The sequence below is a fragment of the Pseudomonas sp. SIMBA_041 genome (assembly GCF_046535095.1).
Taxonomy (GTDB): Bacteria; Pseudomonadota; Gammaproteobacteria; order Pseudomonadales; family Pseudomonadaceae; genus Aquipseudomonas; species Aquipseudomonas mucoides.
Genome location: NZ_JAWRXJ010000006.1, coordinates 1 through 55,127 on the forward strand (window position 1 = coordinate 1; position 55,127 = coordinate 55,127).

Annotated in this window: 60 protein-coding genes and 4 pseudogenes; 27 read left to right on the plus strand and 37 right to left on the minus strand. The window is 55.2% G+C overall.

Features of this window, described 5'->3' with window-relative positions; all coding sequences use genetic code 11:
* The 5 genes and pseudogenes from SB725_RS15315 to SB725_RS15335 form a co-directional block, all read right to left on the minus strand.
* A pseudogene (locus SB725_RS15315) lies at window positions 1-125 on the minus strand (Clp protease ClpP); the annotation flags it as partial.
* Complete coding sequence (locus tag SB725_RS15320) at window positions 122-1,606, minus strand: phage portal protein (RefSeq protein WP_410922103.1); 1,485 nt, start codon at window positions 1,604-1,606, stop codon at window positions 122-124. The gene SB725_RS15320 and the pseudogene SB725_RS15315, both read right to left, overlap by 4 nt.
* Complete coding sequence (locus SB725_RS15325) at window positions 1,606-1,812, minus strand: phage head-tail joining protein (protein WP_027923826.1); 207 nt, start codon at window positions 1,810-1,812, stop codon at window positions 1,606-1,608. Before SB725_RS15325 ends, SB725_RS15320 begins: the two co-directional genes overlap by 1 nt.
* A 50-nt stretch (window positions 1,813-1,862) precedes the next feature.
* Window positions 1,863-3,893 (minus strand): phage terminase large subunit family protein, encoded by a 2,031-nt coding sequence (locus tag SB725_RS15330; RefSeq protein WP_410922104.1) that lies wholly within the window; start codon window positions 3,891-3,893, stop codon window positions 1,863-1,865.
* 4 nt (window positions 3,894-3,897) lie between these two features.
* On the minus strand, window positions 3,898-4,455 hold the full coding sequence (locus SB725_RS15335; RefSeq protein WP_410922106.1) for a terminase small subunit: 558 nt from the start codon (window positions 4,453-4,455) through the stop codon (window positions 3,898-3,900).
* A gap of 480 nt (window positions 4,456-4,935) precedes the next feature.
* Here SB725_RS15335 and SB725_RS15340 point away from each other — a divergent pair, with 480 nt between their 5' ends.
* A complete protein-coding gene (locus SB725_RS15340; RefSeq protein WP_410922108.1) occupies window positions 4,936-5,220 on the plus strand; it encodes a hypothetical protein in 285 nt (94 codons plus the stop codon).
* Here the strand turns inward: SB725_RS15340 and SB725_RS15345 are convergent.
* The 5 genes from SB725_RS15345 to SB725_RS15365 form a co-directional block, all read right to left on the minus strand.
* Window positions 5,209-5,433, minus strand: coding sequence for a hypothetical protein (locus SB725_RS15345; RefSeq protein ID WP_410922109.1), 225 nt, complete (start codon window positions 5,431-5,433; stop codon window positions 5,209-5,211). The genes SB725_RS15340 and SB725_RS15345 overlap by 12 nt on opposite strands.
* A gap of 49 nt (window positions 5,434-5,482) precedes the next feature.
* Entirely contained in the window at window positions 5,483-5,926 is a 444-nt protein-coding gene (locus tag SB725_RS15350; protein ID WP_410922110.1) for a DUF1737 domain-containing protein, read from the minus strand.
* Between the two features lie 128 nt (window positions 5,927-6,054).
* Window positions 6,055-6,390: a phage holin, lambda family gene (locus SB725_RS15355; RefSeq protein WP_410922111.1), complete on the minus strand. Its 336-nt coding sequence runs from the start codon at window positions 6,388-6,390 to the stop codon at window positions 6,055-6,057.
* Between the two features lie 478 nt (window positions 6,391-6,868).
* A complete protein-coding gene (locus SB725_RS15360) occupies window positions 6,869-8,320 on the minus strand; it encodes a DUF1254 domain-containing protein (RefSeq protein WP_410922427.1) in 1,452 nt (483 codons plus the stop codon).
* 381 nt (window positions 8,321-8,701) lie between these two features.
* Window positions 8,702-9,517, minus strand: coding sequence for a transporter (locus SB725_RS15365; protein ID WP_410922112.1), 816 nt, complete (start codon window positions 9,515-9,517; stop codon window positions 8,702-8,704).
* 332 nt (window positions 9,518-9,849) lie between these two features.
* Here SB725_RS15365 and SB725_RS15370 point away from each other — a divergent pair, with 332 nt between their 5' ends.
* Entirely contained in the window at window positions 9,850-11,508 is a 1,659-nt protein-coding gene (locus SB725_RS15370; protein WP_410922113.1) for an arylsulfatase, read from the plus strand.
* 176 nt (window positions 11,509-11,684) lie between these two features.
* Here the strand turns inward: SB725_RS15370 and SB725_RS15375 are convergent, their stop codons facing one another.
* Genes SB725_RS15375 through SB725_RS15415 form a run of 9 tightly spaced genes read right to left on the minus strand, consistent with a single transcriptional unit; the run spans window position 11,685 to window position 16,808 of the window.
* Window positions 11,685-12,074, minus strand: coding sequence for an antiterminator Q family protein (locus SB725_RS15375; protein ID WP_410922114.1), 390 nt, complete (start codon window positions 12,072-12,074; stop codon window positions 11,685-11,687).
* 4 nt (window positions 12,075-12,078) lie between these two features.
* Window positions 12,079-12,399: a hypothetical protein gene (locus SB725_RS15380; RefSeq protein WP_410922116.1), complete on the minus strand. Its 321-nt coding sequence runs from the start codon at window positions 12,397-12,399 to the stop codon at window positions 12,079-12,081.
* A gap of 4 nt (window positions 12,400-12,403) precedes the next feature.
* The gene (locus SB725_RS15385; protein ID WP_410922117.1) at window positions 12,404-13,699 is read right to left on the minus strand and encodes a tyrosine-type recombinase/integrase; all 1,296 of its coding nucleotides are present in this window, start codon (window positions 13,697-13,699) and stop codon (window positions 12,404-12,406) included.
* Window positions 13,696-13,935: a hypothetical protein gene (locus SB725_RS15390; RefSeq protein WP_410922118.1), complete on the minus strand. Its 240-nt coding sequence runs from the start codon at window positions 13,933-13,935 to the stop codon at window positions 13,696-13,698. The genes SB725_RS15385 and SB725_RS15390 overlap by 4 nt, the downstream gene beginning before the upstream one ends.
* Complete coding sequence (locus tag SB725_RS15395; protein ID WP_410922120.1) at window positions 13,936-14,436, minus strand: hypothetical protein; 501 nt, start codon at window positions 14,434-14,436, stop codon at window positions 13,936-13,938.
* Window positions 14,436-15,218, minus strand: coding sequence for an ATP-binding protein (locus SB725_RS15400; protein WP_410922121.1), 783 nt, complete (start codon window positions 15,216-15,218; stop codon window positions 14,436-14,438). Before SB725_RS15400 ends, SB725_RS15395 begins: the two co-directional genes overlap by 1 nt.
* Complete coding sequence (locus SB725_RS15405) at window positions 15,199-16,053, minus strand: hypothetical protein (RefSeq protein ID WP_410922122.1); 855 nt, start codon at window positions 16,051-16,053, stop codon at window positions 15,199-15,201. Before SB725_RS15405 ends, SB725_RS15400 begins: the two co-directional genes overlap by 20 nt.
* A 1-nt stretch (window position 16,054) precedes the next feature.
* Window positions 16,055-16,549 (minus strand): YmfL family putative regulatory protein, encoded by a 495-nt coding sequence (locus SB725_RS15410; protein WP_410922123.1) that lies wholly within the window; start codon window positions 16,547-16,549, stop codon window positions 16,055-16,057.
* A gap of 40 nt (window positions 16,550-16,589) precedes the next feature.
* Window positions 16,590-16,808 (minus strand): Cro/CI family transcriptional regulator, encoded by a 219-nt coding sequence (locus SB725_RS15415; RefSeq protein ID WP_410922124.1) that lies wholly within the window; start codon window positions 16,806-16,808, stop codon window positions 16,590-16,592.
* A gap of 78 nt (window positions 16,809-16,886) precedes the next feature.
* Here SB725_RS15415 and SB725_RS15420 point away from each other — a divergent pair, with 78 nt between their 5' ends.
* From SB725_RS15420 to SB725_RS15430, 3 genes are all read left to right on the plus strand, one after another.
* Window positions 16,887-17,669, plus strand: coding sequence for a helix-turn-helix transcriptional regulator (locus SB725_RS15420; protein ID WP_410922125.1), 783 nt, complete (start codon window positions 16,887-16,889; stop codon window positions 17,667-17,669).
* 162 nt (window positions 17,670-17,831) lie between these two features.
* Window positions 17,832-18,080: a DUF1654 domain-containing protein gene (locus tag SB725_RS15425; RefSeq protein WP_410922127.1), complete on the plus strand. Its 249-nt coding sequence runs from the start codon at window positions 17,832-17,834 to the stop codon at window positions 18,078-18,080.
* A gap of 718 nt (window positions 18,081-18,798) precedes the next feature.
* Entirely contained in the window at window positions 18,799-19,128 is a 330-nt protein-coding gene (locus SB725_RS15430) for a hypothetical protein (protein WP_410922128.1), read from the plus strand.
* Window positions 19,129-19,615: 487 nt separating this feature from the next.
* On the opposite strand, the gene SB725_RS15435 is transcribed toward SB725_RS15430, so the two are convergent.
* Window positions 19,616-19,993 (minus strand): Rho termination factor N-terminal domain-containing protein, encoded by a 378-nt coding sequence (locus tag SB725_RS15435; RefSeq protein ID WP_410922129.1) that lies wholly within the window; start codon window positions 19,991-19,993, stop codon window positions 19,616-19,618.
* 173 nt (window positions 19,994-20,166) lie between these two features.
* Between SB725_RS15435 and SB725_RS15440 the strand changes: the two genes are divergently transcribed.
* Window positions 20,167-21,090 carry a DNA cytosine methyltransferase gene (locus SB725_RS15440; protein WP_410922130.1) on the plus strand — a complete coding sequence of 308 codons (924 nt, stop codon included), beginning with the start codon at window positions 20,167-20,169 and terminating at the stop codon, window positions 21,088-21,090.
* Window positions 21,091-21,969: 879 nt separating this feature from the next.
* On the opposite strand, the gene SB725_RS15445 is transcribed toward SB725_RS15440, so the two are convergent.
* A complete protein-coding gene (locus SB725_RS15445; RefSeq protein ID WP_410922131.1) occupies window positions 21,970-22,173 on the minus strand; it encodes a hypothetical protein in 204 nt (67 codons plus the stop codon).
* Between the two features lie 28 nt (window positions 22,174-22,201).
* Window positions 22,202-22,499, minus strand: a pseudogene (locus SB725_RS15450) (hypothetical protein).
* An 882-nt stretch (window positions 22,500-23,381) separates the two neighbouring features.
* On the opposite strand from SB725_RS15450, the gene SB725_RS15455 reads away from it, so the two are divergent.
* From SB725_RS15455 to SB725_RS15465, 3 genes are all read left to right on the plus strand, one after another.
* Window positions 23,382-23,594, plus strand: a complete 213-nt coding sequence (locus SB725_RS15455; protein WP_045060620.1) for a hypothetical protein — start codon at window positions 23,382-23,384, stop codon at window positions 23,592-23,594.
* Window positions 23,594-24,706 (plus strand): phage integrase Arm DNA-binding domain-containing protein, encoded by a 1,113-nt coding sequence (locus tag SB725_RS15460; protein ID WP_410922428.1) that lies wholly within the window; start codon window positions 23,594-23,596, stop codon window positions 24,704-24,706. Before SB725_RS15455 ends, SB725_RS15460 begins: the two co-directional genes overlap by 1 nt.
* A gap of 295 nt (window positions 24,707-25,001) precedes the next feature.
* Window positions 25,002-26,456, plus strand: coding sequence for a tyrosine-type recombinase/integrase (locus SB725_RS15465; protein WP_410922132.1), 1,455 nt, complete (start codon window positions 25,002-25,004; stop codon window positions 26,454-26,456).
* Between the two features lie 169 nt (window positions 26,457-26,625).
* On the opposite strand, the gene SB725_RS15470 is transcribed toward SB725_RS15465, so the two are convergent.
* From SB725_RS15470 to SB725_RS15480, 3 genes are all read right to left on the minus strand, one after another.
* Complete coding sequence (locus tag SB725_RS15470; RefSeq protein WP_410922133.1) at window positions 26,626-26,871, minus strand: hypothetical protein; 246 nt, start codon at window positions 26,869-26,871, stop codon at window positions 26,626-26,628.
* Between the two features lie 186 nt (window positions 26,872-27,057).
* The gene (locus tag SB725_RS15475) at window positions 27,058-27,366 is read right to left on the minus strand and encodes a hypothetical protein (protein ID WP_083263046.1); all 309 of its coding nucleotides are present in this window, start codon (window positions 27,364-27,366) and stop codon (window positions 27,058-27,060) included.
* Between the two features lie 234 nt (window positions 27,367-27,600).
* The gene (locus SB725_RS15480; RefSeq protein WP_069557053.1) at window positions 27,601-27,978 is read right to left on the minus strand and encodes a Rho termination factor N-terminal domain-containing protein; all 378 of its coding nucleotides are present in this window, start codon (window positions 27,976-27,978) and stop codon (window positions 27,601-27,603) included.
* A 280-nt stretch (window positions 27,979-28,258) separates the two neighbouring features.
* Between SB725_RS15480 and SB725_RS15485 the strand changes: the two genes are divergently transcribed.
* The 3 genes from SB725_RS15485 to SB725_RS15495 all read left to right on the plus strand — a co-directional run bounded on the left by SB725_RS15485 (window position 28,259) and on the right by SB725_RS15495 (window position 30,177).
* On the plus strand, window positions 28,259-29,398 hold the full coding sequence (locus SB725_RS15485; RefSeq protein ID WP_410922429.1) for a zinc-dependent alcohol dehydrogenase: 1,140 nt from the start codon (window positions 28,259-28,261) through the stop codon (window positions 29,396-29,398).
* Window positions 29,399-29,677: 279 nt separating this feature from the next.
* A complete protein-coding gene (locus SB725_RS15490; RefSeq protein WP_410922134.1) occupies window positions 29,678-29,977 on the plus strand; it encodes a hypothetical protein in 300 nt (99 codons plus the stop codon).
* Complete coding sequence (locus SB725_RS15495; protein WP_410922136.1) at window positions 29,974-30,177, plus strand: hypothetical protein; 204 nt, start codon at window positions 29,974-29,976, stop codon at window positions 30,175-30,177. Before SB725_RS15490 ends, SB725_RS15495 begins: the two co-directional genes overlap by 4 nt.
* A gap of 8 nt (window positions 30,178-30,185) precedes the next feature.
* Here SB725_RS15495 and SB725_RS15500 read toward each other — a convergent pair whose 3' ends face one another.
* Window positions 30,186-30,413, minus strand: a complete 228-nt coding sequence (locus SB725_RS15500) for a hypothetical protein (RefSeq protein ID WP_410922137.1) — start codon at window positions 30,411-30,413, stop codon at window positions 30,186-30,188.
* 437 nt (window positions 30,414-30,850) lie between these two features.
* Between SB725_RS15500 and SB725_RS15505 the strand changes: the two genes are divergently transcribed.
* The 4 genes from SB725_RS15505 to SB725_RS15520 all read left to right on the plus strand — a co-directional run bounded on the left by SB725_RS15505 (window position 30,851) and on the right by SB725_RS15520 (window position 33,754).
* Window positions 30,851-31,105: a flavodoxin family protein gene (locus SB725_RS15505; RefSeq protein WP_410922138.1), complete on the plus strand. Its 255-nt coding sequence runs from the start codon at window positions 30,851-30,853 to the stop codon at window positions 31,103-31,105.
* Between the two features lie 111 nt (window positions 31,106-31,216).
* Window positions 31,217-31,432 carry a hypothetical protein gene (locus SB725_RS15510; RefSeq protein ID WP_410922139.1) on the plus strand — a complete coding sequence of 72 codons (216 nt, stop codon included), beginning with the start codon at window positions 31,217-31,219 and terminating at the stop codon, window positions 31,430-31,432.
* A gap of 154 nt (window positions 31,433-31,586) precedes the next feature.
* Window positions 31,587-32,882, plus strand: a complete 1,296-nt coding sequence (locus SB725_RS15515) for an erythromycin esterase family protein (protein WP_410922140.1) — start codon at window positions 31,587-31,589, stop codon at window positions 32,880-32,882.
* A 509-nt stretch (window positions 32,883-33,391) separates the two neighbouring features.
* Window positions 33,392-33,754 (plus strand): NUDIX hydrolase, encoded by a 363-nt coding sequence (locus tag SB725_RS15520; RefSeq protein ID WP_410922430.1) that lies wholly within the window; start codon window positions 33,392-33,394, stop codon window positions 33,752-33,754.
* A gap of 426 nt (window positions 33,755-34,180) precedes the next feature.
* Here the strand turns inward: SB725_RS15520 and SB725_RS15525 are convergent, their stop codons facing one another.
* Both SB725_RS15525 and SB725_RS15530 read right to left on the minus strand, forming a co-directional pair.
* The gene (locus SB725_RS15525; protein WP_150786889.1) at window positions 34,181-34,345 is read right to left on the minus strand and encodes a general stress protein; all 165 of its coding nucleotides are present in this window, start codon (window positions 34,343-34,345) and stop codon (window positions 34,181-34,183) included.
* Window positions 34,346-34,475: 130 nt separating this feature from the next.
* Window positions 34,476-34,778: a hypothetical protein gene (locus tag SB725_RS15530; protein ID WP_410922142.1), complete on the minus strand. Its 303-nt coding sequence runs from the start codon at window positions 34,776-34,778 to the stop codon at window positions 34,476-34,478.
* 279 nt (window positions 34,779-35,057) lie between these two features.
* Here SB725_RS15530 and SB725_RS15535 point away from each other — a divergent pair, with 279 nt between their 5' ends.
* The 4 genes from SB725_RS15535 (at window position 35,058) to SB725_RS15550 (ending at window position 39,546) form a co-directional block, all read left to right on the plus strand.
* On the plus strand, window positions 35,058-36,032 hold the full coding sequence (locus SB725_RS15535) for an MBL fold metallo-hydrolase (protein ID WP_410922143.1): 975 nt from the start codon (window positions 35,058-35,060) through the stop codon (window positions 36,030-36,032).
* A 96-nt stretch (window positions 36,033-36,128) separates the two neighbouring features.
* Window positions 36,129-36,353: a hypothetical protein gene (locus SB725_RS15540; protein ID WP_410922144.1), complete on the plus strand. Its 225-nt coding sequence runs from the start codon at window positions 36,129-36,131 to the stop codon at window positions 36,351-36,353.
* A gap of 33 nt (window positions 36,354-36,386) precedes the next feature.
* Window positions 36,387-37,934, plus strand: coding sequence for an alpha-amylase family glycosyl hydrolase (locus SB725_RS15545; RefSeq protein ID WP_410922145.1), 1,548 nt, complete (start codon window positions 36,387-36,389; stop codon window positions 37,932-37,934).
* Window positions 37,924-39,546, plus strand: coding sequence for an alpha-amylase family protein (locus tag SB725_RS15550; protein ID WP_410922146.1), 1,623 nt, complete (start codon window positions 37,924-37,926; stop codon window positions 39,544-39,546). Before SB725_RS15545 ends, SB725_RS15550 begins: the two co-directional genes overlap by 11 nt.
* Here SB725_RS15550 and SB725_RS15555 read toward each other — a convergent pair.
* From SB725_RS15555 to SB725_RS15570, 4 genes are all read right to left on the minus strand, one after another.
* Entirely contained in the window at window positions 39,535-40,515 is a 981-nt protein-coding gene (locus SB725_RS15555; RefSeq protein ID WP_410922147.1) for an SDR family oxidoreductase, read from the minus strand. The genes SB725_RS15550 and SB725_RS15555 overlap by 12 nt on opposite strands.
* Window positions 40,508-40,747, minus strand: a complete 240-nt coding sequence (locus SB725_RS15560; protein WP_410922148.1) for a hypothetical protein — start codon at window positions 40,745-40,747, stop codon at window positions 40,508-40,510. Before SB725_RS15560 ends, SB725_RS15555 begins: the two co-directional genes overlap by 8 nt.
* A gap of 251 nt (window positions 40,748-40,998) precedes the next feature.
* Window positions 40,999-41,856, minus strand: a complete 858-nt coding sequence (locus SB725_RS15565; RefSeq protein WP_410922150.1) for an SDR family oxidoreductase — start codon at window positions 41,854-41,856, stop codon at window positions 40,999-41,001.
* 105 nt (window positions 41,857-41,961) lie between these two features.
* Window positions 41,962-42,843, minus strand: a complete 882-nt coding sequence (locus SB725_RS15570) for an MBL fold metallo-hydrolase (protein ID WP_410922152.1) — start codon at window positions 42,841-42,843, stop codon at window positions 41,962-41,964.
* A 365-nt stretch (window positions 42,844-43,208) separates the two neighbouring features.
* Between SB725_RS15570 and SB725_RS15575 the strand changes: the two genes are divergently transcribed.
* The 5 genes and pseudogenes from SB725_RS15575 to SB725_RS15595 all read left to right on the plus strand — a co-directional run bounded on the left by SB725_RS15575 (window position 43,209) and on the right by SB725_RS15595 (window position 49,248).
* Window positions 43,209-43,481: a DUF4142 domain-containing protein gene (locus tag SB725_RS15575; RefSeq protein ID WP_410922153.1), complete on the plus strand. Its 273-nt coding sequence runs from the start codon at window positions 43,209-43,211 to the stop codon at window positions 43,479-43,481.
* Between the two features lie 17 nt (window positions 43,482-43,498).
* A complete protein-coding gene (locus SB725_RS15580) occupies window positions 43,499-43,705 on the plus strand; it encodes a DUF4142 domain-containing protein (protein ID WP_410922154.1) in 207 nt (68 codons plus the stop codon).
* 259 nt (window positions 43,706-43,964) lie between these two features.
* A pseudogene (locus SB725_RS15585) lies at window positions 43,965-44,078 on the plus strand (general stress protein); the annotation flags it as partial.
* 352 nt (window positions 44,079-44,430) lie between these two features.
* The gene (locus SB725_RS15590) at window positions 44,431-44,982 is read left to right on the plus strand and encodes an ATP-dependent Clp protease proteolytic subunit (protein ID WP_410922155.1); all 552 of its coding nucleotides are present in this window, start codon (window positions 44,431-44,433) and stop codon (window positions 44,980-44,982) included.
* Between the two features lie 117 nt (window positions 44,983-45,099).
* Window positions 45,100-49,248, plus strand: a complete 4,149-nt coding sequence (locus SB725_RS15595; RefSeq protein ID WP_410922156.1) for a CheR family methyltransferase — start codon at window positions 45,100-45,102, stop codon at window positions 49,246-49,248.
* Window positions 49,249-49,428: 180 nt separating this feature from the next.
* On the opposite strand, the gene SB725_RS15600 is transcribed toward SB725_RS15595, so the two are convergent.
* Entirely contained in the window at window positions 49,429-49,722 is a 294-nt protein-coding gene (locus SB725_RS15600) for a hypothetical protein (protein ID WP_410922158.1), read from the minus strand.
* A 112-nt stretch (window positions 49,723-49,834) separates the two neighbouring features.
* Between SB725_RS15600 and SB725_RS15605 the strand changes: the two genes are divergently transcribed.
* Entirely contained in the window at window positions 49,835-51,253 is a 1,419-nt protein-coding gene (locus tag SB725_RS15605) for a homospermidine synthase (RefSeq protein WP_410922159.1), read from the plus strand.
* Window positions 51,254-51,970: 717 nt separating this feature from the next.
* Here the strand turns inward: SB725_RS15605 and SB725_RS15610 are convergent.
* A complete protein-coding gene (locus SB725_RS15610) occupies window positions 51,971-52,183 on the minus strand; it encodes a DUF2934 domain-containing protein (RefSeq protein WP_410922160.1) in 213 nt (70 codons plus the stop codon).
* A gap of 196 nt (window positions 52,184-52,379) precedes the next feature.
* Between SB725_RS15610 and SB725_RS15615 the strand changes: the two are divergent.
* Window positions 52,380-52,886: pseudogene (locus SB725_RS15615) on the plus strand (ferritin-like domain-containing protein); the annotation flags it as partial.
* Window positions 52,887-52,947: 61 nt separating this feature from the next.
* Here SB725_RS15615 and SB725_RS15620 read toward each other — a convergent pair.
* The 3 genes from SB725_RS15620 to SB725_RS15630 all read right to left on the minus strand — a co-directional run bounded on the left by SB725_RS15620 (window position 52,948) and on the right by SB725_RS15630 (window position 55,121).
* Entirely contained in the window at window positions 52,948-53,448 is a 501-nt protein-coding gene (locus tag SB725_RS15620) for a ferritin-like domain-containing protein (RefSeq protein ID WP_410922161.1), read from the minus strand.
* 140 nt (window positions 53,449-53,588) lie between these two features.
* Window positions 53,589-54,446: a ZIP family metal transporter gene (locus SB725_RS15625; RefSeq protein ID WP_410922431.1), complete on the minus strand. Its 858-nt coding sequence runs from the start codon at window positions 54,444-54,446 to the stop codon at window positions 53,589-53,591.
* Window positions 54,447-54,893: 447 nt separating this feature from the next.
* On the minus strand, window positions 54,894-55,121 hold the full coding sequence (locus SB725_RS15630) for a PLD nuclease N-terminal domain-containing protein (RefSeq protein WP_410922162.1): 228 nt from the start codon (window positions 55,119-55,121) through the stop codon (window positions 54,894-54,896).
* Window positions 55,122-55,127 lie beyond the last annotated feature (6 nt).

The window sequence follows — 55,127 nt, forward strand, 5'->3', positions numbered from 1 at the left end:
ACAAAGACTTCGATCACGCGCTCGGTGGCTTCGCCGCTGGCGTGCACGGCGTACCAGCTTTTGTCCTGCACTGGCACCTGTTGGCCGGCCCTGTTGTAAATGCGCGGAGTCGCTTTTTTGCTCATGTTTGCTCCTGGTCGTCGAGCGCCTGAAGCAGTTCGACGAGCGTGCTGTAATTAAGACCTTTGCCCCGAGCCCGCTCGGCATCGGCGGCGTTTTCTTCGTCCACCGTTTCGGCGTCATAACCGGTGCGCAAGACCATCTCGCTGCGCGAGGCGAAGCCGGCGTTGACTTCCATCGTGCGGGACTGAACATCCTGAACCGGATGGATATAGGCCCAGCCCTGTGGCACCCAGCGCGTGCGCAGGTACTCACGTCGGCGCTGGGCATAGTCCGGCAACAGCACGGCGCCACTGAGCACCGCCATGTCCATCCAAGCGGCCCGCACCGGGCGACACAACTGGTGCACATACACACCAAATTGCAGTTGCTCCAGGCGACGCCGGAACTCAGTGAGTACCACGCGCAGTGCGCGGTCATTCACCCCGCGCATGTCGCCCGTGAGAATTTCGTAGGGCATCCCGGCACCGGCGGCCGCGGCCATCAGTTGCTGACGCATGAAGTCCGCGTAGTTGTTACCCGCGTCCGGTGGCGTGGAAAACTCAACCTCCTCGCCCGGTAACAGCTCCTGCATCGTCCCGGGCTCCAGGGCGACCATGGGCGTGAATCCATCCGAGGCAAGGTTCAACGGCGCACCGGTCACCGGGTCCACTGGAGTCTGGATGTCATCCGGCGATGGCTTTTTGATGAAGCCGGCGAACAGATTCGCCACCTCCTGACGGAACAGCACCGCATCGTCGTAATTGTCCAGGCTGCGCAAGCGTTTGAGGACCGGCGACAAGCGTGGCAAGCCGCGTAACTGTCCCGGCTCGACCGGTTCAAAAATGTGCAGCACCTGGCTGGCCGGCACCCGCACCAGCTGGTTGTAGCCACTGTTCAAGGACGAGGCATCTCCGGGATGCGAACGGTACATCCAATACGCTACCCGACGGCTGTCCGGAGTGAACTCGATCCCGGCGCGGATAACATTGCCGTTGCGCGCGGCCTTGAACTTGTCGTGCGGTACAAATTCCGGGGCCAGCACCTGAAGCTGCAACGGCACAACCAAGCCTTCGTCGAGGCTGCGCGGACGCAAGCGGATAAAACATTCACCCGCCGTTTCCACGGTCCGCGCGATCAGTGCCTGTTGTCCGTAGAAGTCAGTCAGACCATCGGCATCTGACTCTTCGGCCCAATCGGCCCAGAGTTCCTGCAGCAGGTGCCGAAGTTTATCGTCCTGGGTTTTCGGCCGCGGCGTGATGCCGGTGCCGATCAGATTGCTGACCCGTTTATCGATGACGTTGAAGGCGTACGGGTCGTTGCGCACCGCCGCCCGGGAACGTGAGCGCAGGTTGCGCAATGCAGGAATCGCAATGCTGTTGAAGCCGGCGTCGGGTGCATCCCAACTCGCGGAACGACGCCCTTCCGCCGCCCCTTCGTAACTGGCTTTGATGTTTGAGGGGAGCAGGAAACCGCTGCGACCCAAGGTGGGAAAGTGACGAGCCATTACAGTCCCTTGCCTCCATGATAAAGCCGCACGATGCGCGACCGAGGACCGGCCGCCGCGATCAGCGAGCTGCGAATTTCGTCGCGTGCCCTGAGCAGTTCGTCGATGTCGCGGTACTCGACATTTCGATCCGCATAGCGCACGATTTTTTCGCCGCGCGCGATTGCCTTCTCGACCGCATCGAGTTGCTGTTGGGTAAAGGCCATGGGGATCGCTCTAAAGTAAAAAGGCAACGGGGGGTGCAACGCGATTTCACTCAGCGTCGTTTTTTGAGGTAGCCGCTGCTGGAGCTTCGACGCTGTGGGGGCCGTGCAATCAGCACCGGTGCCGCGGCCGGCTTGGTCGGTAGCGGTACGGGATCAGCCGGTGTCGGTACCTGATCTGCCGGTTGCTGTCGTGAGGTCGCCGGAGCGCGGACACGTTCGACCGCGATGGGTTTCTCGCCCGGTGACGCCGCCTGAAACAGCGCATTTCTCACCCGCTCCCAGTCGTGTTCCTTGTAGCGGTTCAGGCCCAAGTAGTGCGCCATCGCCAGGCTATACACCATCAAATCGAGGGCTTCGTTGCGCTCCGCCTTGCCCTTGACCCATTCAATTTTTTTGTAGCCTTTGACGTAACGAGTGACCTTGCGCTCGGCGACACACTGGGCAAAAAAGTCATCGGGCAGATCGTTGGCAAAGTGCAGCGCGCCCGGACCGTCCTCCACTGGATAGCGGTTGTAGATCCAATCTTTGGCGGTGTCAGTGCCGACGAACCACAGCTCGACACCCTTACGTTCGGTCTGACCTTTCCAAGTGACATCCATCATCGATGGCCGCTGCGCAATGACCGGTCGACCCGGCTTGCTCGCGCCCTTGACGGCGAAGATGTTGCGCCAACGCCGCAGCCGGCAGAACTGGTAAACCTCGTCGGTGTGGTTACCACCGGAGTCGATGCCGGCCGCCCGGATCGTCAGCTCCACACCACACGGGTGGGGGTAACGCGCCTTGAGTTTGTCATCGAGCACCGACCAGGTGCGGTCGTCGGACGGATCGCCCCAGATAACCTGGTAGTCGATGATCCAACGCTCCATGCCGGCGCCCCAACCGACCACCATGAACTCCAGCCGGTTGGCTTGGACATCCACCGAAGCCGTGAGCATCAACACAGCAAACGGCATCGAACCCAGCCCATAGCTTTCCAGGCGTGCCCGCGCCATCAAGACGTCCGCTTTGGTTTGCTCCTGGGCACTGTCCCAAACCTTCGCCAGACGGGTGTTGTAGAACACCTGCATGGGTTCCAAATCGCCGCGAGACATGGCGGTTTTGGCCTTCTCGAACTGCTTGGCCAGTGATGCCCAACCGGTCCAGCCGGGAGGCGAGTACAGCGCATTGAGGTTGAAGCCGACGGTTTCGCCATCACCTGTGGCATGCGCGCGCCACTCGCCCTTGGTCAACATCTCGCCCTTGTGATGTTCTTCTATCAGCACGTCACAGTCGGGCCCGGCGCACTCGTAGTGCGCCAGTTGGTAATTCGCCGAGTAATGCAGGCGCTCCCATTCCAGGACTTGCATGTGCCCGCAAGTCGGGCACGGCACGTAGTAAAAACGCTGGTCGCTGGTCTCGAACAGATCGGCAATACGCGAAGCCCCTCTGATCGTCGGCGAACTGGAAAAGTAAAATTTGGCGTTACGGCCAAACGTACTGCCCCGGGTTTCAGCCAGCTCAATCGGATCGCCTTCCTCGCCCACGTCCACCACCCAGCGATCCACCTCATCGCCGTAGATGTAACGGGCCGACAACTCCGAGAGGTTCGCTGCAGAACCGGCGGTGGTGACATACAACGAACCACCTTCGAACTCTTTGGTGTCCATGGTGTTGCGTGCATCACGCGATCGGTTCGCCGCCACCCGTTCGCGCAACACCGGGGTGGCCTTGATGGTCTTGCCGATGCGCGACGAGACTCGTTTGGCCAATCCCAGGCTGGGCAATAGCGTGAGAATGTTCGACGGTGCCATATGTATCAGACCGCCAATCCAGTTCAAGGCGATCTGGGTTTTCATCAACTGCGAGGCGACCATAGTCACCACGCGCTTGCAGGGGTGCGCCGGTGACAGGCAGCGCATCGGTTCGCGGGCATACGGGGTCCGCGCCGTACGGTACTGGCCGGGTTCGGCGGCGCCGGCATCGCGTGGGATACGCATGTATTCGTCGGCCCACTGATCGATCCAGAGATCTGGGTCCGGTTGTAGCCCACGGAAATGCGCCTCACGGTACACCGCTGCACCATCCGGGATCTCTGAGGGCATAGATTTAACTCGGGGTGACGGCGTGCTCTAGATCAGCCTTTGACACTCGTTCGGCGTCTTCCAGCGCTTGTCGAATGGCCGCAGTCAAAAGCCTCTCGATTTGCCAGGGGTCGGTCATCCCGGCCATTTCCGGGGCCAGGCGCGGAGGCAATCCCAGCAACTGATCACGCACTTGGCGGCCAGCGTTATAGGCTGCATTTTCCACTGCCTTTCGCTCAACGAGTGTGCGCTGCTGGGTATGAAAGTTGGCCTGCTCTTGCAAGGCCAAATAGTGTTCCCGCATAGCGCGGGCCTTCTGAAAATCCGGCGCCAGTCCCAGCTGATCAGCCTCGATTTCTTCGCCCGCGCTGGGAGCGTCGCGCTGAAGTCGCTGCTGCTCGTGTCGAGCAGCGACACCGGCTTTACTCGGATCGCTGGTCATCGCCAGGAGCTGGTCGCTAGCATTCACGTCAATCAACCCGGCGCCGTTCACAACCAGCCTTTCATTTTGCACCAATTTACTGATGTGCTGCCTCGACCAGCCCTTCAGTTCGCCGTATTCCTTGCGTGTTAAAAAAGCCATATACCCTCACCTGCTGATTTCCGGGTAACGCGTAACCTTGTCAACTTACTTGACAGCCTTCCCAAGCGTTTATCCGCGAGTTTCATTGTGAACGCCTGAATAGATCAGATAGGCGTTACGACCAGTCGTAGCGGACCTGGGCGGAGAAATGCTGGGGGGATAAGTACAAACTTTGACGGCTCGAAATCAGGATTTGCTGTCAACCTGTCAACCTGTGTCAACTAACTTTCAGACCCTGCCGCTAACGCGTTTGCGCGAGTCTTATGCCCCGTGTTCCTTGGAAGTTGCCAGGGTCCCCGCCGCCCCAAATCTACGCAGTGACGCGTTGCCTGCACCGTGAAGACAAACATTGCAGGGACGCATCCAGCATCGACGCAAAACGTTATCCATATCAACGGGCGATCGATCTCAAAGCGATAGCGTACCCAAGCCCTCAAATGCGTGAGGGTTAATAACGGTAGCAATCTCAAGGAGACAGGCATGACAAAGTACCTGATCGCTCACGTGCGTCAGAGCGGGCAAGACATGATAATTTTCCCGCTGGACTCTTCATTCGGCAGTAAGTCAGACCATGCGCAAGAAGAGTTTATGAGGACGTTTCAGTTAGCGGCTGCCGGCGCGAATCTCGCGGGGCGTGTCGTCGTAATCTGGCGCTCGGGGAATCGTACTTACTTCAGAGCCCCACCCGCCTGGCACTCTTTTTTCAAATCGCCAAACGCCTATGCGTTTGTGATGGCCAACCTCAACAAAGAGCTAACGATCTAGCATCCTTTCCAGAGACTTTGAGTTCTGCGCTGCTGCATCGGCGCAATCAACCGGGCAGTTGAGCTCTGCACGGGCATGATCAAGCGCACGCTGCAACGCGTCGATGATCTTTTCAATCGTTCCATCCCGGCGGAAGGACAGGTTTGTCACACCGCCGGTCTCTGTCTTAACCCACAGCACCTCCAATTCTTCGTTCAATACCTGTACTTGCATAAATCCCCCTTCTGTAGCTTTTAAAAACAAAAACGACACCTACTGGCTATCAAGGTATTGCTGCAAGCTGGCGCGCAATCTCGTCAAAAATTGTCTTGGCTGACCAGGTATGTGCCGCGAGGTCGGTGCCTGCTTGTAGCATTGCGGCATCACCCTCAGCTGGAATGGCTGGTTGGTCAATCAGGTCGTTGTAGCTACCCGAAAAGTCCGAAGTTCCACTGCCGATAGCGGTACGCGCAGCCGCTGCGTCGACACTCACCAGCACTGCCTTACCGACATCCGAGGCGTCCGTGATGCTGTCCGAAGTGATATCGCCTGGCGCACCACCGAAATTGCTCGATCCCTTCACCACAGCCTGAAGCACTTGAAAACCTTCAGTGATGGAGACAGGGCTACCGTAAGGCTGCCAGCCATCGGCCATGGACTCGGTCAGCTTGGCCACCAGGTCGTCGGCATTGTCGGCCACAACAGCGCCATATTGGGTGTAGGCCATTATCTAAACCTCACGATTGAATGATTGAGCGGTGAGCGGCTGACATGCAGGCGACTCACCACAATGGATGTAGCCCGTGGCGGCATAGGCCAGCAGGAGCACAAGAGGCAGCACCCAAGAACAGCGCTTCATGGCGCCGAATCCGATTTAGGAAACTTGAAGTCGGCGAACCGATCAGCCAGATCGGCAATCTTCTTCACGCCAAGGAAACCGATGAACACACCAGCAGCCGTGGCGAAGTTCTGCGGTAAGCCGAAGTACTCCAGTAGCGGAATCAAGCCAATGGTGATCAGCGTGCAAAGCGACGCTTCAAGCAGCGCCTGTCGTCGGGTGCCGCCGCCGTAAATGATGCGCAAAGCACCGACCACGAATGACAATGCTCCGGCGTAGATCGTCGGTGCATGCTGCCCCAGCCACGCGAAAACGAGCAGCCATGTGTCTGGTTTATCGGGCATGTTTGTCATCCAAATCCCTCCTTTTCGGAGAGCGCAATAGATCCGGTTCCAGCAGCACTTCCCAGCTCGAAGCGAAGGGCGTGGCGGAACCGAAAACGAAAAAGCCCTGCTCGATGGCAGGGCTTGTAAATGGGCACAAAAAACCCGACTCAATGGTCGGGTTCTTGAAAGGCGTCTCGCTGCGTTCACAGCAACACACGCTGCTATAAAAGCAGGTCTATTCCGCGCGGAAAAGGCTTTTCCGCAGTAAATGCGAAATTGCACCCAACTTGACCACACGTTTGCATTCGCGTTGGCCATCTGATGCATGGAATTTGTTCATCACTCCTCAACCACGCTGGGGGAAGATAACTACGCATTTCAGGCCTGCACGACAGGCGATAATCGGCCAACAGCAGCCCTTCATGATCGGCTGCTACTGGCCAAAAGGTAGCACTGGCCTACACCGACCTACGGCGAGTGCCAGCAGTGGATCGCAAGAGTCGCACTACTTCGATACCACCAGCGCCGGTGGCTGCCAACTGCCCTCACCAGCGGGAAGAATCGAAGGTGGCGTGGCCTTCGGCCAATAGAGGCGCATCACCAGATAGGCCGTGTCGTCAGGCGCGGGCAACCAATTGGACTCCTTGGTCTTGCCCGGCGAATCCTTCTGGATGTAAAGCGTCAGTGAACCATCCGCGTTCTTTTTCATGGCCGACAGCATCGGCGAATTGATCAGGTAGCGGTTGATCGGATTCTTGATCAGCAGTTGGCTTTTGCCGTCGTACATGGTCACTGACCAGAAGGCATTGACTGGCGGCAATTTGCCGGCGGGGAAGGTGAGCGTGTAGCTGTGCTTGCCGGTATTCAACGTCTGACCATTGCCATCGGTACGCGTAATGGGGTACATCGCCTCGGCGGCATCATTACCGTACAGACCAGCCTTCGCGGCGCCAGCTCGCATCAGCCAGTCGCCTTTGTAGAACGCCTGGTCGCCGAAGAACGCGCCAACACTCCAGCCATTGATATTCTTCATTCCGCTCGAGAGGAATTTGTCGACCTTCTCGTCGCCGGCCTTCATCCCGAGCAGGACCACGGCCTTGTGCTCGAGCGAGAGGTCCTTGAATTCGAAGTTCCGCCCAGGGCCTACGCCGATGCTGGCCAGCCTGGCCCGAATCTCCTTGTCGTCATCCGATACTGGCACATACTGCAGCGCCGCCGACAGGTACTCGAAGAAGTTGGCCTTGATGCCATCCGTGGTGGCCGGCACGAAATCAATCTTCGACGCAGCGAGCGGCGCAGGTTGATGGAGGAAGGCTGACAGCGACTGGATCTTGTAGCCCGCCTGCAACTTCTCTACATTTGGCATGTCGGCCGGATTGAACAATTGGGTCCGGATCAGGGTCAGTGCGAAGGGAGTCGTGGAGCTGAACACCTTCTCGATGCCTGGAGGTGTCGCTCCCTTCCAGTCGGGGCCTGCAATCATGTAGCTCCCGGGCGCGCTGGCAGTTGCCCGGCTCCCGATGTAGCCGTAGTTGTAGGTGTTGCCGTCGATCAGTTGCACCGAGTAGTAGCGCTTTTTGGAGACGGCCGGCACGGTAATCACGAGCGGATCTGCACGCAGGTCGGCCCAGAGTATCGAGTACGGCGTGTCGCTGTTGGGTGTAATGATGGCGGTGTCAGCCGGTGTCGCGACCCGATGATCGTTGTGCAGTTGGTTGAAGGGGGCCTTAAACTGGCTGGACTTGGAGTCCACCGCGAATTCGTTCATCACGGCGTAGTTCATAACCAACGGCAAGCCGTAGATAAAGCCTTCCTCGGCGATCGCCTTGGTTTGCTCCAGACTCGGCGCGGGCACGCCCTTGGCCTCATCCTCCTTATCTGCCTGCGTGATCGGATCGTTCTTGCTCGCACACCCCGCAAAAAGCGTTGAACCCACTACGACGAGTGCCGCAGCCATTGTCCAACCCCGGTTAAACTTCCTGTTCATTTCTACCTCGTTAGTTTGAGCAAGCTGGCACCGTGGGCGTTCATGGCCACGGTGAAATAATTTGAATACTTCTTGTGGCAAAGTCACGCGCTCAGGGAGTGTAGATCACAATAAGCCAGCATCCCCTTGCGCAGATGAGCAGCTCAGATTCAGTTCCGTACTATTTACGCGTCGCCGTTACGGACCATTTGGCTTCGAGAACAGCCAATCCTGATCTGCAGCCAAAAAGCGGATAGTCAGAGAATCACTCTAGAGGCCCGCCAAAGACCGCACGGGTCGATTACTGCCCTTCGCGACGGGCAGAAATCGGCCAAAAGCAGACGCCTAACATGCGCCCTCGAAACTTGGCACTCACTTGGGAAACAACAATGTAAACGCCACCCTGAATCCCCAGCCCTCGGCACCATCTTTCGGACTATCTGCCCAATAGCGTGGTCCTGCTTGCACGGTCATGGGTTGATGGCCCACTTTGAACAACTGAGTGACGAAAAGGTTGATTGGCACTGACCATTCTCGGGTCTGCCAGTCATAGGTGGATTCGGTGTTGATGCCGAAGGTGGTGTAGGTGTGTGTGGTGTAGCTGAAGAAAGGTTGCAGGAAAGTCGCGTTAACCTTGTCCTTGTCATCGGGCGGGCTGTTTTCCAGCGACCAGATGTGGTTGGCCAGAATGCCGCGGGTCCAGCCGTCATGTTGCTTGAGTGCCACGAACGTCGGCCCCAATCCCCATTGCTCGCTGCTCAGAAGTTCGTCGCTGCCGGTGGGCACCAATATCGCTGGGCCTACGCCCCAAATCCAGCCACTAGCGGTGGGCTGTTTGGGTGAAAAAAAGAAGCTTTGAGTGACGTCTCCCACTCCTGACTTATCGGCAACCCCGCCGGGCACCAGACCATGCTGATCGATGACGGGCAGGATGGTGCGGGAAATCAGATTCCACTCCTCGTTAAGACTGAAAGGCAGCACCGGCTGGATGTTGGTAACACTCTGATACCCCTTACCGCTGGGGCCGAGTTTTTGGTTCCAGTTATATTGAATCGGCAAACTGTATAGCGCGGCAACCGGGTTTAGGGATTGTTTGGCTAGTTCTGCCTGGCTATCGGCAGCGACGCCAGATTCAGACCAGACCATCGCGAAGGCAATAAAGCGAGCGAGCTGAAAGCCTTTGTTCATTGCCAGCTCCTTTCTCAGTGAGGAGAGAATTGGACAACTGCATCGCTAATGTAAGGCTAAGGGTTAGCCCTAGCGCAGGTTGAGCGTAGATCAGGTTTTTGAACCGTGTTCAGAAAGAACAGTAGATGCAGTCGGTTAATTACCTATTCAACTGGAAAACCGCACTAGACTCTACCCTGCGCCTTAACTTGTGCATGGTCATGCAGTCGGTGGGAAATGATTCTGTACGCAGTACCTAGGCTAATTACTCGGTGGTCAATGCACTAAGGGTCAATGTGGTTGTGCGCTCATCACCCGGTTGCCAACACAACGAAACTACGAGGATTGCTGGTATGGACAAGCTTTCGGATCGTTTCAAGCTGTCTGTCATGTTTGCTGCACTGTTGTCATTGAATGGGCTTGCCCACGCCGCCCAAACGGAAAAAACCAATATCCTATTTATCGTCTCCGACGACACCGGCTATGGCGACCTCGGTCCTTATGGCGGTGGTATTGGTCGGGGAATGCCTACGCCGAGCATCGATCAACTGGCGGCAGAAGGGGTCACTTTTTACTCGTTTTATGCCCAGCCAAGCTGCACACCTGGCCGCGCGGCCATGCAAACCGGTCGAATCCCCAACCGTAGCGGCATGACGACCGTGGCCTTCCAGGGCCAGGGCGGTGGTTTGCCAGCCGCCGAGTGGACGTTGGCATCGGTATTGAAAACCGGTGGCTATGACACCTATTTCACCGGCAAATGGCATTTGGGCGAAGCCGACTATGCGCTACCCAACGCGCAAGGTTATGACGTGATGAAGTACGTCGGCCTGTACCACCTCAATGCCTACACCTACGCTGACCCGACGTGGTTCCCCGACATGGACCCGGAAACCCGAGCTATGTTTCAACGGGTGACCAAGGGCGCGTTGTCCGGCAAGGCGGGTGAAAAACCGGTCGAAGAATTCAAGATCAACGGCCAGTACGTCGACACGCCTGTCGTCGATGGCAAGCCCGGTGTGGTCGGCATTCCGTTCTTTGATAACTACGTCGAAAAAGCCGCTCTGGAGTTTCTCGACACAGCGGCCAAATCGGACAAGCCATTTTTCATCAACATCAACTTCATGAAAGTGCACCAGCCCAACATGCCGGCACCGGAGTTCATTCATAAGTCCATGTCCAAGTCCAAGTACGCCGACTCGGTCGTCGAACTCGACACCCACATCGGTCGGATCATGGACAAGCTCAAGGCGCTCGGCCTGGATAAGAACACGTTGGTGGTTTACACCACGGACAACGGCGCCTGGCAGGATGTTTATCCGGATGCCGGCTACACCCCGTTCCGCGGAACCAAGGGCACGGTGCGTGAGGGCGGTAACCGGGTACCCGCCATTGCCGTCTGGCCAGACAAGATCAAGCCGGACACCAAAAACCACGAGATACTCGGAGGCCTGGATTTGATGGCGACTTTCGCCTCGGTTGCCGGCGTGAAGCTGCCCGAAAAAGATCGCGAAGGTCAGCCGATCATATTCGACAGCTACGACATGACACCCGTCCTCACCGCCAGTGGCCCTTCTCCGCGCAAGGAGTGGTTCTACTTCACCGAGAACGAATTGTCGCCGGGCGCGGCCCGTGTCGGGAACTACAAGGCCGTGTTCAACTTGCGCGGCGATGATGGTGCACAAACCGGTGGTCTGGCGGTGGACTCGAACCTTGGGTGGAAAGGCGCTGAAAAGTATGTCGCCACCGTGCCGCAGGTTTTCGACTTGTGGCAAGACCCGCAAGAGCGCTATGACCTGTTCATGAACAACTTTACCGAGCGTACCTGGACGATGGTGCCGATCACGGCGGCGATCATGAAGCTGATGAAAACCTACGTCGATTACCCGCCACGCAAACTGCAAAGCATGGGTTATGACGGGCCGATCGAGCTGTCGAAGTACCAGCAATTCCAATACGTACGGGATGCCCTGAAAAAAGAAGGCATCAACTTGTCGATGCCAAACGGCAACTGATCAAGCAGGCGAAACAGGGCGGCCTCGACAGAGGTCGCCACTTCAATATGATGTTTGCGAGTAGTGGCATTTTTAAGATCCTTAGCAGTCACCAATGGCTGCTTAGGGTCGTTCTGTGCCGGTCAACGCCTCGTAGCTTCTCGGTCAAATTCGATGCAAACACCTGGCCGGATCGATTAAGCAGCTTGCCGTATTACATCAACAGCACAATCGATCCATGCCGCCCCTGCTCTCGCCAGTTCCCGCGCTTTCCCCTCGCTTATACCGTAGTGCTTGCCAACCCGGACCATGGGCCATTTAGCACCGTAGTAAAGCCAAATAATATCGCCCATCTGTTGATCACGATGTGAGAGCCGTGCCACTGCGCTGTCAATAGCTCCGGCCCATTCGTCCGTGATGCAATAGTTCTTGCTCGACGACACTTGCGGCATCGCCTGGCGCATCAGCGTAAATGTCGGTGAGGTGTAATGGGGTATCCCTGCCCCGTCCATTCGCCACCATCCCCACTGCTCCAACAGGTACTCAGTATCTCCCAACGGTCGGCCTGCCGGCTTACGAATCATCATGCTTTCAATCCCCTGTGTAATTTGATCCGCCGGCACCGCGACGGTTGTTCATTTGGTTGTACTCGGCAGGGCCAGATATCGACGAGCCTCGCTGCAACACTTCAATTTCGCGCTGAGCCTGCTGCAATCGGAGGCTGAGCTGTGTCACCAATTCGTCTGTAGAAAGCATCAACCGACTCCCCGCCATTACCCAGCCTGAGCCGTTGCAATCGATGCAAACCAACTCATGAAACACCCCTTGCACCACGGCTGTTCCCTTGCAGGTCAAGCAGTGCTCCAGCTCGATCTGCGCCTTACGAAAGCCATGGGCCAGGGCTTTTTTCATGTTTTCAAACCTCGCCCTTAACAAATTGCGGAATGGACTCGCAGGCCGCGCTATTCAAGGCGTCTACGAGGTTTTGCGATTCTTCATATCTAACGCCTGTCTGCTGGTGGATCGCCTTGAAGCCGCGCTCATCTAACCAGTTGTGCCACTTCACCAGAGCCAGTCGACGCTGCTCCTTAGCCTGGGTGTTGATGTAGGTCGAAGCGATCTTGCCCAGCGAATGGTTCAACAACATCTCGCCGATGTGGCCGTCTACACCGAGGTCTGTCCATGCAGTACGGGCCACCTTGCGCAGGTCATGACTGGTCCACGCGCCCTGCCCCCGTCGGGTAAACACAGAACTGGCCTGGTTATCGCTCAGCGCCTTGCCTCGGCGAGACGGGAACAGGAACGGCCCCTCGTAGCCTTGGACGGTCTGTCGATCACGGTAGCGGCGCAGCAATGCGCAGACTTGATCGGTCAGCGGCACGCGCAGCTCGGTCTTGCTCTTGGTGTGCTCGGCCGGCAGGAACCACTCACGCTCCATCAGCGCAATGTCGGCCCAACGGGACTGGCGGGTTTCGCCGATGCGAGTGCCGTGGCACAGCATCATCAGGGCCAGCATGGAGTCACCTGGCGTACTGTCGAAACGTTCGATCAGCTGCGTCACCAGCTCGGGCAATTGGACGTCGCGCAGGCGCGCGGCTTTGGGCAGGATGCGCGCTGTCGTGAAGTTGCCGAACTTGAGCTCGGCCATCGGGTTGATAGGAATAAGGTCCAGCTTGCGGGCCTGCCGAAAGGCCATGGCCAGCAGGCGGTAGAGCTGCTGGACGTATGACAGCGACAGTTCTGCCTGAGCCGGCCACATCAGCAGTTTGTCCAATGTCTGGGCGTTGACGTCACCAATGAGCAGATTATCCAGGCGTGGCTTGAGCTGGCAGTTGATGGCTGACTTGATGGCTGACCGGCGCTTGGCCGACAGCGAACGGGAGCGCGACATGCGATCAGCAAACCAGTCGAGCAGCTCGCCGACAGTGACCCAACCCGAAACACTGGCCGCGCCATCGGCTGCCACGCGCAAGCGCACCGCCGGCAACGCCGCGACCACCTGCTTGGTGGACAGGTCGGGAAAGGCGCCGATGCGGTGCCACTGGCGTTTGTTCAGCAGGTACCAGGAGCCACGCGCGCGATTCTTCGCGAAGCGAAAGTGCAACGCTGGGTGACTGGCATCGCGCAAATCGCGCACATGCAGCTTCTTCGCATTGCGTTCGATCTCGGCATCCGACAGTTTGACAGTCAGGGTTTTCACCAGAGCGGTCATATACGTTCCCCGAGGGTATCGTCGAGGTCCACGACTTGGAATGTAGTGGGCCACATCCAGACGCCATAGCGCTCGGCCATCGCCTGATTCGCGAACAGGGCCAACGCGTGATCCGGTGTATCACTCAGGTCTATCTTGAAAGAGCAGCAGAACACAGCAAACCGATAGTTCGCCGGATCTGGAACAGCCAAGCGGCGATCAGATAACAAGGGGAGCACTCGAAAACGTTCGACCATTTAGATCCCCTTCAGCAGCGATTTGAGCTGATCGAATTTCGCGAGTGCCTCGGTGTTAGCTTCGCGCTCTGCCTCGACAGAAAGAGCCACCTCCTCAATGCGTGTCGCCAGCTTTTTCATGCGCTGACCGACCTCCTCGGAAAAGCTGATCACCTCACCAGACAGCAACGCCAATGTATCTAGAGCGCTGACCTCGGTTTTCTTGATGGCAATGACGCCCACTTTGGTTTCTTCCAACATGTTCTGCCCTCTCGGGGATTTGATGGTGATGGCGGAACGCTGGAAGTGACCGTTAACGGGCTCGCGAATCAGACCTGATTCCTTCAGCTCGACAAGTCCACGACGTATGGCTGGGAACTGGGCACCCGTGGCTTCGGCAGCTATAAGCGAATTGAAAATATCGTGGGCACTCCAGCTTTCCTGAATTGGCACGACCTGGAAGACTTTGCGGGCGAGCGACGACTGTCCGGCGAGCATGTTTTGTTGCTTGGCGGCGTTCATCAGCAGCCCTCCTTTCCGCGTTGAGATTCCCAATCGAATGCCACGCCTATGCAGCCGTTTTCGCGAATGCGGTCGACACAACGCGCACCAATGGCGTCGTTCAATTCGGCGGGAGACAGGTTGCTGACGATGATCGTCGGACGGCATTGCTCGTACCGACCGTTGATGATGCTGAACAGGGTGGCCAGCTCGAACTCACTCTGCTTGGTGGCGCCAACTTCATCGAGCACCAGCAAGTCCGCGCCGATCACCTCACGCAAGATGTGCGCCTCAGACTCGCCAGAGCGATCATTGAACGTCGCCCGAATCTCGCTGATGAGCGTGCCCACCGTGCGGTAGATCGCCTTAACCATGCAGTCATTGATCAGGTGACTGGCCGAGGCAATGGCCAGGTGGGTTTTGCCAGTGCCAACCTTCCCCAGCAGCAACATGCAGCGACCTTCCCGGCGGTGTTTCGAAAAGTTCTTGACGTAGTCGGAGCAAGCATCCAACGCAATCTGCTGTCCCGGATTCGACACGACGAAGTCGGTGAATGTCTTTTCCGCGAAACGCTTCGGAATGCGGGCGCTTGATTGCTGAACTATCCGAAACTGAGAGCGCTTACGCGCAAGCTCTTGCATGTCGCGTTTGTTGCTCGCGCAGATGGGACAGCCAGACAGGATGCCACCCTTGAGGATGACGGCCTCGTATTTGCCATGATCCAGGCAGCTCGTTGGCTGACGGCCGCTGACGCCGAATTTTCGGTCGATGTAAGCGCCAAAGTTAGAGACGGAAGGTGCCATTGGCGTTCTCCTTGGTACCAGCCTTGTAATCGCGAGTGTCGAAGCCGGAGTGGCGACTGGCTGGAATTGAATGTGCGGGGCTGACCGGCTTGTCGGGAAAGATTCCTGTCCATCCGTTACTGATCGAAAGAGCCAGCACAGAATCGGGGGCTGGGTGTGCCGCCAAGGCCTTCGCCTGTTGTTCGCAGCTTTTGGCGGTGAGGGGTTTGTGGATTTCCTTGCGATGCTGGCACCAGTCGGCCCATACCTCGTCGCTGACGTTTTCCGGCTTAGCGGTCAACGGGTCGAATTTTGACGATTTGCCTGGCGCGTCAGCGCCCTGCTTTCTCTGATTACTGGTTACCTGATTGGTACCCTGATTACTGGTACCCTGATTTGTCGGAGATTTTTCCGACCCTTCTCGGATTTTTTTCCGACCCTGTTCGGAAATTTTTCCGACCTTGCTCGGAGATTTTTCCGAGGTAGATCGGATTTTTTTCCGACCTTGGCTCACATCAGAGGTCGGATATTTTTCCGACCCGTCCAGCTTGCGATTCCACTCTTTGGCCTTCTCGGTCAAGCGAAACAAACTGATATTTGCCGTGTGGGACAGTTCGATCAGACCTGCGGCTTCGAGTCCTTTGAGAAGCCGGTATGCGGTATCTGGTTTGTCAGTGAGCAGAGGCAACTCCTCCACGATCTTTGCCTTGCTCAAGGCAAAGAAAATCCCATGATCGGTCTTGATGGGCCGTGTCCAGCTAGGGCACTCGTAGACAAACGAAAACAGTAATGCCTGCTGGGAGTTCAACCCCCACTCCAGCGCTTTCACCTGGTTGATCGTGATCGTGAACTGCATATCACCCCTTCCCGCTTGACGGTCGGGCTGAGCGTTTCGATTTGTGCAACTCGATCAACGCCGTTACCTCTTCGTGCCGGGCAGCCAAGTGCTTCGCATGTAAGGCCAGAATCTCTGCGGCTTCCGCTGCGGTGATTTCTCCGTCCTCCAGTGCCAAGGCAAGAAATTGGTCAACTCGGCCGCGCTTCACAGAAGTACGCAAAGAGCGCTGGTGCATGTCTACGTTGTCCAGATCGCCAACTTCAGGCAGGCGAACAAATACTCCGCCGTACATCGCACAGATGTAGTCCGGTAGGTGGGTGGTACCCTGCTCGCTTTCGAGGACGTAAACCTCCTCATCGCTAAGAGGAACAACACCACCGCTCTCATAAACCTGGTTCTTAAAACGCTTCAGTTCGAGACTGAGGCGGGCTGAAGCGCATACCTGGCCGCCCGGGTATTTCTTTGCGACCTCGATCACCACTGCGCGACGGGTTTCTAGTACTGGCGATTTCATTGTCTAGTTTTCTCTCGGCGCCGTTGCGCTCAAAGTTGGCTCATTGAATGGGCAGCCGGCGACGCGTCCGTTTCGCGCTTTGAACCGGAAACGGTCTAAGCTCTTCCGCTGTGTAAGAGCCATCTGCGTGCTCCGTAACAAAAACCTCACGCCCTACCTGCAGAGCTTTATTTATTGAACTTTGGGTCATGCCTAACAAATTTCCGGCCTTGGTCTGCCCCTTCTCGGTAGCAAATTGGCTGAGGGTAAGTTGACGCACTGTCCGGTCTCCGGTGGTGTATCTGAACCGACAATATCTCCCATGGAGCTTTTTTAATCAACTCCAATGGAGATGGATATGTATCTCCACCGGGAATACTCTTCGGAAATGAAAAACGACAGACGACCATTACTTGAGTGGGAAAAGACGGAGTGCGCCGCATTAAAAGCGGAGCTGGCTGCCTACAATGCGCGTGCCCCAAAAGGCAAGAAACTGACTCAAGAAGAGATCGCACTTTCCGTAGGCATGAGCCAAGGCACGCTAAGCAGTCACTTAAACGGTAGCCGTGCGCTCAACAAGGAAATGGCAGCTGAGATAGCTAAAATGCTCGGCATACCTGTAGAGAGATTCAGTCCACGGATCGCGAAAGAAATCTCCGAGTTGGCGATGGCCGCCAATGCTGCGCCACCAGTCAAATCATTGCAGTCAAACGTCGAGCCTGGCCCGCCAATTACCAGCACTCCTCGTCGAATCGATGTTGTCGGAACGGCACAACTCGGTCACGAAGGCTACTGGACCAGTCTTGACCAGGCTGCTGGCTGGGTTGAGACCTACTCTAGGGATGAAGATGCCTATGCACTCCGACTCAAGGGTGACTCAATGGCTCCGGCAATTCGTAGTGGTTGGATCGCCGTCTGCGAGCCCAATCACCGCCTAGTGCCAGGCGAGTATGTGATGGTCACCACAACTGATGGGCAGAGCATGGTTAAAGAACTTCTCTTCGAAAACGAAGAAGACGTCAGCCTCATGTCGATCAACTCGGCTTACGGTGAGAGGCTGACAGTAGCTCGGATTGATATCGATAAAATCCATTACGTAGGCGCAATCCTTGCCCCCAGCAAGGTGCTGGGCAGAATCTAAATTTGAGCCCTTCGACTGTAATAAATCCCCCTAGGCACCTCCCTCCGGAAGCCCGTTAGTTGCGGGCTTCCGGAGGCTAAAATGATTGTTTTTAATCGTTAATCTTTAGCGCTTACGCAGCAAGCCGTTCACTGTATATCCATACGCAAAAGGAGCAGTGCGATGGCAACACCAAAAAACAAACCAACACCGCCAAACTCGTTTGACCTTCTCGGACTCCGCATCCAAAAAATCATCAGCTCCCCCGCTGCCCAAAAACGAAAGATGGCAATCATTCGAAGAGGCGCGGATGAGTGCCAAGAGGACTGGAGACGGCTCCTTGACGACATAGCCGATACCGAGCACGTAATACTGCGTCGAGAAGAAGACGGCACCGCCCGCGTCTCCTGGAGCCTCCCGGCTAATATCTAATCGTCAAAAAAACTCGCTCAATGCGGGTTTTTTTTAGTTCTGTCGGAATATTTATCTCCTGCGGAGTTGACTTAATTACCTCCATAGGAGATATTTTAGTCGTCGCCACGAATCAACTCGGCGATACGGGATCTCCCGCCGCTCCTTAACAATCAGCGCAACAAACAATACACCGCATTGCCTCTACCGGCGACCGGCGAGCAGACAGGCCCGAAAGCCTGCCAACGACAGGAACAACCTGGCCGGCTGATCGATGGTAAAACGCCAGAACCGTGTGAATGACCCGGCAAGCAATGCGCCCCGCCCCTCCGGCGGCAATAGGACGAACTGCATCATTACACGTCAGCCTGACGATAACTGCCCGAGCACTTGGTACTCCCCAGCACCAGGCCGCATCGGTGAGCTCTGAAGCACAACGATTGTTGGATGGTCTCTTTGCCATCGCTTCAGAGTTCACCGATGCGGACGAATCCCGGCTTATACCGGCCACCTGCATGCACAAACGCCCGCCAAGACGCCAACGGCGCACATTCGAGGATGACCATTATGAAATAAACCATAACCAAAAGATCACTGCATCTGCGAAAGGCCCGAACGTCCAACGGGCCTTTCTTTTTTTCACGCCTTTATCCGTCAGCACTCTCCCCTGCGCCTAAACGGCAACCAGCAGGTACGCCGAGTGCTGACGAATACATGCAACCCACACTGAGGAATAGCCATGAACCAAACGATCAGACAGAGTCAAGCAATCCTCCAAGGGTTGCGTCTCCAGACGTCCCTGGCCACCACCGAAATGTACCAACGCATAGGTCGTGATGAGCCTGTTCGCATACTGCACTACACCGTTGTGCCACGCGGCGGCATCGCATTTGCCGTAATCGAGCGTTCCACTGGTACGGCAAAGGGAAAGACGTTTGATCATGACAATGCCTGCCAGTTCGCTGCCAGCCGCAGGACAGCGAAAACATTCGCTCGTAAGCTTCTGCGCTGGACGACCGGTTCGGCGCTCCTATTGATCTTGTTCGCCTACTTTGGAGCAGGACATTGAAACGGTCCAACCAACAGGTTCGCCTGCGCATTCGCCAGCCGCAATTCAATCTTCCCCCCAGTGGCCTATTGGCTATCCGGGAAACAGCCATGCCCCCCACCTATCCCACTAATCACGCCATGCTCAGATGCTCAGCCATTACCTAGGTCGTTCCTATTGTTGGCTAAGACCATCCGACTCAATGAGTAGGCCATGGTCTTCAACGCTGAGTATAGGCTCCAAATACTGAAGACTATTTGGATCGTTTGGTTGGCGCTTTTTAGAATTACGCTGCCTATCGAGGCGATCCCTCGCGCGATCAACGTCAAATAACTTTCCCTCTGACAGCGCATCTAAGATGGTCGAAATCCGGAAAAAACCACCGCATGGCACGCAGTGAAAACGCTTACCGCCACCAAATGATAAATCCTCTACCGCATCCTTATTTCTGCAAATTGGACAGGCCATTGCGCGCCTCTTTTTATTAATCGCTGAAATATCGCTGACCTCAACTGCTCCGGCGCAACGCCTCAATCAACTCAGCCTTACGCATGGTCGAGCGCCCAGCGATCTGCTGTTTACGCGCCCGACTAATCAACTCCGTTTTGCTCATGTCTTCGAGTTGCTGTCCAGACCTTGGCACTCCTTGACGAGTAGCAACTGCGCGACGGGCTGACGATTTTCGGGCCTTCGTTTTAGCCACATCGCCGGTTTTCTGCCCCGAGCCGCCCTTACGCTCACCGCCACCTGATTGCTTGTTAACAGTGGCCCACGCGCGGCCCTCGGCTTCATCCTTGGAAACGCCCTTAGCCTCGTAACTTTCCTCGATGTGTTCAGCTTTGCGTTTCTGCTTTTCTGTGTATTTGTCTTTATCACCGCGTGGCATGGTCGAATCCTCTTAATTACCAGTCACCTGTTCCTACTAAGATAGAAACGCCGGCCCGACCATCCGTTCGGGTAGATCGACTAACGGTCTGTTAGTTCGGACCGACCTCGGAAACACACCTTCTCTCCTTTTTTAAACTTTACCGCTGGGCATGTCCCGGCATAGGACGCCCCATGCCCACAGCAATCGATTTGTTCGCCGGACTCGGCGGATGGTCCACAGGTGCCCGCAATGCAGGCATAGACGTTATCTGGGCCGCAAATCACTGGCCCGTTGCGGTTGAGTGGCACAGCGCCAACCACCCGGATGCGATTCACATCTGCCAGGACCTGCACCAGGCGGACTGGTCGAAGGTTCCTGCACACGACATCATGCTGGCCTCGCCCTGCTGCCAAGGACATTCGAAAGCCCGAGGCAAGCAGTCTGGCAACGCGCAGCACGATGCATCGAGGTCGACAGCCTGGGCGGTTGTTTCGGCTGCCGAATACCACCGACCGGAAGTGGTGCTGGTCGAGAATGTTGAAGAGTTCACTGACTGGGCTTTGTATCCCGCCTGGTCGCAGGCAATAGCAGCGCTCGGTTACATGCTCGCACCGCATGTCGTCGATTGCGCCGATCTTGGCGTGCCTCAACATCGGGTTCGCCTCTTTCTGGTGTGCACCCGAAGCAAGGTGCCCCTCAATCTGCAGCTGCACCAGCGCCGCCATGTTCCAGCCTCAACCTTCATCGACTTCGACGCCGGCAGATGGAGCAAGGTCGCAAAGCCTGGGCGTGCCGAGTCGACGCTGCTCCGTGTGAAGAATGGTCGAGAGCGCTTCGGTGACCGATTCATCATGCCCTATTACGGATCCGGCTCGGGCCTGACCGGCCGCAGCTTGGAGCGCCCTATCGGGACCATCACAACGCTTGATCGATGGGCTCTGGTGCGCGGCGATGAGATGCGGATGCTCTCGGCGAACGAGGCTCTTGCAGCTATGTCTTTCCCGGTAGACACAAAGCGTCCGGACAATCACCGGCTCACCATGCACATGGCTGGCAATGCGGTACCACCATTGGCAGGCCAACGAATCATCGAAGCGCTCAAAACCGCCGCCTGACTCAACCTCACTTATTTCACGAAGTGCCATCTTTCGAGGAGCACGCTTAGGGCATTCTTGATGGCTTGGTGAATATCTTCATCGCTAAGCACGACCCCACACGCTGTACACTTACTACCGGCGAGCCGTAAGTCACGCTCCAGCGGTTTAGGGCGCTCCACAATCAAAGGTTTTTCGCACTTCGGGCAATCCAAATTCACCGCTCCTCTCCCTGACCGGCCACACGCCGGACAACGCACGCATGAAATTACAACGCCTAAACATCAATCAGACGACCTGCCTGATGTGAATCGATTATTGGAATCACTCCAAGCCCCTGTTCTGCTATCCATCTCTGAGTCAAGTCTACGTCGAAGCGCCAACCGTGGGCTTTCATCAGAAAAAGCGTCTTGTCTGTAACTCGATAGTGCCCGCACTCCTGGCAAGCCCTTTCCTCGTACTTATTACCAGCGTTGACTCTCACCGCAGGAGCACCACAAATCACGCAATTCATGAACATCACCTTTGGGCCGTTTTCTTCAAAAGTAGTCCATCTCAGAGAGGCATCAATACCAACAGAACGCCATAAGTCTATTTACCTCAGTGGCCCGATGACCGGTTTACCCGGACTCAACTTCGCCCGTTCGCCGCAATGACCGCCAGCTTGTGCGCCAACGGCAACAACATCATCCCCCCCCCCCCCCGAGCTCACCCTAAAGGCGATTTCTGGTTCGACTGCATGCGCCGCGACATCGCCGCGCTGATGGACTGTGACATGGTGGCCACGCTTCCTGGCTGAGAGCATTCGAGAAGTACGCGATTGGAAGTATTGATAGCCGACCGACTAGGCAGAATGGTAATGAATGCCTATGACCTGGTATCAAAGGAGATTGGACGCGGTTAGTCGTCGGCAGTGAGATCGCCATAACCACGAGGCAATTCCATCCAAACATCTAGGGCTGCAATCTGCCGCGCGACTGCGGCATCCCATTCAGACCCTACCGCTATATTTTTACTCATCATGTCGCGAATTACTGCTGTCGCCTTTTCATACTCATGATGGATTTCTAAAGCCTTCGCCAAAAACTCTTCGCGCTGATTCATGAGGGCTCCGTAGAAGGAATAGGCTCGGTCACGCCTGTGAGTGCATCGGCAGTTGACGCAATTCCTGTTCAGCAAGCCGGCGCGCCTTTCCAACGCCCCAGGCCAAGGCTCGCGTCATCGACTCGTTACCTAGGCAGTCGACGGCTTCTTCATAGAGCGCCATGCCTGTCGCGGCATACACCCCAATAAACAACTGAGTACTGCCAGCAGAGGATAGTCTCACCTGAACGTCAAGGTGCGTTCCGTCGTTGAATTCTTCGCTATATGTCCGGGTGTAAAGCGTTGGATCTGCCCATGCCCAAAAAAGAGCTGCCTCTGATACGCATCTTGTTGTCCCTCCTGCCAGCGAACAAATAAGGCACAACCATAGTTCAGAGCGAAAGAATGAAACATGACCATGGCTCAGGCCAATAAATTCTAATTATTAAAACTCCCTTCCCCTCCAAATTCAGTCGCTCTGGTCCCCCGCATGGTGGATATCGGAGTAATGGCGAAGTAGCGCTGACCAAACCTCAAGAGCAGTACGTTGACGGGCATTCGCTGCATCCCACTCGGGACCATACGTTTGGTTCGCGCTCATCATTTGGCGCATGACAATTGTTGCTTGTTCATATTCTCGATGGGCCGCTAGCGCTTTTTCCACAAACTCTTCTCGCCGATCCATTTGTCTTCTCCGGTGACCGGTGAGAAGTATCTCCAACTTCAAAATCAGCCGCTATAGCGGCAAGGAAGAAGTCATGCCTGAAACAAAGGAACGGCCGATCTTGTTCTAGGCCCCTATGGTGCGCGCCATCCTGGAAGGCCGGAAGCAGGTCACGCGAAGGGCAGTGAAAGGAGCAGGCCTGAAGTGGCTGGCCGACTTCATCCGCCTGGTTCGCCTACATGTACTGCTACAAGGGGCCGCGGTGATAGCCAAGAAGTGTCCCCCTCACCAGTCACTTCAGGGACGAGCTGATTGGGCTGCAACTGGTGAGGCGAACGATTAAACGTTAGCTGACCTCCCCCGTTTTGTATGTCGCCCTTCGTCTCATTTTTCCACCACTCACTTATCAGCCTGCCGGCGTACGGCGGGCGAGGATTTCTATGTCATCAGTTCAGCAGTTCCACCAAGCAGCGACCAATGTACTGGTCAGACTCAGCGAGCATTGCCTAACGGGCGCCAAACTGGCCTGGGTGATCTACACCGCGACCGCGGCATGGAGCACCCGATGAAACGAGAGCTGATCAAAATCAGTGAGTTCCAGCGCCGGCGCTGGGGCGAGAACGGCACCCCGCAATGCCCGCAGGCCATCCGCAACCACATTCGTAACGGCGTGGTACCCGGCGAGCAGATAGGGAAACTCTGGTACGTTGACTGGACGGCATTCAATCGCTCCGACGGCAACGACCTAGTGGCGATGGTATTGAAGGGAGCTGCATGATGGTCCCACGGCCGCGTAACAAGGCCAACAAGAGCCTCCCCCAGAACCTGTATTTTGATTCGCGGCGCTCGACTTATCGCTACCGGCGGCCAACCGACGGTAAGTGGTTCCAGTTTGGCAGCGACCGGATCAAGGCGATTGATGCGGCGAAGCAGTTGAACCTGGAGTTCATGCGCGGCGCCGACCTGATCGGCGTTGTGATGGGCAGTTCATCAGAATCATTTTCCGGCTTCCTCGACACCTACGAACGAGATGTCCTTCCACCCCGCGAGCTGGCCAAAGGGACGCTGGGCCTTTACGCCGTGCACTTCCGGCGTTTTCGTAAGCAGTTCGAGGGAAAGGCCGTCGATCAAATCACCATCCGCATGATCGCGGAGATGCTGGACGCGCTCACCCCGCGCACGGCGAACCAGTGCCGGGCGCTACTGATCGACATCTTCAATCACGCAGCATCCAAAGGCCTGTGCCCGGACAACCCGGCGGCCAGCACCATCAACCGGATCGAGAAGAAGCAGCGCAGACGCCACACGATAGAAGGACTGAAAGCCATCCGGGAGAAATCTCCTGCCTGGCTACAGAACGCAATCGACCTGGCGCTTATCACCGCCCAGCGTCGGACAGACATCCTCGATATGCGTTTTGATGGCAGTCGTGAGGGTTACTTATACGTGGTGCAGAAGAAGACGGCTAAGGCCAGTGACGCGGCATGGATACGATTTTTGATAACGCCGGAGTTGCAGGCGGTCGTCAGCCGATGCCGTGACGATGTCGTATCGCCTTACCTGGTGCACCGGAAACCCGAGCGCCGGAAACAGAAACAGGCGCAGACCAAGGATCACTGGACAAAAGTTGAGGAGAGATATTTGACGCGAGCATTCAAGGAGGCCAGGGAGGCGGCGAACTGCTACGCGGGATGGAAGGAAGAAGAGATGCCGGGCTTCCACGAAGTGCGAGCACTGTCGCTGCACCTGTACAAGAAAGCCGGAAAGGACGGTCAGAAAATTGCTGGCCATGCGAGCGAGGGCATGACCAGAAACTACCAGCGGGACCACGAGGAAATCGTCTGGTCCGAAGCAATTCCGGACCTGAATATCAGCGAAATCACCGGGTAGTTTTGCGCCAGTTTTGCGCGGGTTTTGCGCACCCACAAAAAAGCCGATCTATCTGATCGGCTCAAGTGTCTGATTTTACTCAGGAAAATATGGTCGGGACGGAGTGATTCGAACACTCGACCCCTAGCACCCCATCTCCTTTTTCATACTTCTTGAAAGACTCCGAAATTTCACTCTGGATTTTTCTAAGCTATTATTTACTTGAGCTCCAGCGGTGTTCTGCTCTACGAGAGTCCAGTAACGTCCATCAAGAGCCGACGTTTTTGTGGGGGTAAAAGTAGGGGGAGTCCGTTTCATGGCCAAAATCACCATCAAAGAACTCGAGTCACTGACTGCCAACGATGCGGGCCGCATCCTCCGGGAGGATGGCAATCTCGCGGGTCGAATCTCAGTCCGCAAGGACGGTATGTCGGTCAGCTTTTTCTATCGTTATCGCTGGGGCGACCAGAACAAAGAGTACGCCTGCGGAACCTGGCCGCGCAAATCCCTGACAGACATCCGCAAGGCGCGTAATCAGGCCAGGGCGCTCATTGATGAGCAGATCAATCCCAACGAGCAAAAGAAAACCGCCAAGGCACAAGCATACGCCGTTGCTAACGTAGAGGCTGAACTAGTAAAAACGACGAAGGTGAAAACGCTGACCGTCCAGGATCTAGCCAAGGCGTGGCTGTTGGATGGCGTGGCGCGCAAAGATGGCAATGCTGAATTGCAGCGCCGTTTTAACAAGGACCTTTTTCCGGCACTCGGCAAGACCGCGGTGAGCAGCGTCTCCGAACACGATGTTCGGGCGCTGATCCGCGCCGTGATCAACCGCGGCGCTTACCGACAAGCCATCAGTTTTTTCGCCGACCTCACCCAGATGTTTAGTTGGGCCAGAAAGCGTCAGCCCTGGCGGGCCTTGTTGATCGAGGGTGATCCAACGGAACTGGTCGACATCTCCCCCTTGATCCCTGCCGACTACGAGGCAGAAAGAAGCCGCATCCTTTCGCCGGTGGAGCTGTTGGAACTGCACAACCGCTTCCAACAAATGACCGCCGATTACAACGCCCTGCCCGCCGGGCAAAAATACGACGGCATTCGGCCTTTAAAAAAAGAAACTCAACTCGCACTCTGGATCAGCCTCGGCACCTTGTGCCGGATTGGCGAGTTGCTGCAGGCCGAATGGAAAAATGTCGATCTGGACCGACAGACCTGGTTCCTCCCCAGTGAAAACGTCAAAGGCACACGCGGCAAGAAACAGGACCACCATGTCTTCCTCTCCCCCTTCGCCCTGCATTTCTTTCAGGAACTCAAGACCCTCACGGGAGACTCCCAGTGGTGCTTTCCAAACAAGCAGGATGATGGGCATGTGGACTTAAAGGTAGTGAGTAAACAGGTCGGCGATCGCCAGGCCCGGTTCAAAAACCGCAAGGCCCTCTCAAGACGGCGTAACGACGACACGCTGGTGCTGGCCGACGGCCAGAACGGTGACTGGACGCCACATGATCTGCGCCGCACCGGCGCGACCATGATGCAGGCTTTGGGGGTCAGCCTGGACGTCATCGATCGCTGCCAAAACCATGTGCTGGCGGGTTCTCGTGTCAGGCGCCATTACCTGCATCACGACTATGCCGAAGAGAAGAAGCGCGCTTGGGACCTGTTGGGCGATCGGCTCAGTGCCGTGCTCTCCTCGAACTACGAGCACACGCCAAACGAGTCGATGTTGTCTTTTCCAGCGTATGCGGCGACAGAGATGCGGCCACCCTCATAGAATTGCTGCACAAAGAGTTGTCTAAAATTTAACATCCTCGACAACCCGCGTTCGACGTGATTTGCGATGAGCAAAGGTGACCGATTGCATGTACAGATTCGCGGAGGTCAATACCTACGTTTCTTCGTAAAGCATCTTCCTTGATCGCCGAAAGTACCTGCACCGATAGTTAGTCCGCCGAGGGTGTATTTCCATCGACCGGGCGAGCGTCTAAAGCAGGCATCGGATCCGTTTGAACGCCGGTTACGATGGAAGCCCACGCAGCATATGCATTCTTGTGTCGAGCCACCGCTTCATCCCATTGGCTTCCCGAAACCTTGCTTGAAACCACTAGCATCATAAGATGGTTGGTAGTTGCATCGAGATCGAGCAAAAGATGGTGGGCGGTGAAGCGAAAATCATCATTCGAAGGCATGACGTCACACTTATATTTTGGTGAGCGGCGGGATCGTTCCCGCACCACATGACATCAGTGTGACAGTACTGAGCATTTCATTGCGAACGGTCGGACAGCCGGTTACGGGAAATTGAGTACCAAGCCGAATTTTTCGAACCTTCCATTCTGGGCATTTAACGTCCCTTCAACCTTCAAGGTGGACCGCTATTTCGAGGACGCTGATTTACGAATCGCCGGACCACCAGCACCAGCACCAGCAGCCAACTGCCGAGCTCGACCGACACCCCAAGCCAGAACTCTGGTCATCGATTCGCCAGGGTGTGAGTCAACCGCCATTTCATGCAAAGCCATGCCATCGGGCGCATAAATACCGATGAACATCTGCGTTTCGCCGGCGCGCGAAAGCCTAACTTGTACGTCGATGTGAGTCCCATCATTAAGAGTTTCATCATGTGTTCTACAGTGGAGCTCTGGGTCTGCCCACTCCCAGAAGATGTCGCCTCGAAGTCTCATAGAGCCCTCCCGCCCGTTCCCTATGATGGTCAGTAGTGTCCAAAACTAGACCCCTACAAGCGAAGTGCAACCTCGTCGAAACGGTATCGGACAACTGGTAGAAAACAGCTGTACACGCTCCAATTTTTTGTACAACTTCCAACCGCTATAGCCGCAACAACGAACCCCATCACAATCACCATCGGAGTTGTGACTGAGTCCAATCCATAAACTCGCCAGGCTCAGGATCCTGACTCAACTGGCTCGGCGCAAAGCCTCGACTAGCTCAGCCTTACGCATAGTTGAGCGTCCAGCGATTTGCTGTTTTCGCGCTCGGCTCATTAATTCCGTCTTGCTCATGTCCTCGAGTTGCTGACCAGCTCTAGCCACGCCTTGTCGGCTAACTGCCGCTCGACGGCCTGACGATTTACGAGCCTTTGTCTTTGCCGCTTCGCTGGTTTTCTGCCCCGAGCCTCCCTTACGCTCACCGCCACCTGATTGTTTGTTCACGGTAGCCCAGGCACGGCTCTCTGCCTCGTTTTTGGAAACACCCTTGGCCTCATAGCTGTCTTCAATGTGTTCGGCCTTACGTTTCTGTTTGTCTGTGTATTTGTCTTTATCACCGCGCGGCATGATCAAATCCTCTTAGTTAACAGTGACATTCACCTACTAAGGTAGAAGCGCCGGTTTAACCATCAGTTCGTCTAGGTCGACCAGTGGTTTATCTGATTGATCTCGAGACCAATTACTCCCTTCGCTAATTTTCACGTCCAACGCCGGGCACGACCCGGTAACCGGCGTGCCTCAAGAGTTCGTTCCTTTCGTCAGGGTCATCTTAATTAAATAAACCTTTCGTATTTCCAAGACCTCCATTGCTAGACAACTGAACTGAAAACCAATGGCGAGGTGGATGATGAAAGCAGTCGTATTTTATGACGTGGGTGACATCCGGCTGGACGATGTGGCCGATCCCGTAATTCAGGAACCAACAGATGCCGTTGTGAGAATTACGGCAGCAGCCATCTGCGGGACGGATCTGCATTTCATTCGGGGCACCGTCCCCGACATGCAGCCTGGGACGATATTGGGGCATGAAGGTGTCGGGATCATCGAGGCACTGGGCGATGACGTACGGAACCTTAAGGTGGGTGATCGGGTAATCATTCCCTCGACCATTGCATGCGGTAACTGTTCCTATTGCAGGGCCGGTTATTTCTCACAATGCGATGTCGTCAATCCTCACGGCAAACAGGCTGGCACCTCGTTTTTCGGCGGCCCCAAAGGCACAGGACCGTTCCACGGCCTACAAGCCGAGAAAGCTCGTATTCCCTACGCCCATATCGGCTTGATCAAGATTCCGCAGGCCATTAGCGATGACCAGGCCATTGCCATGTCGGATATTTTCCCTACCGCCTGGTTTGGCGCGCAGATGGCCGAAATCCGGGATGGCGATAGTGTCGCAGTGTTCGGCTGCGGCCCCGTTGGCCTATTTACCATTGTCAGCGCGAAATTGATGGGTGCCGGCCGCGTGTTTGCCATTGACGGCTTGGCGGACCGACTTGAGCGCGCCCGCGAACTGGGCGCCGAGTGCATAAATTTCGAAAAGGAAGACCCGGTGCAAACGCTGCACCGCCTCACGGACGGTATAGGTGTGGACCGTGCCGTTGATGCCGTAGGCATCGACGCCAACCATGCACACCAGGCGCATTCACAATCTCAATGGCAACCGGGCGATGCACCGGCTCAGGCGTTGCAATGGGCCATCGAAGGGTTGGCTAAGGCCGGCACCCTATCGATCATCGGCGTGTACCCACCAGGCTTCGACACCTTCCCCATCGGTGCGGCGATGAACAAGAACCTGACCATGAACATGGGCAACTGCCACCATCGCAAGTACATTCCCAAGTTGATCGAAATGACCTTGGCTGGTCGTGTAGACCCGGCAAAAATACTCACCCAGAAAGAGCCGCTGACTGACGCCGTTGAAGCCTTCAAGTCGTTTGATAAACGTGAGAGCGGCTGGATCAAAGTCAAACTGATGCCCCAACGTTAATGAGGTTGTTCCTGGGTCGATAGCTGTCAGGGAACCCTCGACAGCTATCGCCGTGGCCTGGAAAAAAACTACAAAGTTGAAGCGATCAAAAAACAAGTTTTTATCTGTCTGGCATCCGGTAAAACCATCGATTTTTTAAACAGATATTCTTTGATACCGGTTTGCAACGTAGCGGTCACAATTTTTACCGGAGGGTGAAACCCGCCCGAAAATATATGACCAGGTTCAGCTTCCTGCCGCACAGCGTATGAGCAGGAGCTAACAAACAGGACCGCACCCATGCATTCTCAATACACCAATGCCCAACTCCTTGCGTGTCGCTGCCTGGCGATGGAGCAGAATAAAAAGCTGTTTGATGAGGCCAATGCCATCAGCCGCTCCGCATTCGAACTGCTCGAGCAACCGGATCTGGACAGCGAGAAATTCCAACGCTATCTCCAACTCAGAAGGAAAGCTGAAACCCTGTTTTGCGAGGCCTTGGATCATCTGACCTTATTGAATGAAAACTTCCCGCCGCTTCCTGTGCAGAAGCTGATGGAGGCTTGCGACAGCTCACTTCACCAGGAGGAAAACAGATGATGGACGATTCGCAACGAGCATGGGAATTGGCGATGACGCTAATTGCGAGCGGAAAAATCGCCTTCGACCCCGCTAATCCGCAAGGATCTGTAAAGTGCCTTTTCACCCATTTAAACGTCTTGAAAAAGGCACTGGTAGCCCAGACAGCGTCAACGACAGTCCCCTCTTCGTTTGACAGTGAAAAAAATCAGGTGCTGTAGTGTTGGCGTTAATAGCCGGATGCAGCGATGGCCCCTTCCACTGCCTCGGCATAACGTCTGGTGGCTTTGATTACCAGCTGCTTTCGTTCGGTCCTGTCAATGAAACCCTCTCGAAAGTAAATCTCTGCCAAACGAAGCAATTCTTCGTACTGCTCTTGTGCGTTCATATGCCTCCCGGGCTTTTCCATCAGCTTGTGCCAGCTTGCAAGCGCTTGAGCTTTTCTGTCCTTGTACATGGCGATACCTCCACCGTCGTGTAACGGTTGAGGCCTGTGAGCGAGCGGTGGTTCATCTGACACGATGTATGGTCCATGCCAAATGCGGGAGGCCCGACACAAATCTGGAACTCGCATCTTCTCTTGCCTCCAATGCATACGCTCACGGCGAAAAGGTTACCGGTCAGTCAGATGTGGAGATCTGGCCGACAGCACGCCATTTCGAGCAGGGTCGCTGCCCGTTGCGTAGCTCACCGCCTCGTGTGTTGTTGGTCCCTGGCTCGTCACGCAACGACGGGACCTGCCCAAAGGAGCTTTCCAAGAGCTGGCGTCTGGCGGGCCTTGCGTAAGGTGAACTGCAAGCAGCGGGTATTCATAACGACCTGCTCGATCTCAGCCTGCTGACGTCCGAGTACGGTCAACGCATTTTCCCTTGCAAAGGGTGCGTTTTTACTGCCATGCCCTTATGCCATTGGCCATGCTGCTGTTATCCCAATCATTCGCTCGACCAGGTGGGTGATGTCATGAACATCATTTATCCGCAATGGGTCGGCGCCGACGGGATCATGCTGATCACGCCGGTCTACTGGTATCAGGCGCCCAGTCCGTTGAAGTTGATGATCGATCGACTGGTCCGCGCCGACGGCGGCAATCCCGCTCCCCACAACCACTCAAGGCAAGGATGCTGCCATGGCGAAACAATTGGAGCTTGATGGCTGGTCCTATCCAAAGCACTCGAAGGACGAGTTTACGGTGTGGTGGTTCATGGTGACGTGGCAGGTACCGAAGGTGTGCGCCGAGCCTTATGCGACTGGATGGACTGTATGGGATTTGTGGACGCCGGGAAAATGGCTTGCCTGGATCGCTATATCGGCTACTACCATCCCTACGCTACCAGCCATGACGAACTGGATACCGACCTGGAATTGCATGAGGAAGTACGAAACGTGGCGCGGGCAGTGGTCAATGCGGGGAAAGAAAGGCGTACGGGCAATCTGTCCCGACGTGATGCCACATTACGCGCGCCGCGACAGAAATAACGAAAACGTGTGAAGGCCGTTCTTCGATTCATTGGAACCCTCTGGTCTCGGTGTTTTCCATCATACAAACAGCAAAAGGGAGAGTTCACCAGGATTGCCCTGGCGAATGGTTTGTAATCGAAGGGCGTTCTTACGGTTGAACACAGCGAACCTTATGGAAAACCTTATCGAAGTCCTACAGGAAACAGCGGAGCCGCTACCTGATGTTGCCAGCGAAAGCTTTGCAACAATGTTCGACCGTTATGGCGATGCACAGGTGGTACTGATTGGCGAAGCCAGCCATGGCACGCACGAGTTTTACCAAGCGCGCGCAGCGATAACACGACACCTGGTCAAGCACCATGGCTTTTCCATTGTCGCGGTAGAGGCTGACTGGCCGGACGCCGATCAAATCGATCGTTGCGTCAGGGGGCGGGAAAACGGTGGATGGCATGAGTCTGCCTTTTCGCGCTTTCCAACCTGGATGTGGCGTAACACCGATGTCCAGGCGTTTACACGGTGGCTATGCGAATTCAACCGGACCAGGGCGCCGGAACAACGCGTGGAGTTTCGTGGACTGGACGTGTACAGCCTGCGCAGTTCGATCCGCGAAGTGCTTGGTTATCTGGAAAGCGCAGATCGGGGCATGGCCAGGGAGGCACGGCAGCGCTATGCCTGCCTGACGCCGTGGCATGACGACCCGGCGCTCTACGGACATTTCACCGAGGTAGGTGGCATGGCCACCTGTGAACATGCCGTGCTTGAGCAGCTCCAGGCATTACTGAATCAGCGCTTGTCGCTGATCGAAAAAGACGGTGAAGCGTTGTTCAACGCGACGCAAAATGCTCGGGTCGTCCATGCCGCCGAGCAGTATTACCGTGCGATGTATCGAGGTTCCAGAGAATCCTGGAATCTGCGCGACGGGCACATGTTCGAGACACTGCAAGCTTTGCGCAGCCGCCATCACGCCAAGGTTGTGGTCTGGGCGCACAATTCGCACATAGGCGATGCCAGAGCGACGCGAATGGGGGACGAAGGCCAGTTGACGCTTGGTCAACTGTGTCGTGAAGCCTTTGGTAAAGAATCGGTTCTTATAGGCATGGGCACCGATCAAGGCACCGTGGCGGCCGCTGATGACTGGGACGAACCTGTAAAAATAAAAAACATCGTGCCGTCATTGCCCCGTAGCTGGGAGCGCGCCTTTGTCGAGGCGGGTCATCCGCAGGCTTTGTATGACTGGCGCGACGATAAACGACAGACGCTACGCTCAGCCTTATCAATACGCCTGTTGGAGCGCGCCATTGGGGTGATTTATCGCCCGCAAACCGAGCGCCAAAGCCATTACTTCGATGCGAACCTGAGCGAGCAATTTGATGCCTACCTGTGGTTCGCTCATACCCTCGCCATCACACCGCTAAAGACCGTGCACTCGTCCAGTCATGAGGAGGACACCTTTCCCTTCGGCATATGATTGATCCAGCGCCTGCCGGCGGTTGACTCATGGTCAGGCGGTCATCCATAAAGCGGATATTGCCTACCAAATTAATATGGGTAGGACGATTAGATTGGCTGCAGCTATTAAGGCTTTGATTATGAAGTCAAAGCGAAGCGCTTCCGATGTTCCCCGGCATAATCAGTGTTTCGAGCACACGTCCAATGACAACGGCATGGCCTTGTCACTCTTTTTCACTTGTCACCCGATTATCCAGGGTCAAGTCGATTGGATCATTCAGGAAGTCACCAAAATGCAGGTGCGGCAAGTTACCGAGACCGTCGCCATCGAAAAGAACACCGCGAATGTCATCGCGCCTTTATGGGATCGGCCACCGGCGAAAACTCGTCCATTGCGGTGTACGTATGGCATTGCTGATGCCCCGCTCGCAGGTCGTCATTTTCTTGGAATTTTTTGTAACGTCGCCCACTCATTAGCTCATGAGGAAATAACAAGCGTATGGCGAGACAATGATCTGGGACCTCATGATGAAAATCCGAGCCACTGTTATTTGCGAAAGAGATAAGCAGGTCTTGTTGGTTCGCAAGCCGGCGTCAAAATGGGCTCTGCCTGGTGGAAAGGTCGAGCTTGGCGAAGCTATTGCTGGAGCTGCGGCTCGAGAACTTCAAGAAGAGACGGGACTAAACGCCGAGCAGCTTCTATACATATTTGAGTTTGAAGCTGCTCATACCCACCATCATGTTTTTGAGGCTTCTGTCATAAATATTGAAGGTTTGACCCCTCAAAATGAGATCAGTGAGTGTATGTGGTGCGCGCTGACCTCGCTCGATCAACTCCACATGAGCAATGCTACGGAATCGATTATTAGGTCATTTTTACGTCGACTTTAAAGCTGTAAAGCTGCTGCGTATTCTCGGCGAGAAAATGAATTTGGATCCTGATCCACCGACTCAATGCGTTGAATGGAGTGTGATCATGACATGCTGCATACGCCTGGATTATCTACTGGACACGTTTCTTGGGCCCATCGCAAAAAGCGTGGAATGCGAGGCACTGATCATTCCGATTACGCCTGGCGCCCTTCAGGTGCAGGTGCAAGCACCCTTCCCGCAGGATCTTCACCAGGCACATACCGTAACTGTATTTCAGCCGTCCAAACAGCCCTTGACCGGCACCCTGGTTCACGCTCGCAGATTGGCGAATGGGGATCTGGAACTGCAGATTGATGTATGACCTCCATAGGTGTCCACACATGCAGGAAATTCAATAACTGTCGACCTGCTAACCCAAGCAAATTAGCAGATCGAACAGAGACATTATCGTTCGTCACGCCCTCCTCCGTGGCTATGCTGTCCACCGATACGAGCTTTCTCAGCTTTATCAGTGGCCACGTTGGTATTGGACTCGCCTTTACGTCCAGCTTCTTTAACCTTTTGAGGATCGTCGGAAAATCCGTGATGGGTTTCCTGTCGTTTGGTCATGGCTGATCTCCATTACGTTCTACGTTTATTTGTTTGGGTTTGGTACCGTCAACTCTCATCCCATTGGAGCAGCCGAAGACAATGCTCCCCGCTAATGAAGAGCAGAGCGGAAAAATCCGCCATCTTAGGCTCAATCAACACCATCGTTGCCCTGCTCCACCCTCGCGGCTCCAGTTTCCGCATCGTCCTTTGATGGCCGCTTAGACGGAGTCGAGTGCGCCTTCTCTTCTTCCGAATCCCGTGGGTAACCGGGCATGCCATGGGCATCCTCGGGGGTTTGGATGTTGCCCGCCGAGTCACTATCCTGATCCCAGCTTGTTGTCGCATCCTGCGCATCGTCGAGACCGGCGCTGACGAGAATGCAGCCATCATTGTTCAGATTCCCTGACTCGTTCGTGGGGTGATTTTCAGTGCTGGTAGGATGGGGCTTCATAAGAATCTCCATGTAAGAGCGGTCGGTTTACTTTGGAATGACTTGCGCCGTCCAAGTGCAGCATGAAAGACGAACGGCGTAGAACCTGTAGCCAGATGCAGTATTCGGAAGCCAGGCTTTCATGCGCGACTAACACCTAACGAAACGCCAACCGCAAATTAACTGGAGCCAAATCCCCATCTGACACGTCGAAAGATAAGCAGGAGAGAAATCGCAGCGTTGGGATAGCGCTTTGCCAAGTGTTTGCCGTCAGATCAACTCTTTCAGTAAGGGACTGCCATGGATCTCATCTTTCTCGGCACTTCAGCGGGAGTCCCTACCCGGAGTCGAAATGTGAGCGGCACAGCACTCATCGAATCCACTGGCAAAGGTTGGTATCTGGTGGATTGCGGTGAAGCCACCCAACACCAGATGTTGCGCACACCGCTATCGTTACGGGAACTGCGTGGATGCTTCATCACCCACGTACACGGCGATCATTGCTTCGGCTTACCGGGCTTGCTGGCGAGCGCGGGAATGTCGGGGAGAGTTGAGCCGCTCGATATCGTTTTGCCGGTGGCGCTGCATCCATGGCTACGTCTCAGCCTAACCGTCAGCAAGACCTGGTTGCCCTTTGAGTTGCGCCTGCATGCGAGCGAAACTGTCGTCGGTTGGCAACATGGGAATGTTAAGGTCGAAACCGTTGCCTTATCCCATCGTGTGCCCTGCCATGGCTATGTTTTTACCGAGGCTGATCCTCATCCGGTACTGGATGTACAATGTCTGGCGTCTGAAGGGATACCACGCGGCCCTCTGTGGGGCGAGCTGGCGCATGGACGTGATGTTGAATACAGCGGACGAATATTCCGCGCTGAGCAATTTCTGCGGCCCGCACGCCCTGCTCAACGCTTTATCATTTGCGGCGATAACGACAACCCTGATCTGTTGGCGCAAGCGACGGTCGGAGCTCATGTACTGGTGCATGAGGCGACCTTTACACAAGCCTTAATCGATCATACTCGCGAACATTACGGACACAGCAGCGCTGCCGCTGTGGCACGATTTGCCGAGTCGGCAGGTGTGCCTAATCTGGTTCTGACCCACTTCAGCGCCCGCTACCAAAATAATCCCGAAAAAAGTCCCTGCATCGAAAATATACGCGACGAGGCCGAAGCAAACTTTAGCGGCCAGTTGATCCTGGCGCGCGACTTGGAGCGTTACCACCTTGACCGAAACGACCGCCTGATGGTTTCTATGGGCCGCTTGTCGCAATAGCGCTTTTTTTTATGAATCCGCTCCGCGCTTGATCATCAAAAATCATGGAGCCCATGGGCACACAGTCGCTGAACCTTTCGATCAAGGGTGATTTCAATGGCCGCCGAAAGTCGATACATCATCAGCTTCATTGTTGATAACCAACCGCAAAGTCGCGTCGTCACTCACGAAAGTGAAACCTTGGATAAACAACAGGCAGAAGCGCTTTTGAAGCAAGACTTTCCTGAATTCAACGGGGCCAAGTTGACTGACATTCAAGTAGAGAAGCGAACAAAGCCAGAGGAAGGCGACAACATACCCGGCCACAATCAGCAACCTTGAGACCGATCTGCGTGCAGGTCTACAGGAGTCGCTATGTCTGGCGTGCACCATTTACCTTGGTGGAAGCAGGTCGTAATTTATCAAGTGTATCCACGCTCATTTGCTGATGCCAACGGCGATGGCATTGGTGATTTGCCAGGATTAATCGCGAAGCTGGATTATCTCAAGGCGCTGGGGGTGGGCGCCTTATGGTTATCCCCTGTCTATCCATCGCCTATGTGCGACGCAGGCTACGACATTTGCGATTATATGGACATCGATCCATTGTTCGGCAATCTGGCAGACCTCGATTTATTGATTTCAGAGGCTCACAAACGAGGCCTCAAATTGCTGATGGATTTCGTCCCGAACCATACTTCCGATCAGCATCCCTGGTTTATCGAATCGCGCGCCAGTCGTGCTAACTCCCGACGTGATTGGTACATATGGCGCGACCAGCCAAACAACTGGAGAGCTTCGATTGACGGAGGCAGCGCCTGGAGCTGGGATGAAGTTAGCCAGCAGTACTACCTACATTTCTTTTTACCTCAGCAACCGGATTTGAACTGGCACAACCCTCGGGTTGTGGAAGCGATGCACCAAGTGCTGCGATTCTGGCTGGATCGTGGTGTCGATGGTTTTCGTATCGACGTGGTGCATTGCATCGGCAAGGATCCCACTTTTGCCGATGATCCGCGTTGCCTGGCGGGCGAAACGATGGTGAGAATCAACGATCAGCCATACAGCCATGAAGTGCTTCGCGGCCTGAGACGTCTGGTCGATCATTATCCCGATGACCGAGTACTGATTGGTGAAGTGAATATACGGTCGACCGCCCAGGTCGCTGCGTACTATGGCGCGAGTGATGAGTTGCATATGTCTTTCAACTTTCCGCCACTCGATGCGCCTTGGGATCCGGTGGTGTTTCGCCTGTGTATCCGCGAAGTGAAAGGCTGCTTCCCAAGCCATAGCGCATGGCCAACTTGGGCATTATCGAATCATGACAACAGTCGGCTTCGAAGCCGGTACGGTGGTTCGCTGCGTAGAACCCATGCCGCCGCTGTATTGCTTCTGACATTGCGTGGCACGCCGTTCATTTTCCAAGGCGACGAATTGGCACTGGAAGATACGCAGGTCACGGCACAGACCCGGGTTGATCCAGGAGGACGAGATGGAAGTCGTGCTCCGTTACCTTGGAAAATTAACGCCCCGCATGGCTGGCCAGGTAAAACGCCTTGGCTACCCTTCCCTCCCGACGTCTCCACCCTTGCCGTAGAAGCACAAGAAGCGATAGCCGAATCAACACTTGGCCTCTATCGATGTTTGCTGAGCTGTCGACGAGAAAGCGAAGCCTTAAGCATCGGAGAATGGGAGGAGCTGCCATCACATCCTCAATTGCTGGCGTACCGTCGGCACTCCCACTCGGATGAGCGAATTATTTGCATCAACTTTGACCAGGTTGAGCATGCCTTTCCGCTGGCGGGGCAATGGATCACGCAAATCTCAAGCGATCGTCAAAGTGAAAAAGAGCTGTTCAAGGGCACTGTAGCTGCGGAACAGGCGGTCATCCTTCGTCGGAGAGAAAACCACCATGAACAGTGACTGGCATCGCAATACTGTCATTTATCAGGTCGATCCCTCGTTATTTTTCGACTATGACAACGATGGCTGCGGTGACCTGCAGGGCATTATCCGCCGACTTGATTACTTGAGCGCGCTAGGGATCGGGACACTGTGGCTGCTGCCGATCTTCGGCTCGCCCTTTCGCGATGCCGGTTATGACGTCAGGGATCACCGCGCGATCGAACCTCGGTTTGGCAGCGAGGCAGATCTCCGCAGGTTGGTGCGTGAGGCTGGTGAGTACGGCATGCGAATTGTTTTGGAGTTGGTGCTGCAACACACCTCCGACCAGCATCCCTGCTTTCAACAAGCGCGTGCTGATCGATCCAGTCCTTATCGCGACTTCTACATCTGGTCGGACACGCCCGTCGACGACGGTAATCAACCGATTTTTCCCTCTGTGGAAAAAAGCATCTGGCAATGGGATGAACAGGCCGGACAGTACTACCGCCATCTGTTTTATCGCCACGAGCCGGATCTGAACCTGGCCAATCCGGCAGTCGTGGAAGAGATAGAACAAATCATGATTCATTGGTTGCAGATGGGTATCGCCGGCTTTCGCCTGGATGCTGCCTCCCATGCTGTCGAACAAGCAGGCGGTGAGCGAGAGGAACACGGCGTGTGGTTATTGGATCGCTTGGCGGCATTGGCTCGCAACATCAATCCAGAATGCATATTGATGGGCGAAGTCGATGTCGAGCCGGAGCGGTTTTGTCACTATTTCGGCAAGGGTCAACGTCTCAAGCTGGCACTAGATTTCTGGATGAATAACCACCTTTTCCTGGCGCTTGCGAGGCAACAGTCCGAACCACTGCTTCGCGCACTAGAGGAACGTCCGCTCGCCCCTGACGGTGCCGGGTATGCTGTCTGGTTACGTAATCATGATGAACTCGACCTTGAGCGCCTTTCGGAAAAAGAACGCGAAGAAGTCATGCAGGTTTTCGCCCCACAACCCGAAATGCGCGTGTATGGGCGCGGTATTCGACGTCGTCTGGCGCCCATGCTGGAGGGTGACGTACGTCATCAGGCAATGGCGCAGGCCTTGATGGCCTCACTGCCCGGGACACCGATCATTCGCTATGGCGAGGAAATTGGCATGGGCGACGATCTGACACGAAAGGATCGGCTCGCCGTACGCACGCCCATGCAATGGAGCGCCGAGATCAACGCAGGTTTTTCGAAAGCGGCGCCCACCTTGTTGCCAGCGCCCATAATCGATGACGGGCCATTTGCGTATACCTCGTTGAACGTCAGTGCCCAGCAAGACGATGGCGAGTCGCTGCTTGCTCGCTGTCGGAACATTATGCGGACACGCGCGTACTTGACTGAAATCGGAGACGGCAACGCGCAACCGCTTCGCAGCGGACATCCGGCAGTATTTGCCATTCGTTATGCCGGCCACGCTACGTCCCTCATGCTTTGCAATCTCAGTTCGGAACCCGTCACGCTTGAGTCTGCCGATTGGGCCGAATTGAACACGGCCGAATCAGTACTCGCTGATAGCCCCTACCCCGCTGATGTAACCGAGGGCGAGGTTTTGTCGCTTAGAGGTTTTGGTTACCGGTGGTTCAGGTACGGTCATTCAAAAAAGTAAAAGCACAATACAAAACAGCAGAAACACAATCACCGACAACGCCGATAATTGCGCCGACGTTAATGCGAATGCGGAGTCGAGAGAGCGACCGACGAACCGACCGCGAATCTGATGCAAGCCCTGTTGTGGCTCGAACAAATTATCCGGGCGCTGAGAATCGACTTCTGCACTCAGTTGTCCCGAATAGGCATTTCGAGCCATCAATCGATCAAGCAAACCGGGCATCAGACTGGTGCCCACAATCGCCTTAATAGAAGCCCATCCTAACCACAGTTCCCGGGGCGGACTCTGAAGGACGCTGAAAATTGCCCTCGCCGCCACGTCTGGATCATGAATGGGCGGAATGGGTCGCGGACGTTTTTCAAGTTTGTTGCGGGCCCAGTCAAACTGAGGTGTATTAATCGCGGGGAGTTGAACCATGCATACGCGAATACGACTGCGCTCATACAGCAACTCACAACGCAATGAGTCAGTGAACCCGCGTACGGCAAATTTCGCTCCGCAATAGGCCGCTTGCAACGGAATGGCCCGATAAGCAAGGGCAGAGCCGACCTGGATAATGAGCCCGTCACCACGCTGACGCATCAGTTGCAGTGCTGCCAGGGTACCATGCACAGTACCGAGATACGTGACTTCGGTGACCCGTAGAATTTCCTCAGCGCTCAATTTATCAATGGGCGAAAACACGGTCACCATTGCGCTATTTATCCAGATCGATAAAGGCCCAAGGGCATTATCCAGCCGTATCGCAGCCGACTCGACCGCTTGCGAATCCGCGACATCAACACTTATCGACATCACCGGAACACCATACTGACTGAGCTCTTCTTGCGTTTCAGTCAAGCCCTCCTCACTTCGAGCCAGCAATCCGATTCGATAACCAGCAGCGGCAAAACGGTGTGCCGTGGCGCGTCCTACTCCCGAGCTCGCGCCACAAATAATAACCAATGATTTTGCATGCTTATCCATCGTGTCCGCCCGGGCCGATATTGATCGTTCGATCCTCTCCCAGCCCTTGAACCTTGGCCAGAACTTCTGTAGGTGTGCTCTTGGAGAAATGGACGATATATCCCATTCCACTGCCATCCTTTTCAATGGCGGTCACCCATAGTTCGACCTCGTCGGGAGCCAAGCCTATAGCGACCGCAACCTGACCATCGCGGTGTTCGGGATGGATATCATCCAAAGGGTAATTCTTCATCAACGAATCTCCTTGGGCTTCTCGATGGATGTGCTGTGATCTCAAGTGCTTAGAAAATCGTTAATTGCTTTCGTCCGCTTTCTCCTGCTGCAGTTGCACAGACGACTTTGTGCCATCCGGGTTGTTCTTCGTCGTGCTGTCAGAGTTATCGAAACATCCCTGCAGCAACAGCAGGCTGCAGAAGCTCAGGCCTATGTAAAAATGTTTCATTGTTGTCACCCCTCAGTTCTCTTTCAGTCCGAGGAAAGCCTTCAGAGGATAGGTTTTCCGCCTGTAACCCCAAACCGTTCGCCGGAAATGTAACTGCCCTCGTCCGATGCCAACAGTACATAAATCGGCGCTACTTCAACCGGCTGCCCTGGTCGTCCTAAAGGAGTGTTTGCTCCGAAGTTTTTCACCGAGTCTTCGGACATCGTGGATGGGATTAACGGCGTCCAGATTGGCCCGGGCGCTACGCTATTGACTCGAATGCCACGCTTGCCAAGCATCTGGGCAAGACCAGCGGTGAAATTCGCAATCGCACCTTTTGTCGTGGCATAGGCCAACAAGCTGGGACTGGGTGAGTCAGAATTGACTGAGCTGGTATTGATGATCGAGCTACCGTCCGCCATGTTGGGCAGCGCCGCTTTGCAAATGCGAAATATAGCGGTGATATTGACGTCAAATGTCTTCAGCCATTCCTCGTCGGGAATTTCTTCCAACGTCTCATGGGTCATCTGAAAGGCGGCATTGTTCACCAGAATGTCAATGCGTCCGAACTTTGCCACGGTGTCATTCACGATCCCCGCACAATGCGCATGACTAGCAATGTCCCCCGGCAATAGCAGGCATTGCCGGCCCGCATCCTCTACCCACCGTGCGGTTTCTTTGGCGTCCTCGTGTTCGTCCAGATATGAGATCGCCACATCAGCGCCTTCACGGGCAAAGGCAATCGCCACAGCGCGACCAATGCCACTGTCGCCGCCGGTAATCAGTGCGATCTTGCCGGCCAGCCGGCCCGATCCTTCATAACTGCTCTCACCGCAATCGGGATACGGTTCCATTCGACTTTGCTCGCCGGGGACAGGCTGCTGCTGGGGTTTGAATGGAGGTTTTGGATAGGTCTTCATCGAAGTCTCTCCTGAGGTTTGTTGATTCGAAGCCATTTCAAGGTGGACTTGAATACTGCGCTGCGAGTTCGCTTTTATATGAGTAAACCAGGCGCCGAGTCTCGACTATGGATGGCGAATCTCATCGTCAAAAATAAGCGATCCGGAAAATCCACTGCTGCCGAAACTGTTCACTTGCTGGAACTCGCGCGCATCGTGGCTGCAAAATATGTTCACTGCCATGCGGCTATCATTGGCTAATTGACGCAACCTCTGTTGGTTGTGCATTCGTGCCTGGTGATCGGCATCCATCAGGCGTTGGTAGAAGCGCATGCCAGCAGGACAGCGGCGCTTGGGAAGATGAATTTCATCATGGTGAAAGTAGGCATCCCCTGCATGTAGCGACCATCCCTCGGCAGTACCGATCGCAACGCCGGCGTGACCGGCCGTATGACCTCGAAGCGGTACCAGCAAAATGTCTTCTTCCTGCGCGCCAAGCACGGCGCGCACCGAATCGAAGCCAAACCAGGTATCGCCATCCGGGGCATACAGCTCCCAGTCCTCGACACCCCGCCACTGCGCAGGCACAAAGCGTCGCCGTTTGAACCAGCCATTCGTCAGCGTTGCGAAGTTGAGTTCCTCCAACATGACGTGTACCCGCGCCCTCGGAAAATCCTGGAGGCCGCCGGCATGATCGAAATCCAGATGGGTAAGAATGATGTGACGTACATCATTAGCGTCAAAACCCATTCGACGGATTTGATCTATCGCGGTAAACCGGTGCTCCAATTGAATGTTATTGAATGCTCTGACAAAGCGGCTCAGACGCTCCGGATGCTGGACGTCCTGCTGGCCGAAGCCGGTATCCACCAGAATCAGGCCATTGGTGCCGGTTTCGATCAGAACACAGTGACACACAACCGACGCGGTCAATCCACGGCTGTAACCGTCGAACAAAGCCCTACCCAAAGGGCACATACATCCGCAATTTAAATGATGCACGCGCATGTCAAACCTTCCCCGCACCGTATGTGTTCGTCGAACCTTATTGGTCGACCCGGCCTACGAGGAAAATACTCGAGCAAATCGACATATGGCGCTCGAGGTTATAATCGTGCCGCCGCAGGGGTCATCGTTGTCAGATAAGCATAGGAAGAGCGATACAAAAGACAGCCATGCCAACGTTCGGGAATCAAGCGGAACACCCCGTCACCCTCAGCGTCAGACCCTGTAAGCACGGAGCAAGCGTTTGTCTTTTGGCGATTCCGCATTCGATAGTTGAACCTGAATAACAGCTGCAGATCCTGGATCAAGGAGCCGCACTCAGGGGGCAGGCGAGTCGCCCGCATAACCCGCATAAGAGGTAGACCAAGATGATTCCGAACAGAGCAAAACGGCTTGCAGGATTGGGGTTGAGTATTTTCGGTTCAGTGGCGTACTCGGTCACTCTCAATGCCTTTATGGAAGAGGCCGCGCAGCAGAGTGTATTTCAGACCGAGAGCGCGAAAGTTGCGTTGCAGAAAAGTCAGAGTCAGGGAGTCAAAGACTTTGCCCATCAGGTAATCGCCAGCAAAGCGCAGCTTTACGGCAAACTCAAGACGCTCGGCGATCAGCTACATATGAACGTTCCAACCGAAGCTTCCTGACGGGCAAAGCGAAGCAAATGCGCCTTGAGTCCCGCGAAGACTCCTTCGACCGGATCTATATCGACAGTCAGGTGCAAGCGCTCGAGCAGCAAGTGTTTTTATTCAAAAAAGAAGCAATGTCGTCGGAAAAACCCGAGCTGAAATGGTTCGCCGAAAGCGCTTTGCCCGACATCCTCAAGCAGGAACGAACGGTGAAAAGTCTTCAGGACAAATTAAAGCCATAGGCAGGCAGACTAAGGCCAACCAAGCCTTGATCGGGTCAGTAGCACACACCTATTACGCGGGAACCGGCTTTGGTCCGTGGCGTGACGTACCGCTTATCGGTCATCTTGAAAATATTCAAAACATTCGCAGGCCTGTTGAAATCGGAATTAGTGTCCGTCGTACACAGATGAATCAGCAAAAGCCAAACAATGTTGGAGAATAATCATGACTACCGGTAATAAAAATCAGGGTAATGATCGCGACAAGTCGTCCAGCAGTGGCAAAAAAGGTGGCCAGTCGGGCAGCGGCAATTTTGCCAATGATCGTGAAAAGGCCTCCGAAGCCGGCCGCAAGGACGGACAACAAAGCCACAGCGGCGGTCGCAAATCTTGAGCGCACTCAGACCGGGGCGGCATCGCCGCCCCTCTTGGAAAGAGGTTCAATCATGAAAGCGCCAAACGAAAACACCCTCGCTGCAGAACGTTTTGAAAAAGATCCACTTGCCCGAGACGATAGAATGCCGGGAATACCAGCGAATCCGTCAGTTGTTCAAGCCAATCACGAACACGTCGAACAGTTGCAGAACAGTGTGCGTAGCGAAACGTTGTTAGCTCAGCCGGGTTGTTATGAACGCCGACAAGGTGCCGTGCAGTCGGAGAGAGTTACGGGCGCGTCACATACGCCGCCTGTTTGCGAACGAAGTTCATAGTCGCTACGTGCATCGACTTTAAGTGCGAGGTGATATATGCCTGTACATGTCATTAATTTCACTGGCCCTATCAACGCGTCGACCTGTGGTCAGCTTATTGAGAAAGCATCGACGGCGGTGCAGCAAAGTGCGTCGGGCTTGATCGTGAATATCGCTACCATGGGCGGCGAATGCAGTTACGGCTTTACCATGTATAACTTTTTGCATTCGCTACCGATTCCGGTGCAAACGCACAATCTCGGAACCGTGGAGTCGATGGGCAACATCGTTTTCCTGGCCGGCCAGCGCAGGACGGCTTGCGTGCACAGCAAATTTCTCTTCCATCCCTTTCATTGGCACCTTCAAGGTTCGGTCGATCATTCCCGTATGTCTGAATACGCCATGAGCCTGGACTACGACTTGCAACTCTATGCGCGCATCGTGGCCGAGCGCACAGAAGGTGCCGAGGCGAAGCTGGAAACGGAAAAATACCTGATTGCCGCCCCGCGCATCATCGACCCTCCTCAAGCGTTGGCCTGCGGGTTGATACAGGCGATCAAGTCACCACTGATCGATGCGCAATCCGTGACCTGTACCATCCACTCGTGACGCCTGTGCTATCCAGGAAACACCTTACGCAGGTTTGTCACTGCTCCCCAGAAAGACATGGCGTAGTATGGTTAGAAAGTACAACGATTTGACTGCCATTCATTTCAGGCCTTGATCATGAAGTCTTCCGTGAAGCGTTCACCCAATGTTCCGCAGCGCAAGGAGCTGATCCCCAGCACCCTGCCCTTTCCTGTGGTCGGCATCGGCGCTTCCGCTGGTGGCCTTCAGGCGGTGAAATCATTTTTCGAGCACATGCCCAATGACAACGGCATGGCCTTTGTCGTTATTTTTCACTTGTCGCCCGATTATCCCAGCCAAGTCGACCGGATCATTCAGGAAGTCACCAAAATGCCGGTGCGGCAGGTGACCGAGACTGTCTCCATCGAAAAGAACACCGTGTATGTCATCTCGCCGGCGCACGACCTGATGATGAACGATGGTTATCTGTCGGTGACACCATCGGATCGGCCGCCCGGCATGCATGTGGCCATTGACCTGTTCTTCCGAGACCTGGCGGATGTGCACAAGGAGCGGGCCTTCTGCCTGATACTGTCCGGCACTGGCTCTGACGGTGCGGTGGGGCTTTCACGGATCAAGGAACAAGGCGGCATCACCTTGGTGCAGACTCCGGAGGATGCCGAATACGATGGCATGCCCCGGGCTGCCATCAATACGCAGATGGTCGATCTGGTATTGCCCGTGGTGGAGATGCCGCAAAAACTGATGGAGCTCTGGCGTAATTCGAAGGCAATCACACTGCCTACGGCCAACGATCCGGAAATCAAGACTACCCCTCCAGCTAACGAACGCGAAGCCGCCATAGCCGAGCAGCAGCTGCAAGACATCTTGATCCAGCTGCGCAATGGAACCGGTCACGATTTCAAACACTACAAGCGGGCCACCGTGCTGCGCCGCATCGAGCGTCGCCTGCAGGTGACCGCACAGCCGGATCTGGGCGCCTATTACGATTATCTGCAAGCCCACCCCGAAGAAACCAAGGCGTTGCTGGGGGACATGCTGATTGGTGTGACCAATTTCTTTCGCGACCGCGAAGCCTTCGAAGCCTTGGAGCGCAATGTCATTCCCGATCTGGTTAAAGCGCTGCAGGACACCGTGCCGAAACGGGATGAAATCCGTGTCTGGTCAGCGGGCTGCTCTACCGGCGAAGAGGCCTACAGCCTCACCATTTTGCTGACTGAGCAAATGGCCTTGGAGGCCAGCCCGGCCAAGCTTCAGGTGTTTGCCACCGACATCGATGATCGCGCGATTGCCTTTGGTCGAAGTGGCGTCTATCCCGAGGCCATCATTACCGACGTTCCGCCGCCGCGCATGCGCCAATATTTCACCCTGGAAAACCATTCCTACCGCGTGCGCAAGGAAATTCGCGAGAAAGTACTGTTCGCCAAGCACAGCCTGTTGCTCGACCCGCCCTTCTCCCAACTCGACTTGATCGTCTGTCGTAACCTGCTGATCTACCTCGACCGCGAAGTGCAGCGCGACATCATGCAGATGTTCCACTTTGCCTTGCGTCCTGGCGGTTACCTATTCCTCGGCTCCTCGGAATCGGCCGATGGCTGCCTCGATCTGTTTACGCCGGTGGACAAACGCAACCGCATCTTCCGCGCCAAGAGCGTGGCCAGCAGTCCCCGCCGCGCCCCCACGCTGCCGCGCGGTGGTTATGCACGTACTACCGTCGCCACCCGCCCCCTGCAACCGGCTGTGGCACGCAAGGTGTCCTTTGCCGACATTCACCTGCGTGCACTGGAGAAGGCTGCGCCGCCGAGCATCATCGTCGACGCCAGCGCCAACATACTGCACATGAGTGAAGGCGCCGGGCGCTTCCTGCGCTACGTGGCCGGCGAGCTATCACGCAACCTGTTGACCCTGGCCCACCCGGATCTGCGCCTGGACATTCGCACCACGTTGTACCAAGCACAGCAGAGCGGGCTGCCGGTCACCTCGCGCAAAGTCCGCATCGAGCGTGAGCAGCGTAGTTACCTGGTCGACCTGAACGTGCATCCTTACAAGGATGACGAAACTGACAGCGAATACACCCTGGTGATCTTCGAGGAAAGCGAGGTCGATCCTCAAGCGCAGCTTGATGGCATTGCCAGCCAGACCGAAAACCAGATGTTGACCAACCTGGAGCATGAACTGCAGCGCACCAAGCTGCAGTTGCAGGAGACCGTCGAACAGTCGGAAGTCTCCAGCGAAGAGCTCAAGGCCTCCAATGAAGAAATGCAGGCGATCAACGAAGAACTACGCTCAGCCACCGAAGAACTGGAAACCAGCAAGGAAGAATTGCAATCGATCAATGAAGAGCTGCTGACCGTTAATGCTGAACTCAAGGCGAAGGTCGAAGAAACCGACAAGGTCAACGACTACCTGACCAACCTGATTGCCTCCACCGACATTGCCACCGTGTTCGTCGATCGCAACATGCGCATTCGCTGGTTTACCCCACGGGCCACCGAGATTTTCAGCATGTTGCCGGTCGACACCGGGCGCTCGCTAATGGACATCACCCACCGCCTGGACTACCCGGAGATAGCCGAGGATGCGGCGACGGTGTTCGAGTCGCTGAACATGATCGAACGCGAGGTCTGCAGCAGCGACCAGCGCTGGTACATCGCCCGCCTGTTGCCCTACCGCTCCAGTGAAGACCACATCGACGGCACGGTGCTGACCTTTATCGATATCTCCAAGCGCCGTGCCGCCGAGGAGGAGTTGCGCATCAGTGAAGAGCGCATGCGCCTAGTGGCCGAAAGCACCCATGACTTCGCCATTATCATCCTCGATGATCACGGCGTGATCACCGACTGGAACACCGGGGCAAAGCTGATTTTTGGCTACAGCAAAGAGGAAGTGCTCGGCGCCTATTACGACCTGATCTTCACACCGGAAGAACGCAGCTCAGGCGCTCCGGAAATTGAGCTGCGTGCCGCGCGCGAGCATGGTCGAGGCGAAGATGAGCGCTGGCACCTGCGCAAGGACGGCAGTCGTTTCTATTGCAGCGGCGAAGTCATCCGACTTGAAGGCGAGAGCCTCAAGGGGTACGTGAAGATCGCCCGAGACCTCACCGGACACAAGCGACTGCACGACGAACAACGCCAACAGCTGGCCGAAACCCAGACCAGCAGTCATCTCAAAGACGAGTTTTTCGCAGTGATGTCCCATGAGCTCAAGCACCCGCTCAACCTCATTCAACTCAACGCCGAATTGCTGCGCCGTTTGCCGATGACCAGAAGCGTCAGCCCGGCGATGAAAGCGGTCAATACCATTTGCGACGCGGTATCGAGTCAGGCGCGGATCATCAACGATTTGCTGGACGTTGCCCGTGTGCGCACCGGCAAACTCAAATTAAAAAAACAGGCGGTGGATCTGGGACGGATTCTGCAGGACATCCACACGGTGGTGGTCAACGATCAACACCCTTGCGAAATCATCCTCCAGGTACCGCAGCCGCCGGAGCCACCGCTGGTAGTCGATGCTGACAGTACACGCCTGGAACAGATCATCTGGAACCTGGTGAACAACGCCCTGAAGTTCACCCCCAAGGATGGCCGCGTTGAGCTGATCGCCCACCGCGTCGAGGACATGGCGCAATTGGACGTTATCGACAGCGGCATTGGCCTTGAAGCGGAGAACCTGCACAAGGTGTTCGATCTGTTCAGTCAGGCGGAAGACCAGCATGCCACCCATCAGCGCGATGGCCTGGGCATTGGCCTATCGCTGGTGCGGCAACTGGTTGAAGCCCATGGCGGTTCGGTGGATGTGCGCTCCGAAGGCATTGGCTGCGGTTGCACTTTCTCCATCCGCCTGCCGCTGTGCCACCCCCATCAAAAGGCGGCGGATCAAGCCCAAGCCCCGGCTGAATCAGGGCGTCTGCTTGGCCAAAAAGTGATGCTGGTAGATGACTCTCGAGACGTGATGGAAGTACTGCAAATGCTGCTGGAAATGGAGGACGCCCATGTCGAAGCCTTCAGCGACCCACTACTGGCCCTGAAAGCCGCGAAAGAGGGCAGCTACGACGTGATCATTTCCGACATCGGTATGCCCGTCATGGATGGGCACGCGTTGATCCAGGCCGTTCGTCAGATCGCCCACCACAAATACACGCCCGCCATTGCGCTCACGGGTTACGCCACCAGCATTGACCAGAAGAAAACCAGGCAATCGGGGTTCAATTACCACGTGAGCAAGCCGGTGGCCCATGATGACTTTATCGACATCATTGATGAGGCCTGCAAATCTCGACCATATTAAATACATAAAAAAGCGCCTTGGCCTTCCGTGCTATTGGTCCTTATTCCCCGTTACGCATGGGGAAGCCTAGGGTCAACTCAGTCTCTGGTGTGATTCAGGCCCTCATTCAACCGCGAGGGCTTCTAAAGTACCCGGCAAGCCATATTTCAAAAAATACTACGCAACGCCGCTCCATTTAGCTCACAACTCAGCGAACGACCGCATAAAGGCCGTTGTGGCAACTTCAATCAACGTATTGCGTTCTGACGAATCGACGATTCTCCGATTGAAATACTCATCGGCCAACTCAAGCAACGCGTTGTACCTCTCTTCGGGCTTCATTGCGGTTTCATGGCTCGTCAACAGCTCGTGCCAAGTGCTGTACGCCAGCATTTTCGCTTCGATATACATCACACGTCCCTCCATCGCCCATGATGAATAGAACTCGAGCGTCGGGCGCATGTTCATTGCCGCCGACATACGGTTGGCAAACATTTCTTTTGCAGGACACCCATCGCTTCAGCAGCACCGACTTACGCCACGATGGTCGCAATGTCATCGGCGATGAATATTTACGCTCCGTAGGTCAAATCTTGGAGAGCATACAATGAGCACAATACAGCAACAGCCGTTTTCCGGACGTCTACTTATGGTGGGCTACGGCAGCATTGGACGAGGTGTGCTACCTCTGTTGCTGCGGCATATTGCCATTGAGCCGTCCAAATTAACCATCATTTGCCCTTCGGCTGCCGCTGGCGAAGCTGCGCAACAATTTGGCGTGACTGTGTTGCAGGAGGCATTGACTGAGGGCAATTTTCGCCAATGCCTTGAAGCGCAGCTTCAAGCCGGAGACTTCTTGCTCAACTTATCCGTGGAGGTTTCCAGCCAAGCGTTACTCGCCTTCTGCCAGGCACATCAAATTCTATATCTGGATACATGCACCGAACCCTGGGCAGGCGGGTATAACGAGACAGATCAGGAACCGGAAGAACGCACCAATTATGCGTTGCGACATGGTGTGCTGGCCCTGCGTGGCAGCAACGACACAGCCACGGCGATCATTACGCATGGCGCGAACCCCGGACTGGTCTCGCATCTGGTCAAGCGAGCGCTGGAAAATCTTGCAAGCGACCTCGGCCAAACGCTGCCTCCATCCATACAACGTCAGGACTGGGCCCGATTGGCACAAGCGCTGGGCGTGAAAGTGATTCATATCGCCGAATACGACTCGCAATGTGCTGATCACCTTAAGGAAACGGGTGAATTCGTCAATACATGGTCGGTGGAAGGCTTTATTGCGGAGGCCTGCCAGCCCGCAGAACTGGGCTGGGGTAGTCATGAACGTGCGCTGCCTGCAGACGCGCGCCGGCATCCCTATGGCAGTCAAGCTGCCATTTTTTTGGAACGACCAGGCGCCGCTACACCGGTGTATACCTGGACGCCTGGTGTTGGGCCGACACTGGGCCTGCTCGTCACGCACAGCGAAGCGATCTCTATTTCCGAGTACCTGACGGTGGGGGATGGTAAACATCCGAGCTACCGGCCGACGGTACATTATGCTTATCGGCCCTGCGACGACGCGCTCCTCTCGCTTCACGAGCTGGCGGCGCATCATTGGCAGCCACAAGCTCGCCAACGACTGCTCGAAGATGACATCACGGTGGGCAGCGACGAATTAGGCGTTCTGTTGCTTGGTCATAAGCGTAACGCCTACTGGTATGGATCGCGGCTCGACATCGACACGGCACGAGCACTCTGCCCCTACAACAGTGCTACCAGCCTCCAAGTCACAGCGGCGGTCATGGCCGGCGTTGTCTGGAGTCTTCGTAATCCTCGGCGAGGGATTCTTGAGCCAGATGATCTACCACACCGCGACATTCTAGAGCTTTGCACCCCTTACCTGGGCGAACTGAACGGATTTTATAGCGACTGGACGCCACTCGCAGGACGTCAGTCGATGTTTCCTCAGCCCAACATCGACCCCGACGACCCATGGCAATTCCGTAACTTTCGGGCGGGCTGGTGACGAATTGTAGAGGCATCGGGAGCCACCACCTACGCTTCAGGTGCCTTCTCCAACGCCTTCGACCGCCTGGGCATAGCACTGAGTGGCTTCGGTCACCAAGCGTGTTCTTTCGTCTCGATCAATAAATCCTTGTTTCAGATATTCCTCGGCGAGGCCCAGCAGCTCCTCCTATTGCTCTTGTGCGGTCATTCGGATTTCTGGCCGTTCCAGAAGTTTGTGCCAGGTTGCTAATGCTTGCCCTTTTCGATCTTCGTACATGGCCATGACTCCATTGTCAGTGTTCAGTAGAGGGGCATGACAGCGACTGTGTTCCTGAAATTTGAGCATGTACGGGTGCAGCCGTTGAATCGCGAAAAAACGATAGGCGAGTGATTGTCTGGAGCAAAAACTTCTGAGATCAGAGCCGTCCGTCGGCAATCCTTCAGAACGCAAAAAATGAAGCGAACTTCGATCGACACATAGCATTCTTAAGTTATGCCTGTGCTGGCCATGCCAGGCTGCCTGTGTAACTCCTCATTGCCCGCATCGATGTGCGGGCTTTTTTTGAACAGTGTTTGAAAACTCCAGGATCACTGCGATACGCCAACGTCCTTATTGGATGTCAGACGGCATATTCGTGCGCCGCTCCTTCGGGCATTAATCGTAACAGAGCCATGCCAAAGGATCGGCCACGCTTAGGCAGTGAGAGATTTTAGCTGGCATCTGCTTCCTAATAATTTACCGATGTTCATCCGTTATCGCGGCAGTGCCATCAATCAGGCAGACCTTTTCCTCATCCGCCCCATGAGCACGCTGGCCGCGCGATAGCTGCAGCGAACTTAGAAGTTGATCCCGAGCCAGATACCAATAAAAGCAGTCAGCACCGTCGGGACAAGCATCCTTTTCCGAAAGCGCATACGCTAGTTCGCGAATTTTCGATTCGTCAATCATTGCCCTTTCTCCTGCGGTTTGAATCCAGCGGTGGTTACGCTGAAGCAGAACAATACAAACGACGGCGAAGACGCCTGGTATTTCGCCCCCCCTCTCTTCCCCCATGCTCAGTTTTTTTACCGGTTATCAATCTTGATGAACTCAGCGCGCCTCCATGCATCAACCTCAAACAATAGGCGTAGGAGGATTAGCAAAGATGGCTACCCCACAAGAAAATTTGCTTGATTGGCTGCGAGATGCGCACGCGATGGAACAGCAAGCCGAGAAAATGCTCAAAGCCCAATCCGAGCGGTTGGAGCATTATCCGAAGCTCAAAGCCCGGATTGACTTTCACATTCAGGAGACGCTGGGTCAACAAACGCTGATTGAGGAATGTCTGAGCAGGCTCGGCGGCAGTTCATCCACGATCAAAGATATGACTGCTAAGTTAATGGCGTTTGGCCAAGCCGTTGGCGGGTCATAGATGAGTGATGAAGTCATCAAGGGGACGATAGCTGGCTACGTTTTTGAAAGCGTTGAGATCGCCGCCTACACTGTTTTGATTGCTGCTGCAAAAGCAGTCGGAGACACGCTGACTCAAGCCGCTTGCGAGGAGATCTTGCCCCAGGAAGAGGCGATGGCTGGATGGCTCTTGGAACATCTTCCTGAGCTCACCCAAGCGTTCCTTGCCCGCTCAGAAGATCCGAACCTGGAAGCAAAAAAGCAAACAAGTAGAAAAACCAGACGACGTTGCAGTCACAACGTCGTCCAAGTCCGACCAAGCTCTATTTGGATTCCATCGTCGCAGCTTGATTGCCGCCTTGTTCAGCGATCTTCGACAGCTTCTCATCCGTAGCTTTTTCTTCTGCCAATGTGGCGGCAAGAAGATCGGCTGCGTCTTTCAAATTTAAATGTTTGGCCATGGCAATCAAAGTGCCATAACTCGCGATCTCGTAGTGCTCAACTTTTTGCGCAGCACCGATCAATCCCGCATCCAGCACAGCGCCTTTCTCGATTTCTTCCAATAGTTCTTTCGATTCTTCGACCAATCCTTCCATAGCCACGCATTTCATGCGTTTGAGTTTTAATCCGGTCAACTCTACCAGTTGATCGATGCGTTCAATTTGCCCTTGGGTTTCTTCCAAGTGAGCATTAAAGGCCTCAGCCAGGAGCGGGTTCGTAGCCGCTCGTGCCATGCGCGGCAGCGCACGAGTGATCTGTTTCTCGGCGCTGTAAATGTCGGACAACTCGTGGACAAAAAGGTCTTCAACAGTTTTTCTCGCCATTTTAATTACTCCTCTCCACTGTGTTCGCGTCACCGTAGTGGACGCATTATTTGCATATCCACACTTGTGGCCTGCAAAAGGAGAAGACCGATGGCCTTCGGAACGTGTTCAATTTTTTTGAGACAGTGGTGCCTGCGTGCTCATCCCAACGCCGTATCGAGAAACATCATTACTCCGAAGCCCAGCATAAGCCCGAGCGTCGCCGGCGTTTCGTGACCATTACGATGGGTCTCCGGGATGACTTCGTGTGAAACCACGAAGATCATCGCGCCTGCCGCGAGGCCAAGCGCGATGGGATAACCCAAAGCAAAACTGCTTGAGATACCCAAACCGATAACGGCTCCTAGCGGCTCCATCAACCCTGAGCCGACTGCAATCAGTGCTGCACGGCGCGTCGAGATGCCGGTCACCCTCAACGCCAGGGCAATTGCCAGCCCTTCAGGAATGTCCTGGATGGCAATCGCAGTCGTCAATGGCAGTCCTACCTTCATGTCGCCGGTCGCAAAACTAACACCAATAGCCATGCCTTCCGGCAGATTGTGCAGCGTGATGGCAAGAACAAACGGCCAGATGCGATTAATGCGCCGAGCCTCGGGGCCACGTTTTCCGCTTTCCACATGCTCATGCGGCACGAAGCGATCTAGGCCGATCATCAACGCCACACCCAGCCCCAGACCGACAACGACAATGCTCGCCGCCAGCAACTGGTTGTCCGATATCTGCCTGGCCGCTTCGATGCCCGGAAGAATGAGCGAAAACGAACTGGCGGCGAGCATCATGCCAGCGGCGAAGCCCAACATAATGTCTTGGGTGCGGGAGGCAATGTCGCGCAGGATGATCGCCGCGATTGCACCCAGCGCCGTGGCAGCGAACCCTGCCAGGCCGCCCAGGAAAGCCAGATGCAAAAAATCTCTCCTGGCACCCACGAAGGCGCCGTAGCCGCTAATGATCAGCAGAACAACGACGCCTGCGAGCACGCACCAAAAGAACCAGCCCATCCATCCCGACTGAGAAATCTGGACAAACCAGGATCTTTCCGGTGACCGAAGCGGAGCGGACGGTTCGGACATACGCCTCTCCTAACTATTAGCCATACGGAACACAGATCTGTTGAGGTTATTGCGTAACTCTCTGGATACACGCATGGCCTCACGTTCAAAGGACAATGCCGTCGCAAAAAACAAGTTTAGCGAATCCACATCGAATCGTTCGGTGATGGAAAAAGTGAGCATTACGTTCACCTCGATAAGCTGGGTTAGGGAACACAGCGTCCTACAGCGCTATCCGGTAGAGCATTCATTAATGCGGGAACCCACCGGTGAGCGTGACGTGCTAACCGGGCTGCTCGGTTCGCCTTAGTACAGGGCTCGACTATTGACGTCGAGCCCGTATTCTCAAAGAACATGAACAACTCCCAATCCGACCCTGCCGACGCACCGAAGCAATTAACCTTTGCTGTGCTCCGGTGACGTTGGCCCTTCCTTGACTCCGCGAGGGCCGGCAAGACCCCACACTATCCATCCAATGACGGGAAAAATGATGAGGCCGATGATCCAAGCCGCCTTGATACCCCCGGTTTTATCGGTTCGAGAAACGCTGACAATTATCCAAAGGTCGACGAGAAAAATAATTATGGCGGCAGCGATCCAAAAATAGTGGGTTAGCTCAGACATGATTCT

Coding starts and splice junctions, on each gene's coding strand:
- SB725_RS15320 (WP_410922103.1), bottom strand. CDS start 1,606: ATGGCTCGTCACTTTCCCACCTTGGGTCGCAGCGGTTTCCTGCTCCCC.
- SB725_RS15325 (WP_027923826.1), bottom strand. CDS start 1,812: ATGGCCTTTACCCAACAGCAACTCGATGCGGTCGAGAAGGCAATCGCG.
- SB725_RS15330 (WP_410922104.1), bottom strand. CDS start 3,893: ATGCCCTCAGAGATCCCGGATGGTGCAGCGGTGTACCGTGAGGCGCAT.
- SB725_RS15335 (WP_410922106.1), bottom strand. CDS start 4,455: ATGGCTTTTTTAACACGCAAGGAATACGGCGAACTGAAGGGCTGGTCG.
- SB725_RS15340 (WP_410922108.1), top strand. CDS start 4,936: ATGACAAAGTACCTGATCGCTCACGTGCGTCAGAGCGGGCAAGACATG.
- SB725_RS15345 (WP_410922109.1), bottom strand. CDS start 5,433: ATGCAAGTACAGGTATTGAACGAAGAATTGGAGGTGCTGTGGGTTAAG.
- SB725_RS15350 (WP_410922110.1), bottom strand. CDS start 5,926: ATGGCCTACACCCAATATGGCGCTGTTGTGGCCGACAATGCCGACGAC.
- SB725_RS15355 (WP_410922111.1), bottom strand. CDS start 6,390: ATGACAAACATGCCCGATAAACCAGACACATGGCTGCTCGTTTTCGCG.
- SB725_RS15360 (WP_410922427.1), bottom strand. CDS start 8,320: ATGGCTGCGGCACTCGTCGTAGTGGGTTCAACGCTTTTTGCGGGGTGT.
- SB725_RS15365 (WP_410922112.1), bottom strand. CDS start 9,517: ATGAACAAAGGCTTTCAGCTCGCTCGCTTTATTGCCTTCGCGATGGTC.
- SB725_RS15370 (WP_410922113.1), top strand. CDS start 9,850: ATGGACAAGCTTTCGGATCGTTTCAAGCTGTCTGTCATGTTTGCTGCA.
- SB725_RS15375 (WP_410922114.1), bottom strand. CDS start 12,074: ATGATGATTCGTAAGCCGGCAGGCCGACCGTTGGGAGATACTGAGTAC.
- SB725_RS15380 (WP_410922116.1), bottom strand. CDS start 12,399: ATGAAAAAAGCCCTGGCCCATGGCTTTCGTAAGGCGCAGATCGAGCTG.
- SB725_RS15385 (WP_410922117.1), bottom strand. CDS start 13,699: ATGACCGCTCTGGTGAAAACCCTGACTGTCAAACTGTCGGATGCCGAG.
- SB725_RS15390 (WP_410922118.1), bottom strand. CDS start 13,935: ATGGTCGAACGTTTTCGAGTGCTCCCCTTGTTATCTGATCGCCGCTTG.
- SB725_RS15395 (WP_410922120.1), bottom strand. CDS start 14,436: ATGAACGCCGCCAAGCAACAAAACATGCTCGCCGGACAGTCGTCGCTC.
- SB725_RS15400 (WP_410922121.1), bottom strand. CDS start 15,218: ATGGCACCTTCCGTCTCTAACTTTGGCGCTTACATCGACCGAAAATTC.
- SB725_RS15405 (WP_410922122.1), bottom strand. CDS start 16,053: ATGCAGTTCACGATCACGATCAACCAGGTGAAAGCGCTGGAGTGGGGG.
- SB725_RS15410 (WP_410922123.1), bottom strand. CDS start 16,549: ATGAAATCGCCAGTACTAGAAACCCGTCGCGCAGTGGTGATCGAGGTC.
- SB725_RS15420 (WP_410922125.1), top strand. CDS start 16,887: ATGTATCTCCACCGGGAATACTCTTCGGAAATGAAAAACGACAGACGA.
- SB725_RS15425 (WP_410922127.1), top strand. CDS start 17,832: ATGGCAACACCAAAAAACAAACCAACACCGCCAAACTCGTTTGACCTT.
- SB725_RS15430 (WP_410922128.1), top strand. CDS start 18,799: ATGAACCAAACGATCAGACAGAGTCAAGCAATCCTCCAAGGGTTGCGT.
- SB725_RS15435 (WP_410922129.1), bottom strand. CDS start 19,993: ATGCCACGCGGTGATAAAGACAAATACACAGAAAAGCAGAAACGCAAA.
- SB725_RS15440 (WP_410922130.1), top strand. CDS start 20,167: ATGCCCACAGCAATCGATTTGTTCGCCGGACTCGGCGGATGGTCCACA.
- SB725_RS15445 (WP_410922131.1), bottom strand. CDS start 22,173: ATGAATCAGCGCGAAGAGTTTTTGGCGAAGGCTTTAGAAATCCATCAT.
- SB725_RS15455 (WP_045060620.1), top strand. CDS start 23,382: ATGAAACGAGAGCTGATCAAAATCAGTGAGTTCCAGCGCCGGCGCTGG.
- SB725_RS15460 (WP_410922428.1), top strand. CDS start 23,594: ATGGTCCCACGGCCGCGTAACAAGGCCAACAAGAGCCTCCCCCAGAAC.
- SB725_RS15465 (WP_410922132.1), top strand. CDS start 25,002: ATGGCCAAAATCACCATCAAAGAACTCGAGTCACTGACTGCCAACGAT.
- SB725_RS15470 (WP_410922133.1), bottom strand. CDS start 26,871: ATGCCTTCGAATGATGATTTTCGCTTCACCGCCCACCATCTTTTGCTC.
- SB725_RS15475 (WP_083263046.1), bottom strand. CDS start 27,366: ATGAGACTTCGAGGCGACATCTTCTGGGAGTGGGCAGACCCAGAGCTC.
- SB725_RS15480 (WP_069557053.1), bottom strand. CDS start 27,978: ATGCCGCGCGGTGATAAAGACAAATACACAGACAAACAGAAACGTAAG.
- SB725_RS15485 (WP_410922429.1), top strand. CDS start 28,259: ATGAAAGCAGTCGTATTTTATGACGTGGGTGACATCCGGCTGGACGAT.
- SB725_RS15490 (WP_410922134.1), top strand. CDS start 29,678: ATGCATTCTCAATACACCAATGCCCAACTCCTTGCGTGTCGCTGCCTG.
- SB725_RS15495 (WP_410922136.1), top strand. CDS start 29,974: ATGATGGACGATTCGCAACGAGCATGGGAATTGGCGATGACGCTAATT.
- SB725_RS15500 (WP_410922137.1), bottom strand. CDS start 30,413: ATGTACAAGGACAGAAAAGCTCAAGCGCTTGCAAGCTGGCACAAGCTG.
- SB725_RS15505 (WP_410922138.1), top strand. CDS start 30,851: ATGCCCTTATGCCATTGGCCATGCTGCTGTTATCCCAATCATTCGCTC.
- SB725_RS15510 (WP_410922139.1), top strand. CDS start 31,217: ATGGGATTTGTGGACGCCGGGAAAATGGCTTGCCTGGATCGCTATATC.
- SB725_RS15515 (WP_410922140.1), top strand. CDS start 31,587: ATGGAAAACCTTATCGAAGTCCTACAGGAAACAGCGGAGCCGCTACCT.
- SB725_RS15520 (WP_410922430.1), top strand. CDS start 33,392: ATGAAAATCCGAGCCACTGTTATTTGCGAAAGAGATAAGCAGGTCTTG.
- SB725_RS15525 (WP_150786889.1), bottom strand. CDS start 34,345: ATGACCAAACGACAGGAAACCCATCACGGATTTTCCGACGATCCTCAA.
- SB725_RS15530 (WP_410922142.1), bottom strand. CDS start 34,778: ATGAAGCCCCATCCTACCAGCACTGAAAATCACCCCACGAACGAGTCA.
- SB725_RS15535 (WP_410922143.1), top strand. CDS start 35,058: ATGGATCTCATCTTTCTCGGCACTTCAGCGGGAGTCCCTACCCGGAGT.
- SB725_RS15540 (WP_410922144.1), top strand. CDS start 36,129: ATGGCCGCCGAAAGTCGATACATCATCAGCTTCATTGTTGATAACCAA.
- SB725_RS15545 (WP_410922145.1), top strand. CDS start 36,387: ATGTCTGGCGTGCACCATTTACCTTGGTGGAAGCAGGTCGTAATTTAT.
- SB725_RS15550 (WP_410922146.1), top strand. CDS start 37,924: ATGAACAGTGACTGGCATCGCAATACTGTCATTTATCAGGTCGATCCC.
- SB725_RS15555 (WP_410922147.1), bottom strand. CDS start 40,515: ATGGATAAGCATGCAAAATCATTGGTTATTATTTGTGGCGCGAGCTCG.
- SB725_RS15560 (WP_410922148.1), bottom strand. CDS start 40,747: ATGAAGAATTACCCTTTGGATGATATCCATCCCGAACACCGCGATGGT.
- SB725_RS15565 (WP_410922150.1), bottom strand. CDS start 41,856: ATGAAGACCTATCCAAAACCTCCATTCAAACCCCAGCAGCAGCCTGTC.
- SB725_RS15570 (WP_410922152.1), bottom strand. CDS start 42,843: ATGCGCGTGCATCATTTAAATTGCGGATGTATGTGCCCTTTGGGTAGG.
- SB725_RS15575 (WP_410922153.1), top strand. CDS start 43,209: ATGATTCCGAACAGAGCAAAACGGCTTGCAGGATTGGGGTTGAGTATT.
- SB725_RS15580 (WP_410922154.1), top strand. CDS start 43,499: ATGCGCCTTGAGTCCCGCGAAGACTCCTTCGACCGGATCTATATCGAC.
- SB725_RS15590 (WP_410922155.1), top strand. CDS start 44,431: ATGCCTGTACATGTCATTAATTTCACTGGCCCTATCAACGCGTCGACC.
- SB725_RS15595 (WP_410922156.1), top strand. CDS start 45,100: ATGAAGTCTTCCGTGAAGCGTTCACCCAATGTTCCGCAGCGCAAGGAG.
- SB725_RS15600 (WP_410922158.1), bottom strand. CDS start 49,722: ATGTTTGCCAACCGTATGTCGGCGGCAATGAACATGCGCCCGACGCTC.
- SB725_RS15605 (WP_410922159.1), top strand. CDS start 49,835: ATGAGCACAATACAGCAACAGCCGTTTTCCGGACGTCTACTTATGGTG.
- SB725_RS15610 (WP_410922160.1), bottom strand. CDS start 52,183: ATGATTGACGAATCGAAAATTCGCGAACTAGCGTATGCGCTTTCGGAA.
- SB725_RS15620 (WP_410922161.1), bottom strand. CDS start 53,448: ATGGCGAGAAAAACTGTTGAAGACCTTTTTGTCCACGAGTTGTCCGAC.
- SB725_RS15625 (WP_410922431.1), bottom strand. CDS start 54,446: ATGGGCTGGTTCTTTTGGTGCGTGCTCGCAGGCGTCGTTGTTCTGCTG.
- SB725_RS15630 (WP_410922162.1), bottom strand. CDS start 55,121: ATGTCTGAGCTAACCCACTATTTTTGGATCGCTGCCGCCATAATTATT.